Genomic DNA, 54,554 nt, shown 5'->3' with positions numbered 1-54,554 from the left:
TGGGGCGGCGCGTCGGCGAAGCGGACCACCGAACTCGAGGCGTACGACGGGTTGCGCGCGGACGTCGCGCGCTGGCGTGGCGAACGCAACGCGGTACCCGGAAACCCGGAGGCGTCCGCGGCCGCGGTGCTCAAGATCGTCGATGCCGAGAACCCGCCGCTGCGAGTCTTTTTCGGTAGCGCACCCCTGCAGATCGCCAAGGCCGACTACGAAAGCCGGTTGCGCACGTGGGAAGAGTGGCAGCCGGTGTCCGAGCTGGCGCAGGGCTGAACGAAGGAACTCCGATGGCAGGATTGAAATTCGTCCGACGGGAAGACGGGTTGACCTATGAGTTCGCCGAAGACGGCGTGGCTCATGGGTTCCCGTCGTACAAGCGAGTCGACCTGGACATCTGGTGCCGGCGGCTGCCGCACTTCGGGTGGGTGGTGTGCACGGAGCTGGGCGCGGTGTCGAGTCGCCCCTTCGACCACGCGGGGTTCGGTTACCTGCCGCCCGAGGGTGCGTGGGTGAGTCGCAAGGATGACCACTCGTACGTCTACGACCTCGTCCACGTGAGCTGACGTCGTTTCCTGCCGAGTGTGCGTGTCTGCGCCCGGCACGCCGGCCAACCCGTACATATTCGTCACCCTCGGCGGCTGCGAGCGTGACTTTGGTGCACACCAAATACGGTGTGTTGCCCGCAAACACGCACGCTCGCGGGAAGAGGGTCAGGCAGCGAGGGCGCGGCGCTCGCCGAGCACGGCGGCGTAGTGGCCCAGCAGCTGGTCGCACACGGCCGGCCAGGTGCGGCCGAGCACGCTGCGGCGGGCAGCCAGGGAGTACCGGGACCGTTCGGCCAGCAAGTGGTCGACGGCGGCCGGCAGGGACGCCTCGAAATCCGCTACGGACAAGAGCAATCCGGTGTGCATGGGCGTCACCAGATCACGCGGGCCACCGGCATCCGGGGCGATCACCGGCAGACCCGCCGCCATGGCCTCCTGCACCGCCTGGCAGAACGTCTCGTGTTCGCCCGGGTGCACGAACACGTCCATGCTGGCGTAGGCCGTGGCCAGCTCAGGGCCGTACAGCGCACCGGTGAAAACCGCCGTCGGCAGGAGCTTTTCGAGCTTGACCCGGTCGACGCCGTCACCGACCACCACGATCTGCAGATCGTTCCGTCCGGCCAGTGCGGCCAGGCGCTCGACGTGCTTCTCGGGAGCGAGCCGGCCGACGAAACCGACCACCGGCTTGCCGTCAGGCGACCACTGCGCCCGCAGCGCCGCACTGCGCGCGGACGGCGCGAAACCCGTCACGTCGACGCCGCGACCCCACTTGTGCACACGCGGAATCCGATGGGCGACAAGGTCTTCCATCGTCGCACTGGACGGCGCGAGGGTCCGGTCGGCACGCGAGTGCAGATGCCGGTTCCAGGCCCAGGCAGCGTTGGTCATGATGCCGACGCCGTAACTCTGGGCGAACCCGGCGATGTCCGTCTGGAACACCGCGACGGTCGGGATACCGAGGAAGCGCGCGGCATGCAGGCCGCCGTAGCCCAGCAGCGCGGGTGAGGCCAGATGAACCACGTCAGGACGAAAGTCGCGCAGTACCCGCACCATTCGCGGCCGCGGCACACCCAGCGGCAACGACGTCACCTTGGGGAACATGCGGGACGGGACGCGGTGCACCGGAACATCCCCGTAGGCCGCGGCGGCGGGCTCTTCGCCACGCGGGGTGTCCGGCGCTATCACCAGTGCTTCATGGCCATTGCGGTGGAGGTGCTCCAGCACCCGGAGCACCGAATTGGTGACGCCGTTGACATTCGGGAGAAAGGACTCCGCCACGATCGCAACTCGCACACCTGCAGGCTGGCAGCGCAGCCTGACTGTCAGGTTGCCGTCAGGGGTACGCGACGCGAAGACCCGCACAACTCGGGTACCCCCGGTATCGTCTGTCGCACCCGCGGTGAGAAAGGGGTCGGCATGCGTCTACCTCGGTTTTTGGCGGCGCTGGCCATGCTCCTGGCGCTCGCGGGCTGCGGCCGCACCGTCACCGGATCGGCGCTGCGGGACCCGAATCTGCCGGGCGTCTCCATCACCTCGGACGGCTTCGGCATCATCGCTGGCCGGCCCGACGCCCCCGCGCAGATCGAGGTGTACACCGAGCCGCAATGTACCCACTGTGCGCATCTGCAGAGCACCGACGGGCCGCAGATGAAGAGCCTGATCGCCCTGGGCCTGCTGACCGTCACCTACCGTCCGGTGACGTTCCTGGACACCGACTACGGCTATTCGGCCAAGGTCGCCAATGCGATGTTCCTGGCCGCAGCGCACGGCACGTCGGCCCCGGCACTGCAGGCGTACGTCGCGACGCTGTGGGGGCACCAGAACCCCGGCGGTTCGGCGCAGTCGGACGAACAGCTCGCGGGCTGGGCCGCCGACAGCGGCGTCAGCGGCGAGGACGTGGCCGGCATCCGGTCAGGTGCACACGCCGTCGACACCGACGCCATGACGCAGGCCAACGAGACCCGGCTGCAGGACATCCTCGAGGGGGACGCGGGCACACCCACGGTGTACGACCTCACCACCAACGCCCTGGTCGACATCCAGGAGGACGGCTGGCTGACCAAGCTGACCGGAGGCCGGCAGACCGTCTAACCCAGCCGGCGCTGCACGAGGGTGACGATGCCGAGCAGGACCGCGGCGACCAACCAGCCCACCACGGCGATCGACCCCGCCGGGATGACCGCGAGCGACGCGTTGCGGTTCTGTACCCGCACCAGGTCCGGGTTGCTGCGGTCGTATTCGACGTAGATGCGCATCCCGGTTTCCAGCTCAGACGGGTACAGCACGCCGAGCTCGGGCCGGTAGGTCACGCGATCGGGTGTCACGAACTCGATGGTGGAGCGCCGCGGACCGGCGGACAGCACCTCGGCAGCCGCGGTGCCCATGTTGTGCTCGATCTGCTGGTCGTTGCGCCACGCACCGAGCACCAGCAGCACCGATTGCAGGGTCACCAGGCAGGCCGTGATCACGATGCCGATCCGGACCCGACGAAGAATGCGCTGTGACCGGGTCTCCTCGCCGTTGCCGACCAGAAACGGGATCAGCTTGTCCCACAAGGCACTAGCTCTGCAGGTCAGGTCCGCCCAGCTCATTCAGCGGCCTTGATCGCCGCCCGTATCGAAGCGTGCAGGGACCGCAGCGTGGAGCGATCGGCCTTGACCTCCAGCACGCGCATGCCCTCGAACGGTTCGCGCAGCGCGGCGGCCAGCCCGTCGGCCTCCACCTGACGGCATTCGACGTGGTACGCCCGGCACAGGGCGGCGATGTCGACGTCGTGCGGAGTGCCGAAGATGCGCGACGACACATCGGAGAACCGGGGATCACCCTGCTCGAGCAGCTCGAAGATGCCGCCGCCGTTGTCGTTGGAGACGACGATGGTCAGCGCATTCGGCGTCGGCTCGGTGGGGCCGATGAGCAGCCCCGAGCTGTCGTGGACGAACGTGAGGTCACCGATGAGCGCGACGGTCCGGCCGGTGGTGTGCGCCAGGGCGGCACCGATCGCGGTGGAGACGGTGCCGTCGATGCCGGCGACGCCGCGGTTGGACCGCACCGAGATGCTGTGCGAGTTCAGCCCGACCAGCGCGGCGTCGCGCACCGGGTTGGAGGCGCCGAGCACCAGTTGGTCGCCGGGTTTCAGGCCGTCGGCGACCGCGGCGGCCACGTGCAGGCCGGTGGTGAGTTCATAGGCCGCGAGCTGCTCGAGTACCGCGTGCTCGGCCCGGGAGTTGGCCTCGGCACACCGGCGCAGCCAGGCCGGGTCCGGCGTGCCGGAGGTGATGGCCCGGGTGCCGGTGGCCTGCGAATTGCCGGAAACATCGGGCCAGCGCGGCCCGGTGGTCAGGGCGTAGACGGGCACCGACGGATCGGCGAGCAGCGCCGACACCGGACGATGCAGCGTGGGCCGGCCCAGCATGATCACCTGGTACGGCCTGACCAGCGACAGCGCCAGCGGGTGCAGCGGGTTGTCGGCCGGTGGTGCGGTCGGTTCGGCGACAGTCGGCAGGTGCGCGAGGTTCTCGTGGCGGCCCGCGCCGTGGCCGGCGATGACGACGGTGTCGGCCGTCAGGTCGATCTCGAGCGGCTGGTCGAACGTGACGGGCGGCGTGTAGGTCCACGGCCGGCCGTCGGGACGGCCCTCGGGTGCGTACGCGGCGTCGTCTTCAGCGTCAGGTACCAGCGGCTCCCGCAGCGGGATGTCGAACTGCACGGGGCCGGCATTGGCGGATCGAGAACCCTTGGCCGCCACCAGAACTCGACACGTCGCCGATCGCCACTGCGCATTGGAGTGAGCCCAGGACGCGGCCTCTTCCGGCTCGGCCAGGCCGAGGCTGATGGTGGCCCGCACCTGCGTGCCGAAGTAACCCAGCTGCTCCATGGTCTGGTTGGCACCGGTGCCGAGCAGTTCGTACGGCCGGTTGGCACTCAGCACGATCAGCGGCACCCGGGCGTAGTTGGCCTCGATGACCGCCGGCCCGAGGTTGGCCACCGCAGTGCCCGACGTCATTGCGATGCAGACCGGAGAGCCGGCCGACACCGCCAGGCCGACGGCCAGGTAGCCGGCGGTGCGCTCGTCGATGCGGACGTGCAGCCGCAACCGGCCGGCCCGATCGGCATCTGCCAGCGCGAATGCCAGTGGCGCGTTACGCGAGCCGGGGCACAGCACCACGTCGCGGACGCCGCCGCGAATGAGTTCGTCGACGACGACCCGCGCCTGAATCGTCGACGGGTTCATTACTACAGCGTGTCACAAGGCCTAACCGGTCGGCGCCGCCGACGTCGGGTTGGCAGCGAAGAATTCCAGCATCGCGGCGTTCACCGCGTCGGGACGCTCGATGAAGCCGAGGTGGCCGGCGTCCGGGATTTCCAGGTAGCGGCCCAGCGGGATGGCGTCGGCCACTTCCTTGGACAGGTGCGGCGGCAACACGACGTCGTCGGCGAACCCGATCACCTGGACGGGCACCGCGATCTGCTGGTAGGCCGGCAGCCGGTTCACCTCGGGCGCGACGGCCAGCTGGGCGCGCAGCCCCGGGGTGGGCTTGGTCGGCCACATGGTGAACATCTCGATCCAGTCCTGGACGGCGCGGTCGTCGTTCAGGGTCTTGGACGAAAAGTTCTCCAGCAGACGGTTTTTCGCGTCCACCTCGGGCGGCAGCTCGATACCCGCGGCCAGCAGCGCCCGCTCGGCTTCACGGAAGAAGGTGCGGGCGCGGTCCTCGCGGCCACGCGTGGCCATCAGCACCGCCGAGGACACCAACTCCGGCCGGGCGACCATGAGCTCCTGGGCGATGAACGACCCCATGGACACCCCGACGACGCGCACCGGACCACCGACGACCTTGTTGATCAACGACGCCGTATCCGCGACCACCTGGTCGGTGGAGAAGCCGATGGCGTTCTCGGTGGCGCCGATGCCGCGGTTGTCGAACGTGATGCAGCGGAAGCCGGCCCGCTGGAACGCCGGCACCTGATGCAGGTGCCAGGTGCGGCCCGCGCCGCCCCGGCCTGCGATGAACAGCACCGGCTCGCCATTACCGCGCTCGTCATATGCCAGATTCACCCGGCCGAGGTTACTGGACCCGTCAGCGGCGGGAACGGACGCGCTTGAGGGCCTGGTCCCACAGCAGCGCCGTGGTGGCCTTGAGTTGTACGGGTTTGAGCAGCTCGCGGGACATCAGCGCGGTCGCGCCGGCCTTGGTCGCGGCCGAGGCCTTGGACATGTGCCCGGAGTCGAACGGCGGCTGCGGGTCGTATTCCATGGACAGCTGGATGGCCTTGGCCTTGTCTTCGCCGGCGATCTGCGCCGCAAGCCACAGGCCCAGGTCGATGCCCGCGGACACGCCCGCACAGGTGACGATGTGGTCCCCGGCGGGCACGATCCGCTCATCGGTGACGGGTTCGACGCCGAAGGTGCGCAACAGCTGCACGGCCGCCCAGTGTGAGGTCGCGCGTTTGCCGGTGAGCAGACCCGCCGAAGCCAGGATCACGGACCCCGAGCACACGGATGCCGTCCACGTGGTGGTCTGGTGCGCCCGCCGGACCCACTCGAGCAGCTTTTCATCGCGGGCGTGCTCCATGGTGCTGAACCCGCCCGGGATCAGGATGATGTCGGGCGACGGGGTCTCGTCGAACGAATGGGTGGCGCCCACCAGCAGCACGCCGGAGTCCGCGGCGATCGGACCCGCCTCGTGCCACACGAAGCGGACCTCGGTGTCGGGCAGCCAGCGCAGCGACTCGTACGGCCCGATGAAGTCGAGGGCCGTGAACCCCGGGTACAGGACGACGGCAACTTGCATGATCTCTCCTCTAGCTGGCATTTTCTCTGCTCCTCGCATGCGTGAAAGTTCTGCGGTACTGATCGGGCGAAACCCCAACCCGGCGAACGAAACTGCGGCGTAGCGTCTCGGCGCTGCCGAAGCCGCAGCGGGCCGCGATGACGGTGACGGTGTCGTCGGTCTCGGTGAGTTGCCGGCGGGCGGCGTCGGTGCGGACCCGCTCGACGTACGTGGCCGGCGGCTCCCCCACCTCGGCGGTGAAGGTACGGGTGAAGTGCCGCGGGCTCATCGCCGCCGCCCGTGCCAGCTCCGGAACACTGTGCGCGCCGGCGGGTTCGGATTCGATGAGCTCCTGCACGTCACGAATCGGTTCACGTTTGGCGCGGGGCATCCAGACCGGCGGCGCGAACTGCGTCTGGCCGCCGGGCCGGCGCAGATACAGCACCAGCCAGCGGGCCACGTTCTGGGCGACGTCGGTGCCGTAGTCGTCTTCGACCAGGGCCAGCGCCAGATCGATGCCGGCGGTCACACCGGCCGCGGTCCACACCCGTTCCGAACTTCGGACGAAGATCGGATCGGCATCGACTGCAATGCAGGGAAATTCGCGGGCCAGCTGCTCCGCCGAAGCCCAGTGCGTGGTCGCCGCGCAGCCGTCGAGCAGGCCGGCCTCCGCGGCCAGGAACGCGCCGTTGCAGACGCTGACGATCCGGCGCGCGTGCGGCGCGGCGGTGCGAATCCAGTCGATGACGTCGGGGTTGGCCCGGGCCTCGCCGACGCCCATACCGCCGGGCAGCACGATGGTGTCGATCGGTTCGTTCGGGTCGGGCGGCGGCTTGGCGACGAATTCGAGCCCGGTCAAGGTGGCGACGGGGCCGCCGTCAGCCGCCGTCAGCAGCGGGGCGTAGCCGTCGCCGCCGCGTCCCATCGCGGCCAGCTGCAGCGTGGCTCCGGTGAACACCTCGAACGGGCCCACCACGTCGAGGGCCTGCACCCCGCGAAAACCGAGGAGCACCACAGATCGCGTCACGCATCCATGGTGCGCCGCCGCCCCGGTGGCGTCTACGCCATGGAGCCCACAGATTAGGACAAACCGGTCAGCGGGATGAGCCCCGCCCGACGATGCCGCCGACGAGCCGCTGCAGCGGACCCCGCGTCGCACCGTCCACGACGGGCGCGGCCACGCGCGGGGCCGCGCCATAGCCCGCGGCCACCACCGCGTCGCACAGCTCGGCCACGCTGATGGCGCCGGCGGTCTCGATGGTGGCGGTCTTGGTGGCGAAGCTGACCGACGCGCGCACGCCGTCGATCTTGTTGAGTGCTTTCTGCACCCGCCGCGAACACATGCCACACGACATTCCGGTGACGTCGAGATAGATGGCACCGGTGGCCGGTACCTCGGGCCGAGGTTCGATCACATCCGTCAAGGTTGTCTCCTCACAATCTGATAAGCGCCAAAGACATCGCGAAGCGACTCTGGCGCACTGATGCGTTCCGCGACTGCTTCGAAATCGACGTCGAGGGTGGGATATTCGGCGAGGTAGTCGGCATACGTCCGGCCCCGCAACCTGGTACCCAAGCCGGCCCACGCATCGATCACCGCCCATCGCGACGGGTTTCGGGCGGCCCACCCGCTGCGATCCAGCCGCTCTTTCCACTCCCCGATGTCGATCGCGTCGAATCCGAAGCCGCCGAGAAACTCTGTGTAGGGCACCTTTTCACCACGCAACACCGTCATGCCGCGGCCCAGCTCGACTGCCGGCGACAGTTCGGGAACCAGTCCGAGAACGCTGTGTGCGGCGGCCACCCCAGTGGTGACGTCTTCGGTCAATGGCACCACCGGACAGGCACCCAACGCGGTGCAGGCATCCACGACCGCGACCAAGATGTCCGCGGACCGCTCGAGTTGACGGACGTCGCCGAGCACCCTGGGCAGCCGCACGACCGTGAAATCCAGCTCGCCCGTGCGTGAAACAATCAACTCCGCCAACGACTTCGACGCGGAATACGGATACGGCGCACAGCGGGGGTCGGTCACCCGGGCCGCCGCCACGTCGGCGTTCACCACGAATGTCGACAGGTGTACCAGCCTGGCGCCACGCCGTGCACACGCTTCGGCGATGGCGCCCACCGCGGACACGTTGGCCGCACGAAGCCGACGGTAGGGCACCAACACGTTGGTGTTTCCGATGCAGTTCACCACGGTGGTGGCGTCGACGTCGTCGAGTAGGGCGCTCAGTCCCGCGACGTCGAAGCAGGTGGGTTGGTGAACCAGGTTCACGCCGTCCACCGATCGCAGGGCGGACCACGGGTCACATTCGGGCAGTGCCGATCTCGAGACGAACACCACGTCAGGACACGGGAGTCCGGACTGTTTGCGCTCGAGAATCGCCTGCGCGAAACCGGTGCCCAGAATTCCCGATGCGCCGAGGACCACGACAGTCTGTGGGCCGCCGAGCGGCGACCTGCGGGCCGGTGCCCAGCCGCGTTCCGGCTGCGCGACCGCGGCCAGATCGTCAGCGATCTCGGCCGCCGTCCCGTCGTCCATCCAGGCCTCGATATCGGGGCGGCAACCGACCACGTTGGCGGCGGTGTCAGCACTGATCAGATCGAGAATGGACAGCTGCCAGTCGAGGAATCGCCGGGTTTCGGGCAGGATGCGGATCAGGTCCAACGAACCGATGCCCGCGTCCAGCAACGATCCGTCCGGCCGGATGGGACGCCCCAGGATTCGGCTCCACAGCTCGGCCAGTGCGGCGGCCCGCGGATGCTGATGGCTGTCGCCGCGCGCAATTCCCATCGCCGCAGTAAGTTTCGCGCGGTCGACTTTGCCGTTGGGTTGCCGCGGGATGGCCCGCACTCCGGTCACCAGGAACGCGGGCACCCCCAGTGCCCTTGCGATATTCCGGACCCGGGCGCCGACCGCCGGATCGTCGTTTCCGGCCCGGGTCTGCGCGGTTTGGAACCAGATACCCAAGCCGTTTCCGGCCGGCTCCACCGCGACATCGGACACCGCGGCGTCCGCCGACAGCCGGCGCAGCAGCTCGGCAGTGTCGTAGCGCGTGCCGGCGATCTTGACGACAGCGTCGCGGCGCCCGGCCAGCACGGGGTACCCGGCGCAGTCCATGGTGACGCGGTCGCCGGTGGCGAAGGCCCGATGCCCGGAGCCATCGGGCGCATGCACCGCGCCGAAGCTCGTGCTGTCCAGTCCCAAATAGCCGGCCGACACCAACTCCCCCACGACGACGACCTCACCGAAACCGACGAACACCGAGCCCGGGATGAGCGGACGACCGAGCCGGGACCGGGTCTGGGCGGGTTCATCGGCCCCGATCGGCAATCGGGTGACCACCACGGTGGTCTCGGTGGGACCGTACGTCGACACCAGGGAGATACCCTGTCCGGCAACGGTATCCAGCCACTTGTCGACAGCGGTGGACCGGACGGCCTCCCCGCCGATGATCACCTGCCGCAGTGCCGACGCCCGTAGCGCCACCAAAGCGTCATCGTCCTCACACAGCAGGTGCCAAACCGCGGTGGGCAGATCGAGAACGGTGGCGATGTTCACCGCGACGTCGCGCACCAGCGCCGGCAGGTCACCGGCACGCATCGCGGTGGACCGCACCACACGCGCCCCACCCGACAGTGCGCCGAATACTTCTTCGACGCTGATGTCCGAGGTCAGCGGGGCGCACTGCAGGAGGGTATCCCCGGGCCCCCAGCCGTAGGCGGCGCGGAGCGCGGCACAGAAGACGGCCAACGAACCGTGGTTCACCGGAACGAGTTTGGGCTGGCCGGTCGACCCGGACGTCGGCATCACATACGCAAGCCGGGACGCCAGCTCGCCGTCGTGCGCGACGCGGCTGACGCGGTCCGCGACGAGTTGCCTTGACCCGCTGTCCAACTCGGGAAGCGCAGCGCCGACGTCGATCATGTGACCGCGGCCTGCGCAATGATCGGCAATGGCGTCGATCCGCGCGGGCACCTCGCCGGGCGCCGCACAGACGCTGTAACCGCAACCCGCCAGATGGCACGCGATCAGCAACTCGACCGCGCGCTGGGAATCGTCGTCGACGAAGACCAGCACGTCGCCGGAATCGGCACCGGTGCTGATGATCTCGGCGATCCACCGGTCGACTCCCGGGCCGCGGCACTGGTCCAGATCCACAGCACTGTCCAGGAACCATGCGGCCGCCCCGGCCGGGCGCGGCACCGAAACCTCGGCGCCGGTATCCAGCCGGCCGTCGGCCCCGAGCCCGAGCCACTCGTCGACGGTCAACCCAATCGGCTCGTCCCAGTGTGCGCCCATGGACTGCAGCGCCGAGACGATGCGGTCGGCGACCTTCGCGGCATTGCCGGGTTCGGGTTGGTCAAGCCGCGTCCAGATCGCGATGTCGATGGTGTGCTGCGCTTCATCGTGGACGCAGGCCACGGTGATTCCCTCGACCGGACCGATATCGGTGACCACCGGAGGTTCGGACAGGTAGGGACTGAGTTCGGCAGCGCACAGGCCGCGCATGAAGTTGACCGTCAGCGCTTCGACCTGGGGGCTGCGGGAGATCGCCAGATACATTCGGCGGTAACGCTCTTCACGAAACCAGCGGCGCCGCAGCGCCGTGACGTAGCCGCGGTCGATCGTCGTCACCACGTCCCGGACCGAGGCGAACGGCGGGAACCGAACCGGTTGGGCGACCGAATTCACCAGACAGGTGGCGACGTTCAACTCGGGGGCGCCGAATCGGTTGTCCACCGGATGCACCAGCAGGCCCTCGGTGTTCTGGCGCAGGCTCGCGTGCACTGCCACCGCCGCGGCGGACACCAAGATGTTCAGTGGCACCTGCTTGGCGTCGGCGAGGGCGACGATGCCGTCGTACGCCTTTCCGGTGACCCGATGCGATTCCCGCAACACGCCGCGGCCTGCGGTGCCGAGCGCCGCGCCAGCGGTACCCGGCGCGGGGTTGCCACGCAGCGCCTGCTCGGTCAGCTCACGATGTAACCCGGTGGCATGGCGTTGGGTCGCCTGCATCACGCTCGCACTCTCGCTGCGGTGAGCGGCGGCCAATGCATCGAAACCATCCGCCGCACTGGGCCTCTGGCCGGCGTCGCTCAGATGGCGGGCCAGGTCGGCTTCGATGATCGCCGTCGCCGCGCCGTCGAGCAGGATGTGATGCGTGTGCGCGTCCATGCCCACCACCTGACCGCTGACATCGGTGTGCACCACATAACGCACCAGGGGCGTGTCGAGTATGCCGTCCGCCCAGAGTTCGCCGAGCGCGGCACTGGCCGGGTCTGTCGGGGACTGCACGCGAACGATGTCCTGAAACCGCAGCCGGGCAACGAGATCCGGGTAGTCGTCGCCGACGGCGGGTGGGACCAGGACGCACAACTGAATGGGGTTGCCCAGCACGGTTGCTTCCAGCGCGGACAGGAACACGGCCGAGGCCGTCGGCCGGAATCGGTAGCTCTTGCCGATCAGGTACAACGCTGGATCGGGGTCCTGCAACACCCCGTGGTAGATGTTCTGCTGCGAGACGCTCAGCGGAATCCGGCCGCTGTCAGACGCCGCCACGAAGACGCTCCAATTCCCGGACCCATCCTTCGACCGTCAGATCGTTCGCGAAGCGCTTCGGCAGGTCCGATGCGCGGTCGACCCCGAGACGTTTCATCAGCAGGACGAACCGGACCGAGTCCAAACCGAGTTCCCGCAGATCGGTGGCGTCGCCGTCGAACAGATCGGATTCGTCGATGTAGAGCACGTCGGCGACGGCCGTAAGGACACGTTCGCGGAGCCCGTCAGCCATGGACCGCCGCTGTCAGTGCGGCCCGAATGACCTTGCCGGACTGCGTTCTCGGAATCTCGGTCACCAGCGTGATGGTCGACGGCCGGGCCATCGCCTCCGACTCGGCGCGATAGCGCGCCGCGATGGTCTGCTTGAGCTTGCGGGCCTGATCTTCGTCGAGGTCTGCGGCCGGGATCACCGCCAGGCCGATCAGCGCACCGAACTCGGCATCGGGTATCTCGAAGCACGCGGCCGCATCGACGCCGGGGACGCTCTCGGCGATGCGGTCCACCTCGTCGGGTGCGACGTTGACACCGCCGGAGATGATCATCTCCGATGACCGGCCCTTGATGTAGAAGTACCCATCGGCGCCGCGCTCGAAGATGTCGCCGGTGTTGATCCACCCGTCGACCAGTACGTCACGGGTACGTTCGGGATTGTTCCAGTACCCCAACATGTTTGCCGGTGATTTGATCCACAAGGTGCCCGACTCGGCACCTTCGCCACCGGTCAGCCGGACCTCGACCCCGGGGTAGGGCCGCCCCACCGCGCCCGATGCGATCCGGGCGATCGACCCCTCCGCCGTCGGCAGACACAAGGCGGTACAGCCTGTTTCGCTCAGGCCGAAGACCTGGGCCGTGTGAATGCCCGCGGCTTCGACGAATTCCACGTCGTCCGCGATGGCGCGCGATCCGCCGTAGCCGATCATCCGCAACGGCCTCAGCGGCGCGCCACTGCGGACCTCCGCCACCAGCCGCGTCAGGAGGGTGGGCACCAAACAGGTCGAGGCGATCTGATTGGCGCCCAGAATCTCGGCCAGCGACGTCGAATTCTCTCCGCCGGTGACACATTCACTGCCGTGCATCAGGCAGTTCAGGATCCACCAGAGTCCGCCGATGTGGCTGGCCGGCAGCGGCGAATACGTGGCTTCACCCGCCACCCAGCTGATCCAGGTCAGTGCTTCGCGCGCCAGGATGTCGGCCACGGCGAAGAACGTCCGATTGGGCAGCAGCACGGCCTTCGGCTCGCCCGTGGTGCCACTGGTGAAGATCATCGCCAACGGATCGTCGGCGGTGAGTTCCGCTGGGGTGATGGCGCGCACGTCATCAATGTCTTCCGCAATGCCATCGGTGAAGTCCACGGTGATCACCGGCACGGCGCGCGGTAGCACCGCCGGGTCTGCCCCGGGGGTGCGCAAAATCACACTGGGACTGGTGATCTCACCGAAACGCGCGACGGTCGCGGCCGGAACCCCATGATCCACCAATACCGCGATGGCGCCGAGTTGCGCGCACGCCAGCACTGCGACGTAGGTTTCGGGACCGTTGTCGGATATCACGAGCGCCCGGCACCCGCGAGAAACCCCGCGCGACCGCAGTTCGGCGGCCAGGCGATTCACCACGGCGGCGAGCTGCCCGTAGGCGATGGCGCTGGTTCCGTCGCAACGCCGCAACGCGATTGCCTGCGGGCGCTGCCGTGCTTGCGCGAGCAGCCGTCCCAGCACAGTGGTCATGGTGCTCACGGGATGTTGAGTATCGCGAGTTCGAACTCGCCGAATGCCGATCCGCCGGCGTCATCGTAAAACTCGATGGCGCAAGGAACTTTGAGGTAGCGCCAGGTTCGCTCGACGACCTCGATGCCCTCGCACGTCAGGCGGGCGGAGAACTTGCGCGCATCGATCTGCCGCTTGTAGCGCGATGCCGTGGACCGGATCAGCATGCTGGCCAGCTGGTTCTCGAGATAGTCATCGATGGACCACCCGCGAAACCCGTCGATCTCGCCGCGACGGACCGCCGGCGCGAACGCGGAGTACGCCAGCTGGTTGAAGCACAACACCAGTTCAACGGCGTTGAAATGTCCGGTGCTGCGAATGTAGACCGACTCCGGAATGCTGAAGTTGCCGGTGGCGAGCATCGAATCGCCGGTGGCGCGGTACTCGGCGTCCGTGAGGTACCGGCAGCCTTTGCAGGAATACGGCTCCAGCACTCTGGCCAGGAGGTCTTCGGAAATCTGCTCGGTGACAACCGATTCGGCTTCAGTTACCTCGGTGAGGGTCATGCCGCGAACCCCGGCGTCGCCAGGCCGTCGAGCATGGTCAGCCGATACGTGGTCAGCGTTCCCGCCGCGGTGCCGTGCTTTGCCCGGTGGATCAGGGCCCGGTTGTCCCAGAGGATGATGTCGCCGACCTCATAGTGCTGCGTGTGGATGAACGGGGATGCGAAGTCAGCGTCGAGCTGGCCGGTGGCCGCGAGGAGTCCATGCAGCACCGACGGGTCCAGGACCTCGCCATCGCCGGCCTCGATCTTGCTGGTACCGGTGGAGCAGATATAGAGGATTTCCTGGCCGGTGTGCGGGTGCCGGATCACCGTGGGCCACTTGATCGGTGGCGTGGCACGGTTGATCTCATCCCACACCTCGCCGATCGGCTTGTAGACGTCGCCGGGGCGAATCTTGATGTGCCGTCTCGGATCGTGCGTGCTGAACGTCCCCCGCACGCGCTCCTGCTGAGCCGGCGGCAGAGATTCCCACACCTTGTTGAGATCGATGAAGTACGTACCGCGGTCGGCTCCCGGCACGGTCAGCGGCATGACCATGGAGAACGCGAACGGTGCGGGCATGAACATGTAATCGATGTGCCAGAACGCCCCCGTGCGCGGCACGCCCTGGCCCTCCTCCGTGGACGAGACGAAGATCTCGGGGTGCTCGTTGTGGTGGTACACGGGCTCGTAGTAGGTGACGATCTCGCCGAGAATCCGGCCGAGCTCGATGAACTGCGCCGGCGACAGCTCGAGCCCCTTCAGGACGACAAGCTTGTTCTCGTAGACGATTTCGCGGAGCTCGTCAGCCGAGATGTTGCTCAGGTTGTCTGGATCGATCCCAACGATCTGCGCTCCGAGTCCTCGGCCCTGCACATTGAGCGTCATCGACGCGCCTCCCCAAGTTTGCCGCACCGCAGTGCAGGGCACCGAAATCCGTTGCCCCACAATGCAGAAAATGTTCAGTCTGTTGCCTTCGATTGATGTAGTCGTCGGAACATCGAGAAAAGTTCCGCACCCCATGGCAATTCGTGTTATCGCGTTTGACCGCGGTCCTGCGCATCGGCTATCCAGGTGGACGGAAGCAGGGGCACAGCGGGGCTGCTACCGCCCACCGCTATCCGCTCTACCATTCCGGTCGGCGCCGTACCCGCCGCCGTCACCACGCCGGTGAACCCGACCGGACCGGCACCGTGCGCACTGGCCGTGATGACCGGCGAGGCAGGCGAATTCTCGCCGCCACCAGTCATATCGGCTTTCATGTCGGGCAGCTCATCACGATAGCCGCGCGCTCCGCGCCGGGCCCGGCTTGGCCGTTTGACCCGGTCACGGGCGGCAGCCACAGCTCGCGCCGCCGCGGCAACGTCGAGTATGTCGGTGGTGGTGTCAGGCGATTCGCTGCCGGATTCCGGCCCCGGCCCCACCCCGGGTCGTGACAGCCCCGGCACCGCGTAGATCATGGTGGGAGCGGGAGCGGCGCCACCGGCGCCGGCCGTGGTCGGCGCCGGTACGGAAGGCCCCGAGGCTTGTGGTGATCCGACTTCGATGCCGGGAACAAGTGGCGCGGCTTGGACGCGCGCCGAAGCGACCGTAGGCGGGACGACCGTGCGTTCGGCAGGCACCGGCGCGGCCTCGATCCCGGCGGGCAGCGGCGATTTCACCAGCGCCAGCGCCGCGAGTGCGCTGAGCGCCGGCGCGAAGAACGGGGCCAGTAGCAGCGAATACGAGGCGTAGTAGGGGTACCAGAGCATGTCGTACAGCGTCAACGCCACCATGGCCAGCACCGCGGACGTGGCGGGACTGAAGCCCAACTGCTCGAAGAAGCGCGTGAAGTTCTCGAGCATCTGGTCGACCTGGCCCGGGGTGCCGAGCTGCGAGAGGAATTGCCACAGGTCGCTCAGCGGTTGGCTGGGTGAGGTGGGCGCGTTCGACAGCGAGTTCTGGGCTTCGCCGCCGGGAGCCACGATGGGCGGAGCCGACTGAATGGGCGGCACCGCCGCCGTCGCCGCCCAGGCGACGGCCTCGTAGACGATCATGACGTCGGCCGCCTGCACCCACATGCGCGCGTAGTCGGCCTCGTTGACCGCGATGGGAATTGTGTTGATACCGAGGAAGTTTGTCGCCACCAGGGCGGCGTTCGTCGCGTGATTGGCGGCCAGCTCCGCCAATGTGGGCATGGTCGCGACAGCGGCGCCGTAGGCGGCAGCCACCGTTTCATGGTGCGCCGCCGTGGCAGCCGTCGCCAGGGCGGACTCCTCCAGCCAGGCCAGGTAGGGCACGTGCGCGGCGACATAGCGGGCAGCGGTGAGTCCTTCCCAACTACCGGCCTGCACATCAGCCAAGATGGCCGACAACTCGGCGGCCGCCTGACTGTATTGCAGGCTGAGCTGTTGCCACTGTGCGGCGGCAGCAAGCAGCGAACCCGGACCCGGGCCGGCGGTCAATAGCGCCGAGTGCACTTCCGGCGGTAGCGCCAGCCAAATCGGTGCAGACACCTCTAGCTAGTCGGTCAACACATCGAGAAAGTTCCCGGTCCGATGGACCGGGCGAAATCGCCTATGCGACAGCCGGATATCGAAGTGCGATGCGGAAGGTGATTTTTCAGACCGGCTTTGACAGCCACCCGATGGGTCGTCGTACGGTGTGGCCATGCCAGTCATCGACGCCCGCCATCTCGACGGCGTATCCGAAACCGCGCTCCTCACCCTGCACCAACGCGCCACCGAGGCCGCCCGCCCTGACGGCATCATCGATGACCCGATGGCGATCGCCCTGCGGGACGACCTCGATTACGACTATGACCATTTCGGCCGCACCCACCAGGCCACCGCACTGCGGGCCCTGGTGTTCGATGAGATCACCCGCGACTATCTGAACGAGCACCCGCGCGCGACCGTGGTCGCCTTGGCCGAGGGGCTGCAGACCAGTTTCTGGCGCGTGGACAACGGCGAAATGACGTGGATATCAGTGGATTTGGCACCGATCATCCAGCTGCGGCAGCGGTTACTCCCGGCGTCTGACCGGCTGCGGCAATGCGCCCAGTCGGCACTGGACCATTCGTGGATGGACGCCGCCGACGATGCCGATGGCGTGCTGATCACCGCAGAAGGCCTGTTCCAGTATCTGACCGCGGACGTCGTGTTCAACCTGGTTGCCGCGTGCGCTGAGCGTTTTCCCAAGGGCCGGTTGGCGTTTGACAGTGTGCCCCGGTTCCTGAGTGTGTACTCGCAGCGGCGGGGCTTCCGGCTCAGTGAGCATTACACGACGCCCCCGATGCCGTTCTGGTTCACCGCCGATCAGTACCCGCAGTTGCACTCCATCCCCGGTGTCCGTGCGGTGCGCGAACTGCGCTATCCGGCCGGGCGGGGCAAGTTCGTGCCGTGGGCCACCCGGCAGTCCTACCGGTTGCCTGCCTTGGCCCGATTCCGCGCACCCGTGACGCTCGTCGAATTCAGTTGACGGACAACGTCCCCAAGAGCGGATAGCAGTCCCGGACCCGCTCGATCCACCAGTCGCGGCGGGCAGGCGCGGCCGCCAGGGCGGCCAACCGGGCCGGGTCGGGCGCCACCGGACCCACCGGCAGGAACCCGTCAGCCGGCGCTGCCACCTCCGCGACATCCTCGACGAACAACCCGCCGGTGCCCAACCCACAGGCATGCTCGAGCGTCGGCAGGCAGCCGGCGGCCAGCAGCCCGCGGGTCATGCCGACCGCGGAATCCAACGCACTCGACACCACGATCGGTATGTCGATCTGCCGGGCCACCGCCAGCAGCCGCGTCACGCCACCCAGCGGGGCCACCTTGACCACCGCGATGTCCGCCGCTCGCTCGCGTACCACGCGTAGGGGGTCCGACGCCTTGCGGATGGACTCGTCGGCCGCCACCGGCACGTCGACCCGACGCCGCAGCTCCGCCAGTTCCGGCACCGTGGCACACGGCTGTTCCAGGTACTCCAGCGGTCCCGAGGCGGTCAGCGCCCGCGCCGCGTCCACCGCTTCTTCGACGGTCCAGCCACCATTGGCGTCCACACGCACCACCGGCACCAGCGCGCGGACGGCATCGACGCGCGCCACGTCGTCGGCCAGCGTCTGCCCCGGCTCGGCCACCTTCACCTTGGCGGTCCGGGCCCCCGGGAAACGGGCCAACACCTCGGGCACCCGGGCCGCCTCGACCGCGGGCACGGTGGCGTTGATCGGGATCCGGTCCCGCACCGGCGCGGGCGCCGGCCGATACGCCGCCTCGATGCCGGACGCCAGCCAGTTCGCCGCCTCGGCGGGGCCGTACTCGGCGAACGCGCCGAATTCGCCCCAGCCGCACGGCCCGTCGATCAGCGCGACTTCACGAACGTCGATGCCGCGGAACCGAACCCGCATGGGCAGCGCGACGACATGCAGACGCTCGAGCAGTTGGTCCAGGGCCGGCACCATGCGTCCATCCTCTCAGTACGCGGCCCGCCGGGAGCCGGCCGCCGCGTCACACGGTGGCGCGGTCCCGGCCCTCCCAGTACGGCTTGCGGAGTTCCTTCTTGAGGATCTTGCCGGTCGGGTTGCGGGGCATGTCGTCGACGAAGTCGACGGTCTTCGGGCACTTGTAGGCGGCGAGGCGTTCGCGGGCGAAGGCGATGAGGTCGGCGTCCGATACCTCCCCTTCGAGCGTCACAACGGCTTTCACCGATTCGCCCCACTTCTCGTCGGGCACGCCGATGATCGCGACCTCGGACACTGCCGGGTGCTCGGCGAGCACGCGCTCCACCTCGATGGAGTAGATGTTCTCGCCGCCCGAGATGATCATGTCCTTGAGCCGGTCCTCGACGAAGATGTAGCCGTCGGCGTCGACACGGCCGATGTCCCCGGTGCGGAACCACCCGTCGGGCGTGATCGCCTCGGCGGTGGCATCCGGCCGGTTCAGGTACTCCTTCATCAACGTCGGTGTGCGGAACCACAATTCGCCCTGTTCGCCGGCAGGCGCATCTTCGACGGTTTCCGGATTGACCACCCGGACCTCGGCCTCGGGTATCAGCACCCCGGCGCTGACCAACCGCTCTTCGTTGTCCGCGCGGTGGTCCTCGGGCATCAGCCGGCTGACCACACCACACACCTCGGTGAGCCCGTACACCTGGATGAATTCGGTCTCCGGCCAGGCCTGCAGGGCCTGGCGCAGCAACGGCAACGGCATCGGCGAGGCGCCGTAGGCATAGGTCTTCAACGCGCTGAACAGCTTCACCGCGTCGGGACCGGTCTCGAGCACCTTGGCCAGCACGGCCGGCACCAGGAACGTGCGGTTCGCACCGTTCAGAATGCCGCCGGCGAGCGACGCCCCGTCGGCGTCGCGCGTCATGTAGCTCGGCACCCCGTTGTGCAGCCCGTACTGCATGTACGACGAGCCACCGACGTGGAACAGCGGCATCGCCACCAGGTTCTTGTCCTCCGGGCTGCTCTCCCAGCCTTCGAAAGCGTTGATGGTGTGGGCGATCATGTTGGCCTGGGTGAGGGCGACGCCCTTGGGGCGGCCCGTGGTGCCCGAGGAGTACATGATGATGCACACGTCGTCGGGCTGGACATCAGGCGAGCGATCCACCGGAGTCGCACCGGCCAGCAGTGCCTCGTATTCGTCACCCTCGCCGCCCTCGGGCGTCACGCTGACGATGTGCTCGACGTGAGTGAGCTTGTCGGTAATCTTGTCAACCGCCAGCCGGAGTTCGGCGCCGACGATGAGAACCTTTGCGCCACAGTCGTTCAGCACGAAATCCAGCTCATCGGCGGCCAGCCGGAAGTTGATGATCGCGTTGGCGGCCCCCAGTGACGCCGCCGCCAGCGTCAGCTCGACGCAGGCCGGGTGGTTCTTGTCCAGGAACGCGACCACGTCCCCGCGTTTGATGCCCCAGGCCGACAGCGCACCCGCCAGCCGGCGCACCCGGTCGTTCCACTGCGACCAGGTCCACGTCCTGTTCAGGTAGGTGATCGCTTCGCCGTCCGGCTTGGTCGCGGCCCAGTGGGCAACACGTTCATCGAGGAATCGGGGTGCCGACAGTTCAGTCATGTCCTGAGCCTGCCACGTCTGCCGCGCGCTCAGTCGGCTTTGGCGTGAACCTGTTGTCCTGCCAGATAAGTCGCGAGCACCTCCAGGTCAGCGACGGCTTCCGGCGGCACCGAGCGCGGGTCGGCCGATAGCACCACGAGGTCCGCGTACTTGCCGACCTCTAGCGAACCGACCGCGTCGTCGGAGAACAGCTGCCAGGCGGCGTCGACGGTCTGGGCCCGGATGGCCGCCTCGACGGTGAGCCGTTCCTGTGGCGCCAGCACGCGCCCACTCGGGGCGATCCGGGTGGCCGCGACACTGATGTTGCGCAGCGGCTCCTCGGGTGTCACCGGCGGGTCGTTGTGCAGCGAGATCCGCATGCCGGTGGCCACCGCGGACCCGGCCGGCATCCACACGTCGCCGCGCTCGGGGCCGAACAGCCCGTCGACGAGGACGTCGCCCCAGTAGTGGAGCTGGTCGACGAACACGCTGCAGGTGACCCCGAGATCATGGGCACGCCGCAGCTGCGCCGGCGTGATGGCACCGACATGCTCGAGTCGCAGGCGATGATCGTCCCGCGGCCAGCGCTTCAGCGCTTCCTCGTAAACGTCCAAGATGGTGTCGACGCCGTGGTCGCCGTGCACGTGGCAGGCCATCTGCCAACCTTGCGGGAAGAACGTGTCAACGATCTCGGTGAGCTGCTCGCGGGTGTAGTTGGCGTGCCCGCACGACCCGGGCACCACGCCGATGGTGCGGGTCGCGTCGGTGTCCAGGTAGGGGAACGTCAGGTCGATGTTGCCGATCCACGGGGAACCGTCGACCCAGATTTTGATGCCGGTCTGCCGCACCATGTCGTCGCCGTTGTCCGGCGATGCATCGGTGTGCAGGGCCGCCGTCGACATCTCGTAGGTGCGCAGCCGCACCGTGAGCTTGTCGCGCATCTGCTCCAGGACCGGCCGGAACATCGGGTCGAACGCCATCTCCGAACACGTCGTCAGGCCGGCTTGGTTCAGCCGCGCGCATTCGGCGAGCAGCAGCGCCGGATAGTCGGTGGGCGTCATGACGCCGGTCACCAGCGGGAACACCGCGCCGGTCTCGATGGCGGTGCCGTCGAGCTCGCCGTTGGCGTCGCGGCCGTACTTGGCACCGTGCGGGTCGGGGGTGTCGCGGGTCAGGCCCGTGGCGCGGGCCGCCGCCGAGTTGAAGTACGCCTTGTGCCCCGAGTTGTGCACGATCACCAGCGGACCGTCGGGCGCCACCTCGTCGAGGAAGGCCAGCGTCAGCTCCGGGAGGCCCTGCTGCAGCAGCGGGTCCCAGCCGTTCAGGTAGGCACCGTCGGTGCCGCGGGCGGCCACCTCGGCGTGCAGCGCGGCCACGACGTCGTCGGCGTTCGGCATCGTGACGGGCCGGACGTCGACCATGCGGCCACCGAGCACCACTGCCTCCATCAATGGGTGGCCGTGCGCCTCGACGAACCCGGGCAGCACGCAGCCGGCGACCTCCCGAACCTCGGTGTCGGCGCCGATCCACGGCTGCACGTCGTCGCGGGATCCGACGGCGACGAGGCGTCCGGCGGTGACGGCGAGCGCCTCGGCGGTGGGCCGTTGCGGGTCGACGGTCAGGATGTTTCCGACGATGACGAGATCGGCTGCGCTGGCCATGAAGTGGATGCTAGGGCGTGTCCGCCGGACGGGTTTCAAGATGCGTCAATTTCACGGGCTTGACCTCAAGACTAGAACACGTTCTAGTCTTAGGCTATGACCCCTGACGTCTCTTCTTCGCGCGAGCGCTCGTCAGCCGAGCTGCTGCGCCATCCCCTGCATTCCGGGCACTTGACCGTTGGCGCCCTCAAACGCAACAAAGACAAGCCGGTCCTGTTCCTCGGCGACACCACGCTGACCGGCGGCCAACTCGCCGACCGCATCAGCCAGTACATTCAGGCCTTCGAGGCGCTGGGTGCCGGCTCCGGCGCCAGCAGCGGTCTGCTGTCCCTGAACCGGCCCGAGGTGCTGATGATCATCGGCGCCAGCCAGACGCAGGGCTACCGCCGCACGGCACTACACCCTCTCGGTTCGCTGGACGATCACGCCTACGTCCTGACCGATGCCGGCGTCACCACCCTGATCATCGACCCGACCGAGGCCTTCGTCGAACGCGCCATCGGTCTGCTGGAGAAGGTCCCCTCACTCAAGCAGATCCTGACCATCGGCCCGGTGCCGGATGCGCTGATCGGATCGGCGATCGACCTGGCGGCAGAAGCCGCGAAGTACGAGCCGCAGCCGCTCGAGGCCGCCGACCTGGCGCCCGATCACGTCGGCGGGCTGACCTACACCGGCGGCACCACCGGCAAGCCCAAGGGCGTCATCGGCACGACGCAGTCCATCACCACCATGACGACCATCCAGCTGGCCGAATGGGAGTGGCCGGAGCACCCCCGCTTCCTGATGTGCACGCCGCTGTCGCATGCCGGCGCGGCGTTCTTCACGCCGACCATCGTCAAGGGCGGCGAGCTGATCGTGCTCAAGAAGTTCGACCCCGCCGAGGTGCTGCGGGTGATCGAGGAGCAGAAGATCACCGCCACCATGCTGGTGCCGTCGATGATCTACGCGCTCATGGATCACCCCGATTCGCACACGCGGGATCTGTCATCGCTGGAGACCGTCTACTACGGCGCATCGGCCATGAACCCGGTGCGCCTCGCCGAGGCCATCCGCCGCTTCGGCCCGATCTTCGCGCAGTACTACGGCCAGTCCGAGGCCCCGATGGTCATCACCTACCTGGCCAAGGGCGAGCACGACGAGAAGCGGCTGACGTCCTGCGGGCGCCCGACGCTGTTCGCGCGCACGGCGCTGCTCGGCGACGACGGCCAGCCCGTCAAGCAGGGTGAGGTCGGCGAGATCTGCGTGTCCGGCCCGCTGCTGTCGGGCGGCTACTGGAACCTGCCGGAAGCCACCGCCGACACCTTCAAGAACGGCTGGATGCACACCGGCGACCTGGCCCGGGAGGACGAGGACGGATTCTGGTTCATCGTCGACCGGACCAAGGACATGATCGTCACCGGCGGCTTCAACGTGTTCCCGCGCGAGGTGGAAGACGTTGTGGCCGAACATCCTTCGATCGCGCAGGTCTGCGTCGTGGGCACCCCCGACGAGAAGTGGGGCGAGGCCGTGACGGCCGTCGTCGTGCTGCGTCCGGACGCCGACCGGTCCGACGAGGCGGTCGCGAAGATGACCGCGGAGATTCAGGCGGCCGTCAAGGAGCGCAAGGGCTCGGTGCAGTCGCCGAAGCAGGTCGTCATCGTCGACGCCGTGCCGGTGACGGCGCTCGGCAAGCCCGACAAGAAGGCCGTCCGCGCGCAGTTCTGGGCCGGCTCGGAGCGCTCCGTCGGCTAGGTCGCGAGTAGTCGCGAGGCCGCCAATTCCTCTGGAAATTGGGGGTTTTCGCGTTTCTGCCGCCAGCGGGAGGTGCTCGCGGTTCGGGCTGACTAGGTAGGTAACCCGGCGAGGAGCTGGTCGAAGAGCACGGCGGCCGCCGCGGCAGCCCCGTCGGCATCGGCGGCGATGATGCGATCCAGTAGCCGGTGATGGTCCTCGAACTCGGTCTCGACGGGCGTCTCGTTCATCACGGACACGCTCGCGGTGATGACCTCGATGAGCCCGAGGTACAGATCGATCAGCATGGTGTTGCGCGACGCCCGGATGACGGCGCAGTGGAATTCGGTGTCGGCGTGGACGAATTCGTCGTGATGCCCGGCGCGCTGCTCGTTGTCGCGTCCGTGCAGCAGGCGCCGCAGCGTGGCGATGTCGTCGTCGGTCCGGTTGGCCGCGGCCAGACGGGCGCCTTCCACTTCCAGCCCGCGGCGCACCTGCAGCACGTCGCGCAGTTCGTCGCTGCACAGCCGGCGCAGCGCGCCGGAGACCTCGCTGGTGGCGCGGACGTACGTGCCGTCGCCCTGCCGCACCTCGAACAGCCCGGCGTGCGCCAGCGCCCGGACGGCCTCACGCACCGTGTTGCGGCCGACACCGAGAGCCTCGACCAGATCGGTCTCGTTCGGGATGCGATGGCCGACCGGCCATTCGCCGTCCGCGACCGAACCGCGGAGCTGCTCGATGACCTGTTCCACCAAGCCGGCACGGCGGGCCGTGTTCAGGGCCACGAAATCATCCTTTCACCCAATCATAGGATGTATGCCATCATAGCAGCATGAGTGCTGCCGTGAACGGTTCCGAACACGCCCGTTACGAGGACGAACTGGCACTCGAGCTCGACGGCGCCATCGAAATCGCGGATGTCCCGGCGAGCCCGAGCACCCGCCTCGCGAGCGGCGTCTTACTCGCCGTCGCGGTCGTCGTCACTGCCCTGAACCTGCGGCCGTCCGTCACGAGCGTCGCTCCCCTGCTGGGCGAGATGCGCACCGCACTCGGGGTGTCATCGGTCTGGGCCGGCATCCTCACCACGCTGCCCGTGCTGTGCTTCTCCGCCGCGGGTGCCACCGCGCCGCTGCTGGCCAAACGGCTCGGCCTCGGCCGGACCGTGACGCTCGCCCTGTTGGTCCTGGCCCTGGGGCTGGCGGTGCGGCCGTACGGCGACGGCGGCCTCATGCTCGGCGCCACGCTGCTCGCCTCGTCCGGCATCGCGCTGGCCAACGTGCTGATCCCGGTGGTGATCAAGAGTTCGTTCCCCGCCCACGTCGGCCTGATGACGGGCATCTACACCAGCGCGCTGCAGGCCGGCGGAGCTGTCGGCGCCGCCGTCACCCCGGCGGTGGAACACAGCGTCGGCGGCTGGCGTCCGTCGCTCGCCATCTGGGCCGCGCTCGCGCTGGCGGCCCTGCTGTTATGGCATCCGGCCGCTCGCCGGCATCGCACCGACTGGGCGACAACGGCGGCCCGGACCACCCCGCGTCGCTCTCTGCTGCGCAACCCGCTCGCATGGACGGTGACGCTCTACATGGGCAGCCAGTCGTTCCTGGCCTACATCATGATGGGTTGGCTCCCACAGATTTTCATCGACAACGGCATGGACAAGACCACTGCCGGCGTGATGTCCGGAGTGATGTCGCTGATCGGCGTTCCGGTCGCGTTGCTCATCTCGCCGCTGGCTGCCCGCAGCACTCACCAGAGCCTGTGGAACGTCGGCCTCGGTGTGCTGGGCCTGTCCGGCGCCATCGGTCTGCTCGTCGCACCCAGCGCGGCACCGGTGCTGTGGAGCGTGCTGGTCGGTATCGGCATGAGCGCGTTCTCGCTGGCTCTGACAGTCATCGCGCTGCGCGCACGCAATGCCGAGGACACCGCACAGCTCTCGGGCATGGCTCAGGGCTTCGGCTATTTGTTCGCGAGCACCGGGCCGTTCCTGTTCGGGCTGCTGCACGACGTGTCCGGCGGCTGGCAGGTCCCGTTCGTGTTGTTCTTCAGCGTGTACGCAGTGCAGTTGACGGCCGGCTGGTTCGCCGGGCGCAACCGCTACGTCTGAACCGCGGTCCGGCTAGTACGGCGACGGCGGGTAGCCGGGGTACGCGACCGGAGCGGCGGGCGCCGACTGGCCGCTCTTCCACCGGCACCACTGCTGCGTCGAGTTCAGCGCTGCGAGCACACCGGTGGCGAGGGCGAACACGATCGGCACCGCGGCGCTCATCACCGACATCCCCGCCATTTGCTGCATCCCCTCGTAGCCGCCGCCGAGCGCGGTGCCGAGCCGCTTGAGAATGGTGAGCGAGGCGAACAGGCCGACCACGTTGGACAGCACCACAACCGTGCAACTGCCGATCACGATCCAGCGGCCCGCCGACCGCCCGAGGACCAACAGCACGCCGCCGACCAGCAGCGCGACGGCCACGATCGTCTGCACGACGGCCATCACGGCGCTCAGGCCCATCAGCCCGGACCTGGTATCCGACCCGCTCGAGATGGAATCGGACAGTGAACTCAACGTCGCGACCACGTACCAGCTGGAGAACGCCTGGAACGCCGTCGACACGGCGCCGAGCAGACTCAGCACGGCGGCGATGATGGCCGTCACGCCGGACGGGCTGGCCGACCCGGGCGTGGGCGTGCCGTACCCGACAGGCTGCCCATACTGCGGATACTGCTGGGGGTACTGCGGGTAGGGCACGTTCGGCGGCACACCGGGAGCGCCGTACGGGTTGCCCCCATACGGTTGCCCCGGCCCGAACTGCCCGGGTGGCGGCCACTGATCAGACATCGAAACCCTCCTTCAGCTGGGCGAACATAGCACGCCAGCGCAGTTGCGGGGGCTCGTCTAGCCTCGATCCATGGGCCTGGACAGCGACGCGAACCTCAAGCCACCGTGGTGGCTCAAGCCGATGAACAAAGTGATGATGGCCGTCATGCGGGTGGTTCCCATCAAGGGTCCCGTCGTGCTGACCGTGCCGGGCCGCAAATCCGGTGCGCCGCGGTCGACGCCCATCACCCCGTTCGAGGTCGACGGCCGCCGCTACGTCGTAGGTGGATTCCCGAACGCCGACTGGGTGCGCAACGCGCGCGCCGCGGTCACCGCCACCGTGACCCAGGGCCGGAAGCGCGAAGAGGTCCGGCTGTTCGAGGTACCCGCCGAGGAGGCCCGCCCGCTGCTGCGGCAGTTCCCCATCCTGGTGCCGACGGGCGTCGGGTTCATGAAGAACGCGGGCCTGGTGACCGGCCCCAACCCCGACGAGTTCGAGGCGCTCGCCGGACGCTGCGCGGTGTTCCGGTTCGATCCGGTCTAGCACCGCAGCGAGCGTGGGGCCTTACGAGAAATCCCGGCCGAATTTCCGCGTAAACCCCCACGCTCCAGTGCCCGTCAGATGTGCGGCGCGTTCTTGATCGGGGCGTCCTGCTGACCGGCCGTCTGGCACCACGCCAGCGCGGAGGCGCGCGTGCCCGTCACCTCCAGCGACGACGGGTCGGCGCCCTTGCGATCCTTGATCATCTTGTTGACCGCCTGGTTCTGCGTCTTCTCGTCGGCTCCCACGAAGTCCTTGCACTTGGTGTCGCCGCCCTGAACGGACGGCGAGCATCCGACCAGCACCAGTCCGGCAATGAGACCTGACACCACCACGCTTGCTGACCGCTTCATTGAGCCTCTCCTGTTCGGGCCGCCATCGGCCGCCGTTTGTCTGCGACCTAGTACCCATGGGGCTCACAGGCCAAACCCGGGCAGCTCTAAGGTCGAGGCGTGAACGCAGACAATCCGTTTGACCCTCAGCTCTGGCAGCCGGTGACCGAGCTCGGTGAACTCACCGACATCACCTACCACCGCCACGTGCGCGACGGTAAGCCGCAGCCGACGGTCCGGATCGCCTTCGACCGGCCCGACGTCCGTAACGCCTTCCGGCCGCACACCGTCGACGAGCTGTACCGCGCACTCGACCATGCCCGGATGAGCCCGGACGTCGGCGTCGTCCTGCTCACCGGCAACGGACCGTCGCCGAAGGACGGCGGCTGGGCGTTCTGCTCCGGCGGCGACCAGCGCATCCGTGGCCGCAGCGGCTACCAGTACGCGTCCGGCGACACCGCCGAGACCGTCGACCCGGCCCGCGCCGGACGGCTGCACATCCTGGAGGTCCAGCGGCTGATCCGGTTCATGCCGAAGCCCGTGATCTGCCTGGTCAACGGCTGGGCGGCCGGCGGCGGCCACAGCCTGCACGTTGTCTGCGACCTGACGCTGGCCAGCCGGGAGCATGCCCGGTTCAAGCAGACCGACGCCGATGTCGGCAGCTTCGACGGCGGCTACGGCAGCGCCTACCTGGCGCGCCAGGCCGGGCAGAAGTTCGCCCGCGAGATCTTCTTCCTGGGCCGCGCCTACGACGCCGAATCGATGCGGGCCATGGGGGCCGTGAATGAGGTCGTCGACCACAAGGACCTGGAAACCGTTGGGCTGCAATGGGCGGCAGAGATCAACGGCAAGTCTCCGCAGGCCATCCGGATGCTGAAGTTCTCGTTCAACCTGATCGACGACGGTCTGGTGGGCCAGCAGATTTTCGCCGGCGAGGCCACGCGCCTGGCGTACATGACCGACGAAGCCGTCGAGGGCCGGGACGCGTTCCTGCAGAAGCGGGACCCGGACTGGAGCGAGTTCCCGCGTTACTTCTGAGTTGCTGGCGGTCACAGGAACGGGGCGACGCTGTGCGCTTTCCCATGAGTGCCCTGTGTATCCGCTTGGGCGCGTATCGATGTCGGGCGGCTCGCGTCAGACTGAGCACGTGAATGTCAGGGCACGCGCGCGAGTCGGCCGCCGGGCGCTGGGCGCCCAGGGGTTCACCATGGGCGTTTTCGGCGGCGCCGGCCTGGCCTGGTCCATGGCGAACCCGCATTTCGGCGCGTCCGGCGCCCCGATCTTGTTTCTGCGTGTCACCCCGCTGCACTGCTCTCTGCTGCTGGTGGTCGGCGTGCTGACGGTCTTCGCCTCATTGGGCCGGAGCGCGGTGATGTTCAACCGGGTCGCCGCACTCGGCTGGTGCGTCGTGACCGCGGTGTGCGTCGCGGCGACGTCGAGCCACAACCCGGGCCCGCTGGGCTTCGACTCCCGCGACACCGTGCTGTACGCCGTTCTCACCGCCTACAACCTGGCCGTGATGGTGTGGTTCGCCTTCCCCAGCCGCTCCACAGAGGAGGCTGGGGCACCCGGCCGGTTCCACCGGCCCCACTCCGACGCGCTGGGGTCTCGCTGATCCCTGTTAGCCTCCCGGGGTGAGCGAGCCCAGTTACTCCGACGCCGAACGCGCAGCCGTCTACCGGGTCATGGCCGAGCGCCGGGACATGCGGCACTTCACGCCGAATTCCGAAGTGCCCGAAGATGTTCTGCGGCGTATCCTGGAGGCTGCCCACATGGCGCCGAGTGTCGGGTTGATGCAGCCGTGGCGCTTCCTGCGAATCACCGACCCGGGCATGCGGACAGCGATCAAGGAACTGGTCGACGCCGAGCGAATCCGGACCGGCGAGGCTCTCGGGCCCCGCGAAGCGGAGTTCCTGGCACTCAAGGTCGAGGGCATCGGCGACTGCGCTGAGCTGTTCGTCGTGGCGCTGGGCGACGATCGCGAACGCCACATCTTCGGCCGGCGCACCATGCCGCACATGGATCTGGCGTCGGTGTCCTGCGCCATCCAGAACATGTGGCTGGCAGCCCGCGCGGAAGGTCTTGGGCTGGGCTGGGTTTCGCTGTTCGAACCGGCAGAGCTGGCCGAGCTGATGGGCATGCCCGAGGGCGCCGACCCGATCGCGGTGCTGTGCGTCGGCCCGGTGCCGGAGTTCCCGGACCGCCCCGAACTCGAGATCGTGGGCTGGACGACAGCCCGCCCGCTCGACGAACTGGTGTACACGAACAGCTGGCCTGCCACCCGAACGAGCTGAGTTTCCCTAAGCTCGGGGGCGTGAGCAAAAGTCCACTGCGCCGCGTCACCGAGAGTCTGCTGCTCGCCGGTATGCGGCCACCCCTGATCGAACGGCTGTCGGGCCACGGCGAGGTGGACCTGGCCGGCAAACGCATCGTGCTGACGGGTGCGTCGTCGGGCATCGGCGAGGCGGCCGCCGCCAAGTTGGCCCATCTGGGTGCGACGGTCGTGATCGTGGCCCGCCGGGCCGATCTACTGGACAAGGTGGCGGCCAGGATCACCCACAGCGGGGGCGACGCGATCGCCCGGCCATGCGACCTGTCGGAGATGGACGCCATCGACAAGCTCGTCACCGACGTCGAAGCCGAGCTCGGTGGCGTGGACATCCTGATCAACAACGCCGGCCGGTCCATCCGCCGGCCACTGGCCGAATCCCTGGACCGCTGGCACGACCTCGAACGCACCATGACCCTGAACTACTACTCGCCGCTGCGGCTGGTCCGCGGCTTCGCCCCCGGGATGCTGGAGCGCGGCGACGGGCACATCATCAACGTGTCCACGTGGGGTGTGATGAATGAATCGTCGCCGCTGTTCGCGGTGTACAACGCCTCCAAATCCGCGCTCACCGCCGTCAGCCGGGTCATCGAAACCGAGTGGGGCGCAAGCGGAGTGCACTCCACGACACTGTTCTACCCGCTGGTGAAAACGCCGATGATCGCACCGACCCGCGCCTACGACGGGCTGCCGGGACTGTCGGCTGACGAAGCCGCCGACTGGATGATCACCGCGGCCAAGACCCGTCCGGTGCGCATCGCACCGCGGATGGCGGTGACGTCGCACGCCCTCAACAGCTTCGTTCCCGGCGTGGTCGACAGGATGATGAAACGCCAACGCGCACAACCGATTGGGTGACGTCATGGAAATCCTGGCCAGCCGCATCCTGATCCGCCCCGTCGACTACCAGAAGTCGATCGCCTTCTACCGCGACGCCATCGGCCTCGCCATCGCCCGCGAATACGGTGCCGGCACAGTGTTCTACGCCGGGCAGTCCCTGATCGAGCTCGCCGGCCACGGGCGTGACGACAGCGGACCCGCGGCCCCGTTCCCGGGCGCACTGTGGCTGCAGGTACGGGACGTCTATCAGACGCAGGCCGAACTCGAAGGCCGCGGGGTGACAATTTCCCGTGCGGCACAACAAGAACCGTGGGGCCTGCACGAGATGCACGTCACCGATCCCGACCGGGTCACCTTGATCTTCGTACAGGTGCCCGACACCCACCCACTACGACGAGACACCCGGAGCTAGCGCTCCGGGTGTCTCGGATGGTGAGTACCGCGGCGGGTCAGCGCTACGGTGTGGCCAGCGGCCAACCGACCGCGGCCAGCCGAGCCGATACCTGCTGAATGTCCTCGGGACTGGGCGCCTGGTCGGTGATCCGCTGGATCGCGTCGTGGATCTCGTCTTCGGTGACCGGGGTTTCCCCGTCGTTGGAACGCAGGACGGTGCGGGCCGCCTCGACGACCTCGTCCTCACTGAGGGAACGCCGCAGCAGTGCCAGGACCGGGAAGTAGTCCTTCGGCGGCACTCCGTCCGGGTACCCCTCACGCAACCACTTCAGGATGCTGACGAACAGGGCCGCCGTGTTGTTGGGCGCGGGCACAACGATGGGCTCATTCATTATTTGAGCCCCAGGGGTTCGAAGATCTTGACGCCGGTGTGGTGCGCGATCACGTCCTTGGTGATCCACAGCACGGCGAGCAACACGATCGCGCCGACGAGGACGAACAACAGCAGGCCGAGGTACTTCAGCACCGCGTTGGGCGCGTGGGTGGTGCCGTCGTCACCGACACCACCGGCACCGTTGGAGTAGGCAACCAGACCGCCGGCAAACACCGCCGGCAGGCCGGCACCGAAGATCAAGCCCACGACCAGAACCCGGAAAATTGATTCCAAATAGTGCATCGAACTGTTCCTTAAGTCTTTGCTGGAAATACCGGCGTCAGACCGACGCGGTGTCCTTGGTGGACTTGGTGGTGGCGGCGCGCACGTCGGCCGGAACCGTCGAGTTGGTGGACTCGTCCCATTCGGCGTTGACGTTGTTGTGGTCGATCTTCTGCTGCTGGGCGCGCCAGTACATGAAGCCCGACAAGGCGACCAGGATCACGAAGATCACGATGTCGCCGACCAGGTGCGAGCTGGCGCTGGCGATGCCGTTGGCGAGCAGGAACGACAGGGCACCGACGAGGCCGGCGGCCGGCAGCGTGATCAACCATGCGGCGGCCATCCGGCCTGCGACCGCCCAGCGCACCGTGGCGCCCGGCTTACCGATGCCGCTACCCAGGATGGAACCCGTGGCGACGTGGGTGGTGGACAGCGCCATGCCCGCGACGCTGGAGGTCAGGATCACCGCGGCCGAAGAGGACTCGGCGGCGAAGCCCTGGGGCGACTCGATCTCGACCAGACCCTTGCCCAGGGTGCGGATGACGCGCCAGCCGCCGATGTAGGTGCCGGCGCCGATGGCCAGCGCGCAGCTGGCGATGATCCAGAACGGCAGGCCGTCCTTCTTGACATCACCGGTCAGGTGGCCGCTGCTGATCAGCGCCAGCGCGATGACACCCATCGTCTTCTGCGCGTCGCCGGTGCCGTGCGCGAGCGACAGCAGCGACGCCGTGGCGATCTGGCCCCAGCGGAAGCCCTCTTCACGGCGCTTGCGGGTCACGCCCTTGGTGATCTTGTAGACCAGCCAGGTACCGCACATCGCGACGACGCCGGCGATGAACGGCGAGGCCACCGCCGGAAGCAGCACCTTGCTGGTCAGGCCGTCCCAGTTCACGCCGGCGACGCCGGCCGCGGCGATACCGGAGCCGATCAGACCACCGAAGAGCGCGTGCGAGGAGCTGGACGGGATGCCGAACAGCCAGGTCAGCAGGTTCCACAGGATGCCGCCGATCAGGCCGGCGAAGATCACGGTCAGCGCGACGCTTGCGTCGAGCTTGAGGTGACCGGTCTTGGGGTCCTGAATCTTCAGGACGTTGGTGGCCACCGTGACGGCCACGTTGACCGACAGGAAGGCACCGACGAGGTTGAGGATGCCTGACAGCGCTACCGCGGCCTTGGGCTTGAGGGCCCCGGTCGCGATAGAGGTGGCCATGGCATTGCCGGTGTCATGAAATCCATTGGTGAAGTCAAAAGCCAGGGCTGTTGCGACCAACAGCGCCAGGATGACCATCTCTGCGCTCATGGCGCTTATTCTGGGGTAACCGCCGCGTTTTTGACCAGTTACCGAAGTCCTCAATTCCTGTGACGACCTGCATGTTTGCCGGGCTGGCAGAGGTGTTCATACAGTGTTCACCTGTTAGCTTCGTCTAATTAGCCTGGCAAAGTGCTGGCAGCGATGCTGCGAGTTACCGTAGCGATATGCCCACGTCACAGGCCGGGCATAGGATTCGTTCGCGCATTTTGGGGCAACAATGCGGACTGTTGGGTCCTTTTCCGAGATCTGGAGGTGACGCCATGAACGCCTTCTTGACAAAGATCGTGGCGTGGCTGCAGGCGGGATACCCGGAAGGCGTCCCCGCCACCGACCGGGTGCCGCTGCTGGCACTACTGGCTCGGCGCCTGACCAATGACGAAGTCAAGTCCGTGTCAAGGGCATTGATGGATCGGGGCGAATTCGACCAGATCGACATCGGGGTGCTGATCACGCGGATCACTGATGAACTGCCCCGCGCCGAGGACGTCGAGCGCGTGCGAGAACGGTTGGCCGCCAAGGGCTGGCCCCTCGACGATCCCCGCGACCCGGCCGACGGCGGGCCTGTCGACGGAGGCCCCGGCAACAGGGAGCCGACATAGGCATCCTCCATACCGCCACCGTCGGCTCCGGCGGCGCGGCCCTTGCCCTGATCCCCGAGTTGGCGCAGGCTTTGGACGGCGAGCGCGCCCTGCTGCCACTGCCAGCCGACGATGACCGCCAGGCCGCGCTGCTGACCGAGACCTTGCGGGCCGGCGAGCCCGTCGACGACGCCGTGGCGCTGGTGGTCTCCACATCGGGTTCGACCGGAAACCCCAAGGGCGCCTTGCTGTCCGCGTCGGCCCTGCACGCCAGTGCCGACGCCACGCATGACCGGCTCGGCGGCCCCGGCCGGTGGCTGCTGGCCCTGCCCGCGTATCACGTCGCCGGTATCCAGGTGCTGGTGCGCAGTCTGCGGGCCGGCACCACACCGGTAGCGCTGGAACCGGGATTCGACGTCGGCGAATTACCCGCTGCGGTAAAGGCTTTGGGGTCGGGCCGGCGCTACACATCGCTGGTATCGGTGCAGCTGGCCAAGATTTTGGCCGATCCCGCCGCGGGCGAGGCCCTGGCCGAGCTGGACGCGGTGCTGATCGGCGGCGGCCCGATGCCCCCGGATCTCGGCGAAAAGGCCGCAGCCGCAGGGGTTTCCGTGGTGCGCACCTATGGCATGAGTGAAACCTGCGGCGGCTGCATCTACGACGGAAGACCGCTGAACGGAGTCGAGCTGCGGATCGACGACACCGGCCGGATCGCGCTGGGCGGCCCCACGTTGGCCTCGGGTTACCGCAATCCCGTGGTGCCGTCCCCCTTCGTGGACGGCTGGTTCGTCACCGATGACATTGGCGCCGTGGATGATTCGGGCGCGCTGCGGGTCTTGGGCCGTGTCGACGACGCCATCGCCACCGGCGGGCTTAAAGTCCTGCCCGCCCTGGTCGAGTCGGCGTTGGGCGGCCATCCGGCCATCGCCGAATGCGCGGTGTTCGGAGTGCCCGACGAACGCCTGGGTCAGCGGGTGGCCGTGGCGGTGGTGCTCCGTCCGGGCGCGGGCCCGCCAACGGTCGCTGACCTGCGGGAACACGTGCGCGCGGCCCTCGCCGTCACCGCGGCTCCGCGGGAGGTGCACGTGGTGGACGAACTCCCCCGCCGCGGAATCGGCAAGCTGGACCGTCGGGCCTTGACGCTCAGGTACCAGAAAAACGCCTGATCTGCCCGTGATGCCGGTCACAGCACCGGCGCTTGATTCGGTGGCAGCCCCGGCTCTCTGGGACCCTAGAACGTGGACCGGAAGAGTTGGAGTTTCCATGCCTGCCCACAGACAGCCTGACAACCATCCTGCGGTGACCGCCCTGACCTGGTCAGGAGGTGTGCTGGCCTGGCTCGTGGCCGCCGCCGTCGCAGCGCCGTCCACCGGTCTGCCACTGGCCGTCGTGCTGCCCGTGACCCTGATATTCGGGGCTCTGGTGGTCGTGGCCATCCGCAGCACGGTCGCCAGCGCGCGCGGCACTGCCGGCCGAGTCGCCCTGGCCGTCGCCATCGGCCTGCTGGTCGGCGAACTGGCCGCGATGACACTCTTCAGCAACGCGATCTCGCAGCGCATGGCCGGCGAGGCCGCGACCCGCGCCGCGGGCACACCGGCGGTGACCGTCGCCCAGGGGCAGCTGAACGCGTTACGTGCCGGCCGCGGCACCCTGGACGCGGCTGTCGACTCCGCCCGGCAGCGCCGTGACGACGCCCAGGTGGTGGCGCGCTGTGAGTACCACCCGACGCCGGCGTGCGCCCAGCAGCCCGTCACCGGCGTGCCCGGAGACGGCCAGATCACCCAGAACACGCAGGACATCCTCGAGCACGACCAGCGTGAGCTCGACGCTGCGCTCGCCGCACGCAACGAGCAGGCCCCGGCCCTCGACGCGCAGATCGCCGATGCCGAGCACGCGGTGACGGCGGCGCGCGCTGCCGCGGGCGTCGGCGTGGACCGCGGCTTCGGCGCGCGGTGGGTCGCGATGAACGGCTACACCATCGAAACGCCCGCGGCCCTCGTGGCGCGCATCGCCGTCATCGGCGTCTGCGTGCTGCTGTACCTGCTGCCGATGCTGCTGCACGCCCGGCAGGACCGGACCCTGCGTGAGCGCCACGACGAATCGCGGCTGAAGGCCGAACTGCGCGCCGAGACCGCCATCGCCGTCAAGCAGGCCGAGGTACGGGCCGAAGCCGAAATTCTGAAGGCCGAGCATCAGCTGGCCGCCATGCGCCTGGCACTGGAAACCGACGCCGAGATCAATCGCGAGTACCACCGGCAGCGGGTGGCAGAAGCCCGCACCGGCGAACCGGCACCGCCCGCCCTGGGAGCGCCGACCGCCGAGGCACTGCGTCCGTCCACTGCCCAGCCGCAGCCGATGTACTCCGACTGGGATGAACTCACGGCGTTCCCCGACCCGCAGCGGCGATCGCTGAGCGCCGCCCCGTCTGCGCCGGAGCCCGAAACCGGCAGCGCCCCAGCCGAACCGGCGGTTACGTCCGAACTCGTCCCGATCGACGGCGAGGTTGCCGAGAACCTGCCGGTGCCGGCGACATCGCAGCCCGCCGGTGGCCTGACTCTGCCCCAGCTACCCGATCTGACCAAGGTAGCGGCGCGCCTACTGCGTCCGCTGATGGCACCGGTGGCGCCGGTCGTCGACCGCGTCATCGACACGTCGGTGCAGCAGCTGCGGTCAGCGCAGAAGGTCATCGAGGAATTCGAGGAGATCACCTTCACGCTGCGCCGCACCTCGCGGACCACCGTGAGCGACAGCGCGCACGAGCAGTCATCGGGTCCGCGCGGGGCGGATCAGAGCCAGGCGCTCGGCCAGGGTCAGGGCGGTCATCCGCGCGTCGAACCCCAGTGGGCGGCACCGCAGATGAACGCCACGTTCGCGCCGAACGCCCCACTGCGGGGCGTCGACCACACCGCGCTCGGCGGCAGTGACACGACGATCATCGACGCCGCCGACGAGCGCCGTCAGCTGGGGGAAGGCCGCCGCGCCATCGAGCCGTAAACCCGCGATTTGTGCACGATTTCGGTCGCTCAGCGGACCTTATCGTGCACAAATCCCTAGGGCAGCGAGCGGTTCAGCCGTTCGGTGGCGGTGAGATAGTCCTCGATGAACTCGCGGACCACTTCGCGGGCGGGCTTGACCTTGTTCATCAGGCCGACGCCCTGTCCCACGAAATAGGTCGCGAGTTGCTGAGCACCCGGATGGCCCTGGGCGGCAAGCCGATCGATGCGCCGGATCACCGGCTCGCTCAGCATGTTCTGCAGCGGTAACGGAAGCGGTTTGCGGCCACCGTCTTTCGGCGCCCAGGCGTCGGTCCAGTCGGAAACCAGCTGACGGGCCGGCTTGCCGGTTCGCCCGGCCGACCGCACGGTGTCCCGCGAGCTGGCGGCGAGCATCTTCTGTTTGGTGGCCGGCGCAGTCTCGGCTTCCTCGGTGGTCAGCCACACCGAACCGGTCCACGCGCCGGCGGCGCCCAACGCGACCACAGCCGCCATCTGCCGCCCCGTGACGATGCCACCGGCCGCCAGCACGGGAATCTCACTGCCGATCGCCGCCAGCGCGTCCAACACTTCGGGCACGACCACCAGCGTCGACACCTCACCACAGTGCCCGCCGGCTTCGGTGCCCTGCGCGACGATGATGTCCACGCCGGCTGCGACCTGTTTGACGGCGTGCTCCTTGGCGCCGACCAGCGCGGCCACCGGAATCCCCCGCTCGCGGCCCGCCTCGATCATGTAATCCGGCGGCACCCCAAGGGCATTGGCGATCAGCTTGATGGGGTGGCTCAGCGCCACGTCGAGCAACTCGTGGCCGGTGTTGCCGGACAGCACCGACCCGCCGGTGCGGGCCTTGTCCTCCGGCTCGATGCCGTGCTCGACGAGCAGCTTGGTGACGAATTCCCGGTATTCCGAGGGGATTCGGTCCGCCAGCTGGCCGTCGGAGAGATTCTCGCCCTTGCCCTCGAACTTGGCCGGCACGATGATGTCAGCGCCGTACGGCCGGCCGCCGACGTGATCATCGATCCAGGCCAATTCGCGATCCAGCTGCTCGGGCGTATACGCCGTCGCGCCCAGCACACCGAAGCCGCCGGCGTTGGTGACGGCGGCGACCACGTCGCGACAATGGCTGAAGGCGAAGAGCGGGAAATCGATGCCGAGCTGTTCGCAGATACGAGAAGTCACCCCGTCAGTTCTGCCACTCCAACTTGACGGGTGTCAAGAGCCTGCCCGATCAGGGCAGTTCAAACGGCAACTCCACCCCGGCGTGGGCCAGGCAGTGGGTGCAGGCACGTTCGGCGGGGACCGTGGCGAGAGCCTGCTGCACGAGCGCCTTGAACATGGGCGTGTTCCGCTCGAACTCGGCGAACACATCAACCGTGGTGACGCCGGCGCCGGCCTCGATACCGGCATCCAGATCGGTAACCAAAGCTATTGCTGCATAACACATCTCGAGCTCACGAGCCAGGACCGCCTCGGGGTAGCCGGTCATGTTCACCAACGTGAACCCCTGGGTCGCGAACCACTGGCTCTCGGCCCGGGTGGAGAAGCGGGGCCCCTGGATCACGACCATGGTGCCGCCGTCGACGACGCCCGGCTGCTCGGCTGCCACGGCCCGCAGCGTCGGGCAGTACGGATCGGCGAAGCCGACATGGATGCCGCCGGCATCGAAGTAGGTGTCCTCGCGGCCACGGGTGCGGTCCACCAGCTGATCAGGCACGACGACGGCGCCGGGGCCCAGGTCCGCGGTCAGGCTGCCGACGGCGCAGGGCGCGAAAATCCGCCGCACGCCCAGCGACCGCAACGCCCACATGTTGGCCCGGTACGGCACGGTGTGCGGCGAGTACTCGTGCTTGACCCCGTGCCGCGGCAGGAACGCCACCTCGTGGCCGCCGACGGTCCCGATGGTGATGGGCGCGCTCGGCGCACCGTAGGGCGTGTCGACGCTGACCGTGCGCGCGTCGTCGCCGAAGAACGTGTAGAAACCGCTGCCGCCGATAACTCCCAGCATCCGTTATTCGGCGTCGGTCTCGGGGGTATCCGCGGTCTCGGGGGTATCCGCGGTCTCCGGCTTCACCGCCGTGACCGGAGTCGGCGCGGGCACCTCCGCGTCGTCTCCGGTCTCGTCCGCTACCTCACTGTCCAGTTCCAGCTGCGCCCGAGCGCGCCGGGCGCCGTCGCGGATCTCGAATGCGTCGGTGGCCAGGGCGCCGATGGAGCTCGCCACATCCTTGACCGCGGTGACGATGATGTTGGTGACCTCACCGACAGTGCCAGCGACCGCTTCGACGGATTCCTGAACGACGTCTTTGCGAATCTCGTTCTTGCTGAGCCGATCCTTCATGCCGATAAGTGTAGGGGCGTGGGACGATTGCGCGCGTGGCCAGTCTTTCGCAGTGGATAGAGGGCGCCCGACCGCGGACCCTGCCGAATGCCGTCGCTCCCGTGCTGGCAGGCACCGGTGCCGCCGCCTGGGTCGGCGGTGAGGTGTGGTGGAAAGCGGCTCTGGCCCTTGTGGTTTCGATTTCGCTGATCATCGGCGTCAACTACGCCAACGACTACTCCGACGGCATCCGCGGCACCGACGACGACCGGTCCGGACCGGTCCGCCTGGTCGGAGCCAAATTGGCTTCGCCGCAGGCAGTGCTGGCGGCGGCCGTGATCAGCCTGTGCATCGGCGCCGGAGCCGGCCTCGCGCTGGCCCTGGTGAGTCAGCCGTGGCTCATCGCCATCGGTGCGGCGTGCATCGCCGGAGCCTGGCTGTACACCGGTGGCACCAACCCCTACGGCTACCGCGGGCTCGGCGAGGTCGCGGTGTTCGTGTTCTTCGGCCTGGTCGCGGTCCTCGGCACCCAGTACACGCAGGCCCTGCGGGTCGACTGGGTGGGACTCGTTCTCGCGATCGCGGTCGGGTCGCTGTCGTCGGCGGTGCTGGTGGCCAACAATCTGCGCGACATCCCCACCGATCAGGTGTCGGGCAAGATCACCCTGGCGGTTCGGCTGGGCGATACCCGGACCCGGCAGCTGTTCCAGGTGCTGGCGCTGCTGCCGTTCCTGCTGACCGCGGTCCTGACGCTCGCCACGCCCTGGTGCCTGGTCGGCTTCGTGGCGGCGCCGCTCGCGGTTCGCGCGGCGAAGCCGGTGCGCTCAGGTCTCGGCGGCCGTGAGCTGATCCCCGTGCTCAAGGACACCGGGCTGACGATGCTGGTGTGGGCCGCCCTGATCAGCGCGGTGCTGGTGATCAAGCCCTGACGCCGGCGCGGCGTCAGTCGTCGGAGGAATCCTCGCCGTGCAGCCGGGCCCGCAGCTGCTCGCGCTCGGCACGACGGCGCTCATCGACGGCGGCGATCCCGGCGGTGGCCCGGCGGCGCAGCGGCGCAAAAAGCCAGATGCCCAGCGGCATGCCGATAACCAGCGCGAACAGCAGCGCCACCATGGCCGGGAAATCACGAATACCCAGCAACGCGACGACACCGAAAATCGCGCCGGCAATCACGGCTACCAGCAGCAGGCGGGCGAGCGCGTAGAGAAAGACATCGAGCAGCAAACGTGGCATGGAGGGGGTAGCTGGCGCATCAGACACCGCACGAGTTTACCGACGGACGCGTATATTCGAATAAAGGAGGTTTTACGTGCAGTTCCTGCTCCTGATCACGCTGCTGGCACTGTTGGCCTACGTCGGCTGGCGCGCCACCCGCACCACCGTCGCGCGCCCGACCACTCGTGTCATCGGTCCCGACGACGATCCTGAATTCCTGCGCCGCCTCGGTTCCTAGCGCACTCTCTACAACGACAGCGGAAATCCGTCGGCGACTGCCACGGCCAGTTCCAGCAACGCGTCCCTGGTATCCGGCCGGAGCCGGTCCAGACTGATCTCGGCACCCTCCTCCAGGTGCGGATCGAACGGCACCAACTGCACCGCCCGGCAGCGGCGGCCGAAATGGTCGACCACCTTGCGCAGGTCGACCTTGCCGGACCGCGGGCGCACCGCGTTGACCACCGCGACGGCGTTGCGCACCAACTCCTGATGACCATGGGCATCGAGCCAGTCGAGCGTCGCCGCCGCACTGCGTGACCCGTCGACCGAGCCCGAGCTGATCACGACGAGCACGTCAGCATGGTCGAGCACCGCTCCCATCGCCGAATGCAGCATGCCGGTGCCGCAGTCCGTGAGCACCAACCGGTAATACGGCTCCAACACCGCCAGTGTCCGGGAGTAGTCCTCCGAGCTGAACGCCTCCGACACTGCCGGATCACTCTCCGAGGCCAGTACCTCGAGGTCGCTCTCGCCGCGCGAGGTGTAGTTGCGGACGTCGCTGTAACTGGAGATGCCCTCGGCATCGCGCAGGAGGTGACGAACCGTCGCCGGCGTCTCCAGCGGCACCTTCTGGCTGAGGGTGCCGCGGTCGGGGTTGGCGTCCACCGCGATCACGCGGTCGCCACGGATCGACGCGAACGTCGCACCGAGCGTCGCGGTGATGGTGGTCTTGCCGACGCCGCCCTTCAGAGACAGCACGGCGATTCGATAGCAGTCCCGCAGCGGCCGGTTGATCTGCGCGGTCAGCCGGGTGCGGTGCAAGACCTTGGGGCTCTCGCCCGGATTGAGCAGCGTGCCCGTCGCGTAATACAGCGCTTTGCGCCAGCCAGTCGAGGGCGCGCGGCTCGGCCGGCTCAGGAGTGCGACGGTCGCGGGGTCCAGACTCCGCGGCCTGGCGGGCTTCGGTTGCACGACGGGAGTCACCGCATGCGCGATGACGATGCGGGCCTCCGGCGCCGCAGCGGGCGTGGCGGCGGCGACTGGGCCGGCCGGATCCCTGAACCGGCCCTGGGCGCGGAACGAAGACACGATCAACCGCTACATCTACTCATCGGCTCAGCCACGGTATCCAATTGTCGGCTCAGCCGACGCCGGCGTACGAGTGCAGGCCGACGGTCACCAGGTTGATGAAGAACAGGTTGAACACCATCGCGACGAAGCCGACGACGTTGATCCACGCGGCCTTCTTGTCGCGCCAGCCCGCGGTGGACCGGGCGTGCAGGTACGCGGCGTAGACGACCCACGCGACGAACGACACCGTCTCCTTCGGGTCCCAACCCCAGAAGCGGCCCCATGCCTCCTCGGCCCAGATCGCGCCGAAGATGACGCCGAATCCGAAGATCGGGAACGCGAAGATGGTGGTCCGGTACGCGAGGCGGTCCAGGGTCTGGGCATCGGGCAGCCGCTGGATCATCTGGCCGAAGCCATTGTCCTGAGCCGCCAGCGGAGACATCTTCAGCAGGAAGAGGATGCTCGCCACACCCGCGACCAGGAACACGCCGGAGCCCAGGCTGACGACCGAGACGTGGATGGGCAGCCAGTACGACTGCAATGCGGGCATCACCGGCGCGGCGTTGGTGTACAGGTACTTGACCGACACCGCCAGCAGGATCAGTTCGGGCACCAGGACGAAGACCCACAGCGCCCGGAACTGCGGCTTGCGCAGCACGATCGAGGCGGCGACCAACCCGCAGAAGCTGGTCAGGTTGATGAACTCGTACATGTTGCCCCACGGCACCCGCATGGTGGCCAGACCGCGCAGCACGATGCAGACGAACAGCATCGCGATACCGACATACACCAACGCGAGCCCGACCCGGCCGATCCGCTCGTCAACCGTTCGGGTGGGTTGGTCGATGATCACGCCGGGGGTGGCGCTGTTCGCGCCCACGCCCGCACCGACCAGCTCCCGGGACTCGACCTTCCGGCCACGGCTCGACGCCAGCTCGACGGCCAGCAGGACGAATGCCAGGCACAGTACCGTCCAGGAACTGAAGAACGCCCAGTCCGAATACCGGGCCAGGTCGATGTCGATGTGCTCTGTGTTCATGCGCGATCCGCCTTCGCTCTTCGCTGACCGTTCACTAGTCCTCCTCAGCCCTCACGAGCCGCGCGGTGAGCTTCTCGAACTCGTCGCCCCACCCCGAGTTGTCCGTGCGGGCCAGGCCGCCGAGCTCGACGTTGACGGTACCCGGCCCGGCCGACACCATCCGAATCCAAACCCGCCGGCGGCGCACCACCAACGACACCAGCAGCCCGGCCATCATGGTCAGCGCGAACACCAGGACCCACACCTGCGCCGGGTCGTGCGAGACCTGCACGTTGATGAACGGCACGGCGCCGTCGAACTTGATGACGGTGCCGTCGTCCAGCTTGGTCTGCTCGCCGGCCTTGAGGTTGACGCGCGCCTGCTTGGTGAGGCGCTTCTGCTCGATGAGGCTGGGGTCCAGCGAGAACAAGGACTGCGGCTTACCGCTGTCCAGCCCGGTGTCGCCGCGGTAGATGTCGATGGCCACCGCGGGCGCGTTCATCGCCGGGAAGCTCGAGGACAGCAGCTTGCCGTCGAGTTCGGCGGTCGGGGCGAACAAACCCTGGATGGCGATCTGATGCTTGCGCCGCTCGCGGTCGTCGGGATAGCTGCCGCCCGGCGGGTCGACGCGCACGACGCCCGACGACAGCAGCGTCAGCGCGTTCTCCGGCTTCCACTGCACCGTCGAAGTGCGGGTCTGCCCGTTCGGGAACGTGACGGTGAAGGTGGGCGCGTAGCCGTGGCCCTGCAGGTAGATGCGCTCACCGCCGATCCGCAGCGGGTGGTTGACCTCGAGCCGGTACGGTCGCCAGGTCCCGCTGGCCAGGTCCGCGCCGTCCTGGTAGTCGACGTTCGCCGCGAACGCCGTGGCCTGCCCGCTGGGCAGGTACCGGGCGTCGAAGTCGTGCACGCGCAGACAGCTGGGGTGCAGCGCGGTGCCGTCGACGACGTTGCCGGCGCGGAACGAGTCGAACGCCGCGGGCGAGGCCGAACAGAACCCGGGACCGCCGTCGGCGATGACGATGACGTTGCCCTCGTAGCCGAACATCTTGCCGAACGCGATGGCGACCAGCAGGCCCAGCAGCGAGAAGTGGAAGACGATGTTGCCGAATTCGCGCAGGTAGCCCTTCTCCGCTGAAATCTCTGTGATTTCCGCGCCACCGTCGTCCATTTTCCTGGTGGTCTGGCGCCAACCCTTGAGCCGCTTGGCAATCCGCTCGGCGACTGCGTCCGGCGCACCGGGGACGGTGGCTTCGGCATGCTTGGGCAGCCGCGCCAGGTTACGCGGCGCGGGCACGGGAACAGCCCGCAGGCTGCGGACGTGCTCGAGCATACGAGGCGTCAAGCAGCCCACGAGGGAGATGAACAGCAACACGTAGATCGAGGTGAACCAGAAGCTGGAGAACACCGAGAACGCCTGGACCTTGTCCAGCCACGGGCCGATGGTCGGGTGCTGGGCCAGGTATTCGTCGACCTTGCCGGCGTTGAGCGAACGCTGCGGCAGCAGCGCGCCCGGGATGGCTCCGAGGGCCAGCAGGAACAGCAGCACCAGCGCGGTGCCCATCGACGTCAGCGTTCGCCAGGTGTTGCGGAACAACGCCGCCACCCGCGAGATCGGGCCGGGGCGGCGGGTTTCCGGGGATTTCACGGCTTTCACGTCTTCGGGCGCGGAAACGTCGGTCATATCGGCAGCCTCACGTTGCTCACGAAGGCGTCACGCACCCACGAGGTGAAGTCGTTCCATACGCCGGTGACCAGCGCGGTGCCGACGACGATCAGCAGCAGCCCGCCGAAGATCTGGATGGCGCGGGTGTGCCGGCGCAGCCAGCCCAGGCCTTGCACGGCGCGGGCCGAGCCGAAGGCCAACAGCACGAACGGAATTCCGAGCCCGAGGCAGTAGGCGACCACCAGCGCGATACCCCGGGCGACGCTGGCGCCGTCACTGGCCGAGGCCACCGCGACGACCCCGGTGAGCGTGGGGCCCAGGCACGGCGTCCAGCCCAGTCCGAACACCGCGCCCAACAGCGGCGCGCCGACGACCGTCGACACCTGGCGCGGCGTGAACCGCACCTGACGCTGCAGCGCCGGCACCAGCCCGATGAACACCAGGCCCATGAGCACGGTGACGACACCGCCGATGCGTTGCAGCAGAAGCTGATTGACGATGAGCGTCGTGGTCAGGCCGAGCACCGCGACGGCGCCCATGAGGAACACCGCGGTGAATCCCGTGACGAACAGCGCCGCCGCGCCGGCCACGCGCCAGCGGGCGGTACGCACTTTGATGGACCCTGCCGTGGCTTCCGTTTCTTCCACCCCGACGACGGCGGCCAGATACGACAGATAACCGGGCACCAGCGGCACCACACAGGGCGAGGCGAACGACACCAGCCCGGCCAGGACGCTCACCGCGATGGCCACCAGCAGTGGTCCGGCCGCTGCGGTTTCGGCGAAGGAGTTCATGCGCGATCCGCCTTCGGCTGCTCGCTGACTGTCATGCCTTGACCTCTTTGGCGAGTCGCTCGACAACAGGCTTGAGGTCGTCGGCCAGCAGCTCCCGCAGGAACACTGCGGCCACCCGGTGCTGACGGTCCAACACCAGCGTCGACGGGATGACCGTCGTCGGGTACTTGCCGCCGAACGCGATCATGGTGCGCATGGCCGGGTCGTAGATCGACGGGAAGGTGACCTTGTGGTCGACGACGAAGTCGACGGCGGCCTGCCGGTTGTTGTCGCGCACGTCGATGCCGAGAAACGCGACGCCCTGCGCCTTGGTCTGCTCGTACACCTTCTGCAGTTCGGAAATCTCCGAACGGCACGGGCCACACCACTGGCCCCACACGTTGATCACCACGACCTGGTCCGAAAAATCGTCCAGGGAAACAGTTTTCGACGGATCGGCGAGCGACGGACCGCGAATCGCACCTGGCTTGCCGCGATTCGACGACGGGTCGTAGAAGATGTCGGTCTTGCCGCCGGGCGCCACGAACTCGAAGGTGCCGCCCTGGGCGACGGCGTCGTCACCGGTGGAGCAGCCGACGAGCAACACGGCCGTCGTCAGGACGGCCGTCATCACTGCCCCGGCGCGGGCCACCAGCGAGATCACTGTCCGGCCAGCTCCGAGTATCCCCAGCCCACCATCTGGTCACCGTGGAAGTGGAAGGACGTCACCGACGCCAGGTTGCACATCCGCCTGGTCGGGAAGTGGTGCAACTTCTTGCCGAGCATCGCGCGGCGCAGCGTCTCCACGGGCAGCTGGTGGCTGACGCATACCGCCTCATGCCCCATGCCCTTGATCCGCGCTCGGTCGACGGCGGCGGTCATCCGCTCGGCGATGTGCTGGTAGGGCTCGCCCCACGACGGGGTCTTCGGATTCCGCAGGTGCCACCAGTTGCGCGGGTCGCGCAGGGCGCCGTCGCCAGGCGAAACTCGCTGTCCCTCAAATACATTGAGCGACTCGATGAGTTCGGGGTCAGTATCGATGAACAGACCGTGCCGGGCCGCGATCGGCGTCGCGGTCTCCTGCGCCCGCTCCAGTGGCGAGGCCACCACGTAGACGATGTCGCGCTCGGCCAGCCAGCCGGCGACCGCCTCGGCCTGCGCTTGCCCACGCTCGGAGAGATGGAAATCGGGCTTGCGGCCGTACAGGATCTTGTCGGGGTTGTGGACCTCGCCGTGCCGCATCACGTGCACGATCGTCTTGTCGGTCATGCGGGCTCCTGAGCTTGGGCGGCGGCCTGCGCGGCGGCGGGCAGCGCGGCGGCGATCCGGTCGAACGCAGCGTCGTCGAGTGCGGCCGAGACGAACCAGGTTTCGAAGGCACTGCACGGCGGGTAGACCCCGGCGTCCAGCAGGGCGTGGAAGAACGCCGGGTAGCGCCAGGTCTCGGTGGCCTTCGCGGTTTTGAAGTCGACGACGTCCCCGTCGCCGAAGAACACCGTCAAGAAGTTGCCGGCCCGCGAAATGCGGTGCGCGACAGATGCTTCGGTGAGCGCATCGGACAGCAGGCCCGACAGCCGGTCGGCGTTCACATCCAGGGCGCGGTACACCGCGTCGTCGGCGGCGCGCAGTGTGGCCAGGCCCGCGGCCATCGCCACGGGGTTACCCGAGAGCGTCCCGGCCTGATACACCGGACCCAGCGGAGCCAGGCGTTCCATCACCTCGGCGCGGCCGCCGAATGCTGCGGCCGGCAGGCCGCCGCTCATGACCTTGCCGAAGGTGAACAGATCGGCGGCTACCGGATCGAGGCCGTACCAACCACCACGACTGACGCGGAAGCCCGTCATCACCTCATCGATGACGAGCAACGCGCCGTGCTCGGCGGTGATCTGCCGCAGCGCGGCGTTGTAGCCCTCGGCCGGCGGGACGGTGCCCATGTTGCCGGGGCTGGCCTCGGTGATCACGCAGGCGATCTGGTCACCGTGCTGAGCGAACACCGCGCGCAGCCCATCCACGTCGTTGTACGGCAGCACGATGGTGTCGGCGGCCGCCGCACCGGTGACGCCGGGAGACGACGGCAGGCCCAGGGTCGCGACGCCGGAGCCGGCGTCGGCCAGCAGGGCATCGCTGTGGCCGTGGTAGCAGCCGGAGAACTTGATGATCTTGGGCCGGCCGGTGAAGCCGCGAGCCAGCCGGATGGCGCTCATGGTGGCTTCGGTGCCGGAGTTCACGAAGCGGATGCGCTCGACCGGAGCGACCCGGTCGATGATCTCGCGGGCCAGTTCCGTCTCCGCGGGCGTCGGGGCGCCGAACGACAAACCATTGACGGCGGTGGTCTGCACAGCCTCGACCACGGCGGGGTGGGCGTGGCCCAGGATCATCGGCCCCCAGGAGCACACCAGGTCGACGTAGCGATTGCCGTCGGCGTCGGTCAGCCAGTAGCCATTGGCCGAGGTGATGAACGCAGGGGTGCCGCCGACCGAACTGAAGGCCCGCACGGGCGAGTTGACCCCACCCGGGATCACGGTCGACGCGTCGGCGAACAGTTTCGCGGAGACGTCGGTAGAGCGCATGACCACCAGTGTCCCAGCCCGGCGCGAATGGACCAACTACAGGGTGTAGGAGGGGGTGGGCGGCAGCCACCCGAAGTCACACGTGCCCCACCGGCCCCGGGGGTCGAGGACGGGTGGTGTGCCCACCTTCTCGATCCTGGCCACACGGCGATATTCGGGCTCGATTTCCGCCACCTGGTCAGGTTCGCCTCAGCGAACGGACCGCCGGGGCGGCAATGTCGGGCGTGACCCCGCCCGCCCTACTTCTGCGGCGTCAGCTTGAACACCGGGTGGTCGGCGTCGTCGGGCAGCTCGCGCCAGTACTCCTCGACCACCTTGCCCGCCAGCGGCCGGTACACCGCGATGATCGGCGCCCGGTCCGCGACCGGTACTTCACTGGCCACGTAGTTCGCGTTGCCGAGCGCCACCACCGGGTTCTCCCGGACGTTCTTCACCCAGGCCGATTCGCCGCGCGTCGACACCAGGTACTTCACGCCGTCCACCTCGGGGACGACGACCGGGATGCGCTGCGGCAGGTGGTTGGAGCTGCGGGTGACCGTCAGCGTCTGGCTGCCACCGATGCCGGTCAGCCGCGCAATCGGGTTGACGATGTGGACGACGAACCACGGCGGCTTGAGGTAGGCCTTCGAGTTGGGCACAGCCAAAGCGTATGGCTATACCGCACTCAGCGCATCGTCCAGAATGTCCAGGCCGCGCTTGGCGTCGTCGATGCTGATGTTGCACGGCGGCACCAGGTGGAAGCGGTTGTAGTTCATGAACAGCAGCAGGCCGTTCTGCTTGGCCCGCGCGTTGATGGCGCCCATCTCGGGAGACGACCCGCCGTACGGCGCCAGCGGCTCCTTGGTGGCCCGGTCCTTGACCAGCTCGACGGCCCAGAACACACCGAGACCGCGCACGTCGCCGATGATGTCGTGCTTCTCGGCCAGCGCCGCGAGCCCGGGACCGAAGACGTCGGTGCCGATCAGCTCGGCGTTCTCGACGATCTTCTCGTCGTGCATCGCGGTGATGGTCGCCACGGACGCCGCGCATGCCAGCGGGTGGCCCGAGTAGGTGAGCCCGCCGCCGTAGGGCTGCTCCATGAACCGCTCCAGGATCTTGTCGCCGACGATGACGCCGCCGAGCGGCACGTAGCCGGAGTTGACGCCCTTGGCGAACGTGATCAGGTCCGGGGTGACGCCGTAGTTATCCAGCGCGAACCACTTACCGGTGCGGCCGAAGCCGGCCATGACCTCGTCGAGGATCATCACGATGCCGTACTGGTCGCACAGCTCGCGCACGCCCTGCAGGTAACCGGTCGGCGGCGGCATGATGCCGACGGTGCCGGGCACCGACTCGAGGATGATCGCGGCGAACGCAGTCGGGCCCTCGAATTCGATGACCGACCGCAGGTGCGCGAGCGCGCGCTCCGACTCTTCCTCCTGCGTGAGCGAACCGAACTGGCTGCGGTAGAGGAACGGGCCGAAGAAGTGCGTGGTGCCCTCGGTGCCGTAGTCGTTGCCCCAGCGGCGGACGTCGCCGGTGAGGTTGACTGTGAGCGCGGTACCGCCGTGGTAGCTGCGGTAGGTCGACAGCGTCTTGTAGCGGCCGGTGTACACGCGGGCCATGCGGATGGCGTGCTCGACGGCGTCGGCGCCACCGTTGGTGAAAAACACTCGGTTGAAGCCTTCGGGGGCGACCTGGCAGATCAGGTCTGCGGCGGTGGCGCGGGCCTCGTTGGCGTGCTGCGGCGCGATGGTGCACAGCTTGGCGGCCTGTTCGGCGATGGCCGCGACGACCTTGGGGTGCTGGTGACCGATGTTGGTGTAGACGAGCTGGCTGGAGAAATCGAGGAGACGGTTGCCGTCACCATCGATGAGGTAGCTGCCCTCGGCGCCGGTGAAGACCAGCGGATCGAGCTTTCCCTGGGCCGACCACGAGTGGAATACGCGGCTGCGCTCCAGGTCATAGATCCGGCGGGCGTCAGCGTTGGCGGGCGCAGGCATGCGTTCCTCCTCGAAGATGAAATCAGTGGGTTACGGGCTGGTGTGCGGTACGGCACCGTCACCGCTACCGACCGGTAACATTACTCGCTGCCCTGGCTGCCCCAGTCACGATGGCGCACGATGGGGACATGCAGATTCCGCAATCGGTGGCCCGCTTCAACCGTCGGGTCACCAACCCCATCCAACGGCTGTGGGCCGGCCGCGCGCCGACGTTCGGCATCCTCGAGCACGTCGGGCGTAAGTCCGGCAAGACCTTCCACACGCCGCTGACGGTGTTCACCACCGCCGACGGCTTCGCCATCCTGTTGACCTACGGCCCGGACCGCGACTGGCTCAAGAACATCACCAAAGCGGGCGGCGGCAAGATAACCCGGCGCGGTCAGACGGTCGACGTCGTCGACCCACGGGTGGTGAGCAAGGAGGACGCCGCTCCGCTCATCACCGGTTCCTTGCGGAAAGTGTTTCCGCGCTTGCCTTTTGAGCAGGCAGTGCTGTTGCGCCGCGCCTAGGGCGTTTCGTCGAGCACCTGCTGCACCACCCGCATGGCACTGAGCGCCGCGGGCGCCCCGCAGTAGCCCGTGGCGTGGATGATCGCCTCGACGATCTCCTCACGGGTGAGACCGTTGTTGAGCCCGCCCCGGACGTGACCGGCGAGTTCTTCATGGGCGCGCAGCGCCGTCAGCATGCCGAGGTTGAGCAGGCTGCGGTCGCGACGACTCAGGCCCGGCCGGTTCCACACCGCATCCCAGACATGTTCGGTGACGAAGCGCTGGATGGATTCCGACTCGGTGCCGCTGGTACGCGCCAATGCGCGGTCGACGAACTCGTCGCCCATCACCTGGCGGCGGGTGGTGATCCCGGCGTCGAACGCCGACTCTGGCTCGCTGCTCATCCTGCTGACCGTACGCGGAGCGCTGATTGCCGGGAGCCCTGGGTGATCGAGGTGGGCGCCGAGAAGGCGGTCGCGCATTGCCTTTTCGGTCGTCGGTCGCGGATGACGATTCGGACTTCAGCCTGCAATCCGCGCCAGCTTGGGGTAGGCAGACGTTCCGCCTTCGGACTCCCAGCGCTCTTGCGCCGTGGCCGCCTGAGCGCGCCTGCTCCGGTCTCGGGAACTGATCATGAGCAGCCCGTCGACCGTGGCCGCGTTTTCCGGCTGGGCTGCGGCCATCATCGTGGTGTGGGCGTCGTCGGGGTCCGTGCGTGGCGGGATAACCAGCAGTATCAGCCGGTCCCGGTCGTCGTCGAGGCCGCGAACCTCAATGGTGTTGAGCGGCTGACGTCGGTACCCGTCCAGGCGTACCGCGCGACCACCGGTGGTGAGCTTGCGGGGTGCATTCGCCCAGGCGCCCAGGCGATACGACACGCGGTCGATGCGGCCCAGCCGCACCGACAGCACGGCCAACAGATCCGGCAGCTCGGCGGCGAGGTCATCGCTGTGCGGCCACCATGCCCCATCGACGTATCCGCCATGTGGCGCTTTGGATTTCAACCGAAGTCGCGGTGTGTGCGCGGGCACGGTGCCGTTCTGGTCGTTCTTGCGAGTGTGTGACGTCATGACGACGCTCCCTTCGTTACTTCTCCGGTGTCGGCGCGATCCCACTGGGTCGTTGAGCTGTCCAGCGCGGACCGGTTCCTCGTTGTGGTGCCTGCCGGCCGGTCATCGCCGATATCAGCCGGCGTCGACACCGGCCGCGCTTGGGGTGACGCGGCACGATGCTTGTTGCGGCTGTTGCTCGCCAGCCACGCGCAACCCGCGATGAGCACCATCGCCACGAAGGCGACGAAAACCACGAAAACTGTTTTGCTGGTAGCCATTTCGGCTCCTAAGGTTGACGACGGGACGGAAATGTGTACCCGCATCACCGGCTATCTGCCGTGGGTCACGCCAGATCCACGGCGCGACGCGGCGCGCACCACGGCCGATCCAGATGACAATCATGACGGCGCCTCAATCCGGTGCTATATGTCCAGTAGACGCGCCGATCCCACCAATGTCAACAGCGTAGAACTACGATATAGGCTTACACTGAAGCGATGTCGGAGAGACACGTCCGGAGAGCGGTGCTTCAGCCATGACGCCGCCAAGAGCTCGATCACGTCCGGGACGCATGACCCAGGGCACCGCCTCGATCACAGAGGACGGCGCAAGCCGGCCGATCACCCGCGCGGCGGTCCTGACCAGTGCGCTGGAAATCATCGACCGTGACGGTGTCGACGCACTGTCGATGCGCCGCCTCGGCGAGGCCATGAGGCGTGACCCGATGGTGCTCTATCGGCACGTGTCGAACAAGGCAGCCGTGCTCGACGGTGTGGTCGAGATGATCTTCGAGCAGCTGTCACTGGACACGGCGGCGACGGACTGGGCTGCCGCGTTACGCAAACTCGGCCATGACTTCCGCGAGCTGGCGCGCGCGCATCCCAACGTGGTGCCGCTGCTGGTCACCCGTCCCCTTGCCACGCCGCTCGGGATGCGGCCACCGGGCATCCTGCGGCACCTCGAAGAGGTGCTCGCACTCCTGACCGAGGCAGGCTTCAACGGGAACGACGCGCTTCACATGTACCGGACGCTGTTCGGGTTCCTCTACGGACATGTCCTGACCGAACTGCAGGAGATCATCGAACGTCCCGAGGAAACCGATCATGTGTTGCGGCTCGGGCTCTACCGGCTGCCGATCGACCAATTCCCCCACCTGCGAGACCTCGCCCCGACGTGGGCCCGCTATGACGGGCGGGCCGAGCTCGACCTGGGACTCGACATCTTGCTCAGCGGGCTCGGTTCCCGATTCGGCGTACCACGGCCTGCGGCCGATTCGCCATAAACCACCAGAAACGGAGGTGATCCAGATGGCGATCACCGAGGTAGCCGAATACGCCCATCTCAGCGAGGCAGACCTGGACGCGCTGGGCGCCGCGCTGGATGACATCCGTCGCGACGTCGAGAATTCGCGTGGCGCACCCGACCGGGCATACATCCTGCGCGCCATCGTGTTTCAGCGCTGCCTGGAACTCTCCGCCCGGCTGATCATCGCCGCCAGCCGCGGCAAGGTCGGGTCCGCGCTCGGCACGACAGCACTGGCCACGGCCAAGGCCATCGAGAACATGGAACTCGGCCACAACATCTGTCATGGTCAGTGGGATTGGATGAACGACCCGGAGATCCACTCCAGCACCTGGGAGTGGGACATGGCCGGTGTCTCCGCGCAGTGGCGTTATGCGCACAACTACCGCCACCATATGTTCACCAACGTGATCGGTATGGACGACGACCTCGGGTACGGCATCATGCGGGTCACCCCGGACCAGCCGTGGAGACCCAGCAATCTGCTGCAGCCGCTGCGAAACGTCATGCTGGCCGTCATGTTCGAATGGGGTATCGCCCTGCAGGGTTGGGAGTCCCAGCAGAAGGCCTTGACCACTCGCGCCGAGAGATCCGCCCACACCCGGGCGCTGGTCCGCAAGATCGCCCGCCAGGCCGGCAAGGACTATCTGTTCTTCCCCGCGCTGAGCGTTCGCCGCTGGCGCCGCACGCTCACCGCGAACGCGGTCGCCAACCTGGTGCGCAACGCCTGGGCCTACGTGGTGATCTGTTGCGGTCATTTCGCCGACGGCACACAGAAATTCACGCCCGCGGCCTTGGACGACGAGACCAAACCCGAATGGTATTTACGACAGATGTTGGGCACCGCGAATTTCCACGCGGGGCCGGTGTTGGCCTTTCTCAGCGGAAACCTGTGTTACCAGATCGAGCATCACCTGTTCCCCGACCTTCCGAGCAACCGTTATGCCGAGATCGCCGTTCAGGTTCGGGTCGTGTGCACTCGATTCGGCCTGCCCTACACAACCGGACCGCTCGCTCTTCAATATCTCCGCACCCTGCGCACCATCGTCACGCTCGCGTTGCCGGATCACGTTGCGTCCGAGCGGGTCGGCGCATGCGCTAGCTCGTAGACGAGCCGGCGCGGTGCAGATCGTAGTCGGCATCAGGGCAATCGCACCGCCGTTGGTGGGCCAGCCGGTTGTCCCGGCAGCAGTCGACAAATCGTGCTCGGCGGCGAATCTTCTCGGTGGCCCGGCGGCCGTCTGCGGCGCGGCTCGCCGCAGGCTCACCAGTCGCCAGGAACTGCCTTATCGCCGCGCACAACACCATCGCGGACATCAGGGCCTCGCAAGTGCAGTAGCCGAAACGATCATGTCAGCGACATCGTGGACGGTCATTGTCCTCCGACCTCACCTATCCCCGATATCCAGTACACGCCCGCCGCCGCGGCGCTGTCAACGCCGACGCCACCGGTGGCCGAACACCCACGTTCCGGCGTAGCCGGGGAAGGCCAAATCCATTGCCGCCACCACTACCCCACTTCCCAGCGAAGAGCCGACCAGAACCGGCCCGAGTGTGCGGAGTTCGATTCCACCATACGTCGCAACCGCCCGGTCAATTGCTGCGAATTCGTGCGCGCAACACTGTGCGAATTCAGCAAATATCCACGCCACCGAAGGTCGAGATATCAACCCGCACAACAGGATTGACTTTCACGAATTGGCTCGCCGGGCACCCCGAATTGTGGTTAGCTACCCATGGCAACAAAGGAACTGCGCAGGTTCATTGCGCTTCCTACGGGGGTGGGAAACATCATTACATTTGCCGGCACCACAACGAACGAACGCGTAGTCACCTGGGCCATTCATCGGATGGTTCCGGCCGCGCTTGTCGCACTGTGCCTCTGGCGCATCTTCGGTGGTCTGGATCCGACCGTCCGATTCTTCGACGACTTCTTCTATTACCTTAAGGCCGCCCAGAACTGGGTCGACGGCGCCGGCTCCACATTCTTCCCCGGTGAATCCACCAACGGATATCACCCGCTGTGGTTCTTGTGGTTGTCGGCGCTCTATGCCGTCACCGGCGGCGGTCCGGCATTCTTTGCCGGCGTCGACATCAGCGTAACGATTCTGCTGATCGGCTTCTTCTTCCTGTTCGAGCGGTTCCTGCTGCAGGTGACGGGCCGCCGGTTGCCGGCCGCCGTGGGCGCTGCCGTCGCCGCCGTCGTGATCGCGCCGTTCGCCGCGTGGGGACTCGAGATGGCCCTGACGGTCTGCCTCGCCGCGGCGCTGCTCATGCATCTCACGCGCAGGCCGCTCGCCGAGCAGTCCACCAGATACGCCGCTGTCGCGGGACTGCTGTGCGCCCTCATGGCACTGGCCCGTCTGGACTCAATTGTGTTGGTGCCGTTGCTGTTAGCGGCTATCGCACCCACCTGGGGGTGGCGGCGCACGCTGGCAGGAGCGGCGGGTGCGTTTCCGCTGGGGCTGTACGTCTGGTTCAACGAGGTTTTCTACGGCCACCTCAGCACGACGTCGATGGCCGCCAAGTCGCTCGGCACCTATCTGCCGCCGAACCTGCACTTCGTGTCCGTCGACATGCCG

The 54,554-nt window shown here is 67.8% G+C and carries 59 protein-coding genes (2 of these 59 only partly in view); 21 read left to right on the top strand and 38 right to left on the bottom strand.

Features of this window, described 5'->3' with window-relative positions:
• On the top strand, positions 1-270 hold the final stretch of the coding sequence (locus AC3WTE_RS16175; RefSeq protein ID WP_492439018.1) for an SDR family oxidoreductase. Its footprint begins 555 nt before the window's first position; 270 of the gene's 825 nt are visible here — the last part of the coding sequence; its start codon lies beyond the left edge, outside the window; the stop codon is at positions 268-270.
• A gap of 14 nt (positions 271-284) precedes the next feature.
• A complete protein-coding gene (locus tag AC3WTE_RS16170) occupies positions 285-560 on the top strand; it encodes a hypothetical protein (protein ID WP_492439016.1) in 276 nt (91 codons plus the stop codon).
• A 147-nt stretch (positions 561-707) separates the two neighbouring features.
• Here AC3WTE_RS16170 and AC3WTE_RS16165 read toward each other — a convergent pair whose 3' ends face one another.
• Positions 708-1,835 carry a glycosyltransferase family 4 protein gene (locus AC3WTE_RS16165; protein WP_492439014.1) on the bottom strand — a complete coding sequence of 376 codons (1,128 nt, stop codon included), beginning with the start codon at positions 1,833-1,835 and terminating at the stop codon, positions 708-710.
• 123 nt (positions 1,836-1,958) lie between these two features.
• Between AC3WTE_RS16165 and AC3WTE_RS16160 the strand changes: the two genes are divergently transcribed.
• Positions 1,959-2,633, top strand: coding sequence for a DsbA family protein (locus AC3WTE_RS16160; protein ID WP_492439012.1), 675 nt, complete (start codon positions 1,959-1,961; stop codon positions 2,631-2,633).
• On the opposite strand, the gene AC3WTE_RS16155 is transcribed toward AC3WTE_RS16160, so the two are convergent.
• The 12 genes from AC3WTE_RS16155 to AC3WTE_RS16100 form a co-directional block, all read right to left on the bottom strand.
• Positions 2,630-3,133, bottom strand: coding sequence for a DUF3592 domain-containing protein (locus AC3WTE_RS16155; RefSeq protein WP_492439010.1), 504 nt, complete (start codon positions 3,131-3,133; stop codon positions 2,630-2,632). The two genes, AC3WTE_RS16160 and AC3WTE_RS16155, sit on opposite strands and share 4 nt — an antisense overlap.
• Entirely contained in the window at positions 3,130-4,773 is a 1,644-nt protein-coding gene (menD, locus tag AC3WTE_RS16150; RefSeq protein WP_492439008.1) for a 2-succinyl-5-enolpyruvyl-6-hydroxy-3-cyclohexene-1-carboxylic-acid synthase, read from the bottom strand. The genes AC3WTE_RS16155 and menD overlap by 4 nt, the downstream gene beginning before the upstream one ends.
• Before the next feature lie 21 nt (positions 4,774-4,794).
• The gene (locus AC3WTE_RS16145; protein ID WP_492439006.1) at positions 4,795-5,598 is read right to left on the bottom strand and encodes an alpha/beta fold hydrolase; all 804 of its coding nucleotides are present in this window, start codon (positions 5,596-5,598) and stop codon (positions 4,795-4,797) included.
• Positions 5,599-5,620: 22 nt separating this feature from the next.
• Positions 5,621-6,334, bottom strand: coding sequence for a DJ-1/PfpI family protein (locus AC3WTE_RS16140; protein WP_492439004.1), 714 nt, complete (start codon positions 6,332-6,334; stop codon positions 5,621-5,623).
• 10 nt (positions 6,335-6,344) lie between these two features.
• Positions 6,345-7,340, bottom strand: a complete 996-nt coding sequence (locus AC3WTE_RS16135; RefSeq protein ID WP_492439002.1) for a GlxA family transcriptional regulator — start codon at positions 7,338-7,340, stop codon at positions 6,345-6,347.
• A 67-nt stretch (positions 7,341-7,407) separates the two neighbouring features.
• Positions 7,408-7,728 (bottom strand): heavy-metal-associated domain-containing protein, encoded by a 321-nt coding sequence (locus AC3WTE_RS16130; RefSeq protein ID WP_492439202.1) that lies wholly within the window; start codon positions 7,726-7,728, stop codon positions 7,408-7,410.
• 5 nt (positions 7,729-7,733) lie between these two features.
• A complete protein-coding gene (locus AC3WTE_RS16125; protein ID WP_492439001.1) occupies positions 7,734-11,879 on the bottom strand; it encodes an AMP-binding protein in 4,146 nt (1,381 codons plus the stop codon).
• A complete protein-coding gene (gene mmaB / locus AC3WTE_RS16120; RefSeq protein WP_492438999.1) occupies positions 11,866-12,111 on the bottom strand; it encodes an acyl carrier protein MmaB in 246 nt (81 codons plus the stop codon). The genes AC3WTE_RS16125 and mmaB overlap by 14 nt, the downstream gene beginning before the upstream one ends.
• Positions 12,104-13,603 carry a fatty acid--CoA ligase FadD10 gene (gene fadD10 / locus AC3WTE_RS16115; protein WP_492438997.1) on the bottom strand — a complete coding sequence of 500 codons (1,500 nt, stop codon included), beginning with the start codon at positions 13,601-13,603 and terminating at the stop codon, positions 12,104-12,106. Before fadD10 ends, mmaB begins: the two co-directional genes overlap by 8 nt.
• Before the next feature lie 5 nt (positions 13,604-13,608).
• Positions 13,609-14,148, bottom strand: coding sequence for an FcoT family thioesterase (locus tag AC3WTE_RS16110; RefSeq protein ID WP_492438995.1), 540 nt, complete (start codon positions 14,146-14,148; stop codon positions 13,609-13,611).
• Positions 14,145-15,014 (bottom strand): (3R)-3-[(carboxymethyl)amino]fatty acid oxygenase/decarboxylase, encoded by an 870-nt coding sequence (scoE, locus tag AC3WTE_RS16105; protein WP_492438993.1) that lies wholly within the window; start codon positions 15,012-15,014, stop codon positions 14,145-14,147. The genes AC3WTE_RS16110 and scoE overlap by 4 nt, the downstream gene beginning before the upstream one ends.
• Before the next feature lie 146 nt (positions 15,015-15,160).
• Complete coding sequence (locus tag AC3WTE_RS16100; RefSeq protein WP_492439200.1) at positions 15,161-16,603, bottom strand: PPE domain-containing protein; 1,443 nt, start codon at positions 16,601-16,603, stop codon at positions 15,161-15,163.
• 172 nt (positions 16,604-16,775) lie between these two features.
• Between AC3WTE_RS16100 and AC3WTE_RS16095 the strand changes: the two genes are divergently transcribed.
• Positions 16,776-17,585, top strand: coding sequence for a class I SAM-dependent methyltransferase (locus AC3WTE_RS16095; RefSeq protein ID WP_492438991.1), 810 nt, complete (start codon positions 16,776-16,778; stop codon positions 17,583-17,585).
• Here the strand turns inward: AC3WTE_RS16095 and AC3WTE_RS16090 are convergent.
• From AC3WTE_RS16090 to AC3WTE_RS16080, 3 genes are read right to left on the bottom strand one after another with little or no spacing between them, the layout of a single operon-like run.
• The gene (locus AC3WTE_RS16090) at positions 17,578-18,552 is read right to left on the bottom strand and encodes an o-succinylbenzoate synthase (RefSeq protein WP_492438989.1); all 975 of its coding nucleotides are present in this window, start codon (positions 18,550-18,552) and stop codon (positions 17,578-17,580) included. The two genes, AC3WTE_RS16095 and AC3WTE_RS16090, sit on opposite strands and share 8 nt — an antisense overlap.
• 46 nt (positions 18,553-18,598) lie before the next feature.
• Positions 18,599-20,164: a long-chain-fatty-acid--CoA ligase gene (locus AC3WTE_RS16085; RefSeq protein WP_492438988.1), complete on the bottom strand. Its 1,566-nt coding sequence runs from the start codon at positions 20,162-20,164 to the stop codon at positions 18,599-18,601.
• A gap of 29 nt (positions 20,165-20,193) precedes the next feature.
• Positions 20,194-21,804 carry an amidohydrolase gene (locus AC3WTE_RS16080; RefSeq protein WP_492438986.1) on the bottom strand — a complete coding sequence of 537 codons (1,611 nt, stop codon included), beginning with the start codon at positions 21,802-21,804 and terminating at the stop codon, positions 20,194-20,196.
• A 96-nt stretch (positions 21,805-21,900) separates the two neighbouring features.
• Here AC3WTE_RS16080 and fadD8 point away from each other — a divergent pair, with 96 nt between their 5' ends.
• Positions 21,901-23,535 (top strand): fatty-acid--CoA ligase FadD8, encoded by a 1,635-nt coding sequence (gene fadD8 / locus AC3WTE_RS16075; RefSeq protein ID WP_492438984.1) that lies wholly within the window; start codon positions 21,901-21,903, stop codon positions 23,533-23,535.
• 92 nt (positions 23,536-23,627) lie between these two features.
• Here the strand turns inward: fadD8 and AC3WTE_RS16070 are convergent, their stop codons facing one another.
• Positions 23,628-24,299: a FadR/GntR family transcriptional regulator gene (locus AC3WTE_RS16070; protein WP_492438982.1), complete on the bottom strand. Its 672-nt coding sequence runs from the start codon at positions 24,297-24,299 to the stop codon at positions 23,628-23,630.
• Between the two features lie 47 nt (positions 24,300-24,346).
• Here AC3WTE_RS16070 and AC3WTE_RS16065 point away from each other — a divergent pair, with 47 nt between their 5' ends.
• Complete coding sequence (locus AC3WTE_RS16065) at positions 24,347-25,615, top strand: CynX/NimT family MFS transporter (RefSeq protein ID WP_492438980.1); 1,269 nt, start codon at positions 24,347-24,349, stop codon at positions 25,613-25,615.
• 12 nt (positions 25,616-25,627) lie between these two features.
• On the opposite strand, the gene AC3WTE_RS16060 is transcribed toward AC3WTE_RS16065, so the two are convergent.
• Positions 25,628-26,344, bottom strand: coding sequence for a hypothetical protein (locus AC3WTE_RS16060; protein WP_492438978.1), 717 nt, complete (start codon positions 26,342-26,344; stop codon positions 25,628-25,630).
• Between the two features lie 70 nt (positions 26,345-26,414).
• Here AC3WTE_RS16060 and AC3WTE_RS16055 point away from each other — a divergent pair, with 70 nt between their 5' ends.
• A complete protein-coding gene (locus tag AC3WTE_RS16055) occupies positions 26,415-26,867 on the top strand; it encodes a nitroreductase family deazaflavin-dependent oxidoreductase (protein WP_492438976.1) in 453 nt (150 codons plus the stop codon).
• Positions 26,868-26,941: 74 nt separating this feature from the next.
• On the opposite strand, the gene AC3WTE_RS16050 is transcribed toward AC3WTE_RS16055, so the two are convergent.
• Positions 26,942-27,217: a hypothetical protein gene (locus AC3WTE_RS16050; RefSeq protein ID WP_492438974.1), complete on the bottom strand. Its 276-nt coding sequence runs from the start codon at positions 27,215-27,217 to the stop codon at positions 26,942-26,944.
• A 99-nt stretch (positions 27,218-27,316) separates the two neighbouring features.
• Here AC3WTE_RS16050 and AC3WTE_RS16045 point away from each other — a divergent pair, with 99 nt between their 5' ends.
• The 5 genes from AC3WTE_RS16045 to AC3WTE_RS16025 all read left to right on the top strand — a co-directional run bounded on the left by AC3WTE_RS16045 (position 27,317) and on the right by AC3WTE_RS16025 (position 30,777).
• Positions 27,317-28,234, top strand: a complete 918-nt coding sequence (locus tag AC3WTE_RS16045) for a 1,4-dihydroxy-2-naphthoyl-CoA synthase (RefSeq protein ID WP_492438972.1) — start codon at positions 27,317-27,319, stop codon at positions 28,232-28,234.
• A 109-nt stretch (positions 28,235-28,343) separates the two neighbouring features.
• Positions 28,344-28,811, top strand: coding sequence for a hypothetical protein (locus AC3WTE_RS16040; RefSeq protein WP_492438970.1), 468 nt, complete (start codon positions 28,344-28,346; stop codon positions 28,809-28,811).
• Positions 28,812-28,830: 19 nt separating this feature from the next.
• Entirely contained in the window at positions 28,831-29,490 is a 660-nt protein-coding gene (gene bluB, locus AC3WTE_RS16035; protein ID WP_492438968.1) for a 5,6-dimethylbenzimidazole synthase, read from the top strand.
• 20 nt (positions 29,491-29,510) lie between these two features.
• A complete protein-coding gene (locus tag AC3WTE_RS16030) occupies positions 29,511-30,383 on the top strand; it encodes an SDR family oxidoreductase (protein ID WP_492438966.1) in 873 nt (290 codons plus the stop codon).
• 4 nt (positions 30,384-30,387) lie between these two features.
• Positions 30,388-30,777 carry a VOC family protein gene (locus AC3WTE_RS16025; RefSeq protein ID WP_459366794.1) on the top strand — a complete coding sequence of 130 codons (390 nt, stop codon included), beginning with the start codon at positions 30,388-30,390 and terminating at the stop codon, positions 30,775-30,777.
• Positions 30,778-30,820: 43 nt separating this feature from the next.
• Here AC3WTE_RS16025 and AC3WTE_RS16020 read toward each other — a convergent pair whose 3' ends face one another.
• Genes AC3WTE_RS16020 through AC3WTE_RS16010 form a run of 3 tightly spaced genes read right to left on the bottom strand, consistent with a single transcriptional unit; the run spans position 30,821 to position 32,713 of the window.
• On the bottom strand, positions 30,821-31,150 hold the full coding sequence (locus AC3WTE_RS16020; protein WP_492438964.1) for a DUF3349 domain-containing protein: 330 nt from the start codon (positions 31,148-31,150) through the stop codon (positions 30,821-30,823).
• Entirely contained in the window at positions 31,150-31,434 is a 285-nt protein-coding gene (locus AC3WTE_RS16015) for a hypothetical protein (protein ID WP_492438962.1), read from the bottom strand. The genes AC3WTE_RS16020 and AC3WTE_RS16015 overlap by 1 nt, the downstream gene beginning before the upstream one ends.
• 37 nt (positions 31,435-31,471) lie before the next feature.
• The gene (locus tag AC3WTE_RS16010) at positions 31,472-32,713 is read right to left on the bottom strand and encodes an inorganic phosphate transporter (RefSeq protein WP_492438960.1); all 1,242 of its coding nucleotides are present in this window, start codon (positions 32,711-32,713) and stop codon (positions 31,472-31,474) included.
• A 272-nt stretch (positions 32,714-32,985) separates the two neighbouring features.
• Between AC3WTE_RS16010 and AC3WTE_RS16005 the strand changes: the two genes are divergently transcribed.
• From AC3WTE_RS16005 to AC3WTE_RS15995, 3 genes are all read left to right on the top strand, one after another.
• The gene (locus tag AC3WTE_RS16005; protein WP_492438958.1) at positions 32,986-33,324 is read left to right on the top strand and encodes a DUF3349 domain-containing protein; all 339 of its coding nucleotides are present in this window, start codon (positions 32,986-32,988) and stop codon (positions 33,322-33,324) included.
• Complete coding sequence (gene menE / locus AC3WTE_RS16000) at positions 33,321-34,469, top strand: o-succinylbenzoate--CoA ligase (protein WP_492439198.1); 1,149 nt, start codon at positions 33,321-33,323, stop codon at positions 34,467-34,469. Before AC3WTE_RS16005 ends, menE begins: the two co-directional genes overlap by 4 nt.
• 133 nt (positions 34,470-34,602) lie before the next feature.
• Complete coding sequence (locus AC3WTE_RS15995) at positions 34,603-36,297, top strand: DUF4407 domain-containing protein (RefSeq protein WP_492438956.1); 1,695 nt, start codon at positions 34,603-34,605, stop codon at positions 36,295-36,297.
• Between the two features lie 56 nt (positions 36,298-36,353).
• Here AC3WTE_RS15995 and AC3WTE_RS15990 read toward each other — a convergent pair whose 3' ends face one another.
• From AC3WTE_RS15990 to AC3WTE_RS15980, 3 genes are read right to left on the bottom strand one after another with little or no spacing between them, the layout of a single operon-like run.
• Positions 36,354-37,478, bottom strand: a complete 1,125-nt coding sequence (locus tag AC3WTE_RS15990; RefSeq protein ID WP_492438955.1) for an NAD(P)H-dependent flavin oxidoreductase — start codon at positions 37,476-37,478, stop codon at positions 36,354-36,356.
• 49 nt (positions 37,479-37,527) lie between these two features.
• Complete coding sequence (locus AC3WTE_RS15985; protein WP_492438953.1) at positions 37,528-38,304, bottom strand: S-methyl-5'-thioadenosine phosphorylase; 777 nt, start codon at positions 38,302-38,304, stop codon at positions 37,528-37,530.
• Between the two features lie 3 nt (positions 38,305-38,307).
• Positions 38,308-38,637 carry a hypothetical protein gene (locus AC3WTE_RS15980; RefSeq protein WP_492438951.1) on the bottom strand — a complete coding sequence of 110 codons (330 nt, stop codon included), beginning with the start codon at positions 38,635-38,637 and terminating at the stop codon, positions 38,308-38,310.
• Between the two features lie 35 nt (positions 38,638-38,672).
• Between AC3WTE_RS15980 and AC3WTE_RS15975 the strand changes: the two genes are divergently transcribed.
• On the top strand, positions 38,673-39,545 hold the full coding sequence (locus tag AC3WTE_RS15975; RefSeq protein WP_492438949.1) for a 1,4-dihydroxy-2-naphthoate polyprenyltransferase: 873 nt from the start codon (positions 38,673-38,675) through the stop codon (positions 39,543-39,545).
• A 13-nt stretch (positions 39,546-39,558) separates the two neighbouring features.
• Here AC3WTE_RS15975 and AC3WTE_RS15970 read toward each other — a convergent pair whose 3' ends face one another.
• The gene (locus AC3WTE_RS15970; RefSeq protein WP_492438948.1) at positions 39,559-39,876 is read right to left on the bottom strand and encodes a DUF4229 domain-containing protein; all 318 of its coding nucleotides are present in this window, start codon (positions 39,874-39,876) and stop codon (positions 39,559-39,561) included.
• 49 nt (positions 39,877-39,925) lie between these two features.
• On the opposite strand from AC3WTE_RS15970, the gene AC3WTE_RS15965 reads away from it, so the two are divergent.
• On the top strand, positions 39,926-40,069 hold the full coding sequence (locus AC3WTE_RS15965; RefSeq protein WP_459366805.1) for a hypothetical protein: 144 nt from the start codon (positions 39,926-39,928) through the stop codon (positions 40,067-40,069).
• Positions 40,070-40,077: 8 nt separating this feature from the next.
• On the opposite strand, the gene AC3WTE_RS15960 is transcribed toward AC3WTE_RS15965, so the two are convergent.
• From AC3WTE_RS15960 to AC3WTE_RS15920, 9 genes are all read right to left on the bottom strand, one after another.
• Positions 40,078-41,139: a MinD/ParA family ATP-binding protein gene (locus AC3WTE_RS15960; protein WP_492438946.1), complete on the bottom strand. Its 1,062-nt coding sequence runs from the start codon at positions 41,137-41,139 to the stop codon at positions 40,078-40,080.
• Positions 41,140-41,191: 52 nt separating this feature from the next.
• The gene (gene ccsB, locus AC3WTE_RS15955) at positions 41,192-42,160 is read right to left on the bottom strand and encodes a c-type cytochrome biogenesis protein CcsB (protein ID WP_492438944.1); all 969 of its coding nucleotides are present in this window, start codon (positions 42,158-42,160) and stop codon (positions 41,192-41,194) included.
• Positions 42,161-42,194: 34 nt separating this feature from the next.
• Complete coding sequence (locus tag AC3WTE_RS15950) at positions 42,195-43,703, bottom strand: cytochrome c biogenesis protein ResB (protein ID WP_492439196.1); 1,509 nt, start codon at positions 43,701-43,703, stop codon at positions 42,195-42,197.
• 116 nt (positions 43,704-43,819) lie between these two features.
• Positions 43,820-44,599 (bottom strand): cytochrome c biogenesis CcdA family protein, encoded by a 780-nt coding sequence (locus tag AC3WTE_RS15945; RefSeq protein WP_492438943.1) that lies wholly within the window; start codon positions 44,597-44,599, stop codon positions 43,820-43,822.
• Between the two features lie 31 nt (positions 44,600-44,630).
• Positions 44,631-45,209, bottom strand: coding sequence for a TlpA disulfide reductase family protein (locus AC3WTE_RS15940; RefSeq protein WP_492439194.1), 579 nt, complete (start codon positions 45,207-45,209; stop codon positions 44,631-44,633).
• A 29-nt stretch (positions 45,210-45,238) separates the two neighbouring features.
• Positions 45,239-45,847, bottom strand: a complete 609-nt coding sequence (locus AC3WTE_RS15935; RefSeq protein WP_492438941.1) for a histidine phosphatase family protein — start codon at positions 45,845-45,847, stop codon at positions 45,239-45,241.
• On the bottom strand, positions 45,844-47,148 hold the full coding sequence (hemL, locus tag AC3WTE_RS15930) for a glutamate-1-semialdehyde 2,1-aminomutase (protein ID WP_492438939.1): 1,305 nt from the start codon (positions 47,146-47,148) through the stop codon (positions 45,844-45,846). Before hemL ends, AC3WTE_RS15935 begins: the two co-directional genes overlap by 4 nt.
• Positions 47,149-47,387: 239 nt before the next feature.
• A complete protein-coding gene (locus AC3WTE_RS15925; protein ID WP_492438938.1) occupies positions 47,388-47,786 on the bottom strand; it encodes a pyridoxamine 5'-phosphate oxidase family protein in 399 nt (132 codons plus the stop codon).
• Positions 47,787-47,801: 15 nt separating this feature from the next.
• Positions 47,802-49,130 (bottom strand): aspartate aminotransferase family protein, encoded by a 1,329-nt coding sequence (locus tag AC3WTE_RS15920; RefSeq protein ID WP_492438936.1) that lies wholly within the window; start codon positions 49,128-49,130, stop codon positions 47,802-47,804.
• Between the two features lie 128 nt (positions 49,131-49,258).
• Between AC3WTE_RS15920 and AC3WTE_RS15915 the strand changes: the two genes are divergently transcribed.
• A complete protein-coding gene (locus tag AC3WTE_RS15915) occupies positions 49,259-49,639 on the top strand; it encodes a nitroreductase family deazaflavin-dependent oxidoreductase (RefSeq protein WP_492438934.1) in 381 nt (126 codons plus the stop codon).
• Here AC3WTE_RS15915 and AC3WTE_RS15910 read toward each other — a convergent pair.
• From AC3WTE_RS15910 to AC3WTE_RS15900, 3 genes are all read right to left on the bottom strand, one after another.
• Complete coding sequence (locus tag AC3WTE_RS15910; protein WP_459366816.1) at positions 49,636-50,022, bottom strand: carboxymuconolactone decarboxylase family protein; 387 nt, start codon at positions 50,020-50,022, stop codon at positions 49,636-49,638. The two genes, AC3WTE_RS15915 and AC3WTE_RS15910, sit on opposite strands and share 4 nt — an antisense overlap.
• Before the next feature lie 117 nt (positions 50,023-50,139).
• Positions 50,140-50,688, bottom strand: coding sequence for a DUF5994 family protein (locus AC3WTE_RS15905; RefSeq protein WP_492438932.1), 549 nt, complete (start codon positions 50,686-50,688; stop codon positions 50,140-50,142).
• A complete protein-coding gene (locus AC3WTE_RS15900; RefSeq protein WP_492438931.1) occupies positions 50,685-50,948 on the bottom strand; it encodes a hypothetical protein in 264 nt (87 codons plus the stop codon). Before AC3WTE_RS15900 ends, AC3WTE_RS15905 begins: the two co-directional genes overlap by 4 nt.
• 293 nt (positions 50,949-51,241) lie before the next feature.
• Between AC3WTE_RS15900 and AC3WTE_RS15895 the strand changes: the two genes are divergently transcribed.
• From AC3WTE_RS15895 to AC3WTE_RS15885, 3 genes are all read left to right on the top strand, one after another.
• The gene (locus AC3WTE_RS15895; RefSeq protein ID WP_492438929.1) at positions 51,242-51,952 is read left to right on the top strand and encodes a TetR/AcrR family transcriptional regulator C-terminal domain-containing protein; all 711 of its coding nucleotides are present in this window, start codon (positions 51,242-51,244) and stop codon (positions 51,950-51,952) included.
• A gap of 25 nt (positions 51,953-51,977) precedes the next feature.
• The gene (locus tag AC3WTE_RS15890; protein WP_492438927.1) at positions 51,978-53,081 is read left to right on the top strand and encodes a fatty acid desaturase family protein; all 1,104 of its coding nucleotides are present in this window, start codon (positions 51,978-51,980) and stop codon (positions 53,079-53,081) included.
• A gap of 672 nt (positions 53,082-53,753) precedes the next feature.
• A protein-coding gene (locus AC3WTE_RS15885; protein ID WP_492438925.1) for a hypothetical protein crosses the window boundary here: on the top strand, positions 53,754-54,554 show its 5' portion. The gene runs 747 nt beyond the window's last position; the window shows 801 of its 1,548 coding nt (coding positions 1-801); it begins with the start codon at positions 53,754-53,756; its stop codon lies off the right edge, out of view.

The organism is Mycobacterium sp. FW102-FHT13B02, from assembly GCF_058790275.1.
The sequence above is the reverse complement of the archived record's forward strand: the minus strand, read 5'-3'. Positions and strand labels throughout refer to the sequence as shown.

What these genes read in the sequence shown, in the direction of transcription:
- AC3WTE_RS15910 (WP_459366816.1), bottom strand. Translation starts at nt 50,022, where the DNA reads ATGAGCAGCGAGCCAGAGTCGGCGTTCGACGCCGGGATCACCACCCGC.
- AC3WTE_RS16170 (WP_492439016.1), top strand. Translation starts at nt 285, where the DNA reads ATGGCAGGATTGAAATTCGTCCGACGGGAAGACGGGTTGACCTATGAG.
- AC3WTE_RS16025 (WP_459366794.1), top strand. Translation starts at nt 30,388, where the DNA reads ATGGAAATCCTGGCCAGCCGCATCCTGATCCGCCCCGTCGACTACCAG.
- AC3WTE_RS15895 (WP_492438929.1), top strand. Translation starts at nt 51,242, where the DNA reads ATGACCCAGGGCACCGCCTCGATCACAGAGGACGGCGCAAGCCGGCCG.
- AC3WTE_RS16065 (WP_492438980.1), top strand. Translation starts at nt 24,347, where the DNA reads ATGAGTGCTGCCGTGAACGGTTCCGAACACGCCCGTTACGAGGACGAA.
- AC3WTE_RS16015 (WP_492438962.1), bottom strand. Translation starts at nt 31,434, where the DNA reads ATGCACTATTTGGAATCAATTTTCCGGGTTCTGGTCGTGGGCTTGATC.
- mmaB (WP_492438999.1), bottom strand. Translation starts at nt 12,111, where the DNA reads ATGGCTGACGGGCTCCGCGAACGTGTCCTTACGGCCGTCGCCGACGTG.
- AC3WTE_RS16140 (WP_492439004.1), bottom strand. Translation starts at nt 6,334, where the DNA reads ATGCAAGTTGCCGTCGTCCTGTACCCGGGGTTCACGGCCCTCGACTTC.
- AC3WTE_RS16160 (WP_492439012.1), top strand. Translation starts at nt 1,959, where the DNA reads ATGCGTCTACCTCGGTTTTTGGCGGCGCTGGCCATGCTCCTGGCGCTC.
- AC3WTE_RS15900 (WP_492438931.1), bottom strand. Translation starts at nt 50,948, where the DNA reads ATGGCTACCAGCAAAACAGTTTTCGTGGTTTTCGTCGCCTTCGTGGCG.
- AC3WTE_RS15920 (WP_492438936.1), bottom strand. Translation starts at nt 49,130, where the DNA reads ATGCCTGCGCCCGCCAACGCTGACGCCCGCCGGATCTATGACCTGGAG.
- fadD8 (WP_492438984.1), top strand. Translation starts at nt 21,901, where the DNA reads ATGACCCCTGACGTCTCTTCTTCGCGCGAGCGCTCGTCAGCCGAGCTG.
- hemL (WP_492438939.1), bottom strand. Translation starts at nt 47,148, where the DNA reads ATGCGCTCTACCGACGTCTCCGCGAAACTGTTCGCCGACGCGTCGACC.
- AC3WTE_RS15950 (WP_492439196.1), bottom strand. Translation starts at nt 43,703, where the DNA reads ATGGGCACCGCGCTGGTGCTGCTGTTCCTGCTGGCCCTCGGAGCCATC.
- AC3WTE_RS16020 (WP_492438964.1), bottom strand. Translation starts at nt 31,150, where the DNA reads ATGAATGAGCCCATCGTTGTGCCCGCGCCCAACAACACGGCGGCCCTG.
- AC3WTE_RS16010 (WP_492438960.1), bottom strand. Translation starts at nt 32,713, where the DNA reads ATGAGCGCAGAGATGGTCATCCTGGCGCTGTTGGTCGCAACAGCCCTG.
- fadD10 (WP_492438997.1), bottom strand. Translation starts at nt 13,603, where the DNA reads ATGACCACTGTGCTGGGACGGCTGCTCGCGCAAGCACGGCAGCGCCCG.
- AC3WTE_RS15935 (WP_492438941.1), bottom strand. Translation starts at nt 45,847, where the DNA reads ATGACCGACAAGACGATCGTGCACGTGATGCGGCACGGCGAGGTCCAC.
- AC3WTE_RS15980 (WP_492438951.1), bottom strand. Translation starts at nt 38,637, where the DNA reads ATGAAGGATCGGCTCAGCAAGAACGAGATTCGCAAAGACGTCGTTCAG.
- AC3WTE_RS16005 (WP_492438958.1), top strand. Translation starts at nt 32,986, where the DNA reads ATGAACGCCTTCTTGACAAAGATCGTGGCGTGGCTGCAGGCGGGATAC.
- scoE (WP_492438993.1), bottom strand. Translation starts at nt 15,014, where the DNA reads ATGACGCTCAATGTGCAGGGCCGAGGACTCGGAGCGCAGATCGTTGGG.
- AC3WTE_RS16110 (WP_492438995.1), bottom strand. Translation starts at nt 14,148, where the DNA reads ATGACCCTCACCGAGGTAACTGAAGCCGAATCGGTTGTCACCGAGCAG.
- AC3WTE_RS16050 (WP_492438974.1), bottom strand. Translation starts at nt 27,217, where the DNA reads ATGAAGCGGTCAGCAAGCGTGGTGGTGTCAGGTCTCATTGCCGGACTG.
- AC3WTE_RS16080 (WP_492438986.1), bottom strand. Translation starts at nt 21,804, where the DNA reads ATGGCCAGCGCAGCCGATCTCGTCATCGTCGGAAACATCCTGACCGTC.
- AC3WTE_RS16055 (WP_492438976.1), top strand. Translation starts at nt 26,415, where the DNA reads ATGGGCCTGGACAGCGACGCGAACCTCAAGCCACCGTGGTGGCTCAAG.
- AC3WTE_RS15890 (WP_492438927.1), top strand. Translation starts at nt 51,978, where the DNA reads ATGGCGATCACCGAGGTAGCCGAATACGCCCATCTCAGCGAGGCAGAC.
- menD (WP_492439008.1), bottom strand. Translation starts at nt 4,773, where the DNA reads ATGAACCCGTCGACGATTCAGGCGCGGGTCGTCGTCGACGAACTCATT.
- AC3WTE_RS15905 (WP_492438932.1), bottom strand. Translation starts at nt 50,688, where the DNA reads ATGACGTCACACACTCGCAAGAACGACCAGAACGGCACCGTGCCCGCG.
- AC3WTE_RS15945 (WP_492438943.1), bottom strand. Translation starts at nt 44,599, where the DNA reads ATGAACTCCTTCGCCGAAACCGCAGCGGCCGGACCACTGCTGGTGGCC.
- AC3WTE_RS15940 (WP_492439194.1), bottom strand. Translation starts at nt 45,209, where the DNA reads ATGACGGCCGTCCTGACGACGGCCGTGTTGCTCGTCGGCTGCTCCACC.
- AC3WTE_RS15915 (WP_492438934.1), top strand. Translation starts at nt 49,259, where the DNA reads ATGCAGATTCCGCAATCGGTGGCCCGCTTCAACCGTCGGGTCACCAAC.
- AC3WTE_RS16155 (WP_492439010.1), bottom strand. Translation starts at nt 3,133, where the DNA reads ATGAGCTGGGCGGACCTGACCTGCAGAGCTAGTGCCTTGTGGGACAAG.
- AC3WTE_RS16090 (WP_492438989.1), bottom strand. Translation starts at nt 18,552, where the DNA reads ATGGTGCCGGCCCTGGACCAACTGCTCGAGCGTCTGCATGTCGTCGCG.
- ccsB (WP_492438944.1), bottom strand. Translation starts at nt 42,160, where the DNA reads ATGAACACAGAGCACATCGACATCGACCTGGCCCGGTATTCGGACTGG.
- AC3WTE_RS16085 (WP_492438988.1), bottom strand. Translation starts at nt 20,164, where the DNA reads ATGACTGAACTGTCGGCACCCCGATTCCTCGATGAACGTGTTGCCCAC.
- AC3WTE_RS16095 (WP_492438991.1), top strand. Translation starts at nt 16,776, where the DNA reads ATGCCAGTCATCGACGCCCGCCATCTCGACGGCGTATCCGAAACCGCG.
- AC3WTE_RS15985 (WP_492438953.1), bottom strand. Translation starts at nt 38,304, where the DNA reads ATGCTGGGAGTTATCGGCGGCAGCGGTTTCTACACGTTCTTCGGCGAC.
- AC3WTE_RS16060 (WP_492438978.1), bottom strand. Translation starts at nt 26,344, where the DNA reads ATGTCTGATCAGTGGCCGCCACCCGGGCAGTTCGGGCCGGGGCAACCG.